Raw genomic sequence first — 57,671 nt, forward strand, 5'->3', positions numbered from 1 at the left:
AGCTTGAAGGCTTCTACCGCTGCTTTTTCCAGGGTTTCAAAGTCATCCGCGGAAAGGTGATGCTCAATGGTATACAGCGCGTCAGGATCGCTACCATCTTCAAGTAACTCTTCAATAATCAAGCGTGTTTCTTCACGCTGTTCTTCCAGGTGTTCCGGGTTTGCCATGGCTCATATCCTCATAATGTCCTGCCGATACTCTTATTGTCACATACCGCTGACATTGCCTCCACCTTTCCAGGAAAGATTTGTTAAACAAGGTTGCAAATGAATAAACATACATATAAATTGAATTTTAATTCAATAAATGGCCTAAGCCATGTGAGGGAACCATGTCTGCATTTTATCAGAAGCACTTCTTGAAACTGCTCGATTTTACCTCTGCTGAACTCACGTCACTGCTGCAGCTCGCCGCCCGGCTCAAGGCGGACAAGAAAAACGGCACAGAGGTCGCTATGCTGACCGGTAAAAATATTGCGCTCATCTTCGAAAAAGACTCGACCCGTACTCGTTGCTCTTTCGAAGTTGCCGCTTACGATCAGGGCGCGCGCGTGACCTATCTCGGGCCAAGCGGCAGCCAGATTGGCCATAAAGAGTCGATAAAAGACACCGCCCGCGTACTGGGCCGCATGTATGACGGTATCCAGTATCGCGGCCACGGCCAGGAGGTGGTGGAGACGCTGGCCGAATATGCCGGGGTTCCGGTATGGAACGGATTGACCAACGAATTCCACCCCACCCAATTACTGGCCGATCTGCTAACCATGCAGGAACACCTGCCGGGCAAAGCGTTTAATGAGATGACGCTGGTGTACACCGGCGATGCCCGTAACAACATGGGCAATTCAATGCTGGAAGCCGCCGCGTTAACCGGGCTGGATCTGCGCCTGGTCGCACCACCGGCTTGCTGGCCAGAAGAGAGCCTGGTAGCCGAATGCAAAGCGCTGGCACAGAAAAACGGCGGTAATATCACCCTGACCGACGATATTGCGACGGGCGTGAAAGGTGCGGACTTCATTTATACCGACGTCTGGGTATCCATGGGTGAAGCCAAAGAGAAGTGGGCCGAACGAATTGCCCTGCTGCGTAACTATCAGGTCAACAGCGCGATGATGGCACTAACCGGCAATCCGCAGGTGAAATTCCTGCACTGCCTGCCAGCATTTCATGATGACCAAACCACGCTGGGTAAACAAATGGCGCAAGAATACGGTTTGCACGGTGGGATGGAAGTAACCGATGAGGTCTTTGAGTCACCTGCCAGTATTGTCTTTGATCAGGCAGAAAACCGCATGCACACCATTAAAGCGGTGATGGTGGCGACATTAGCGAAGTGAGCGTGTAGATGAAAAGAATGCCGGATGGCGATGCTACGCATCTTATCCGGCCTACAACCGTGCTCCCGTAGGCCGGATAAGACGCTATTGCGTCGCCATCCGGCATCATAAAATCACTTATTCGACCAGCATTTTTACCACGGCTTTGCGCACCAGCGCAGGCGTACCTACCGCGCACAGCGGCTTATGCACTTCGCCCGGATAGAACACCACAAAATCACCTTCATTCAGCACCACCGTCTTCTCTTCCGCCCCTTCCGGCAAGAAAGCGATATCTTTGTCCGCCAGCCAGTCGGTTTCCGGCGTGCCCGCAGGCAGCGTACTGAAGGTCATCCCTTCCTGGCCTTTTAGCAGGATCTGAATATCCAGATAACGGGCATGATACTCGGCGCGACGCTGCTCAAACGGCTCGGTCATATCTTCGGCGATCAGATAAAACAGGCGGTTACCGTCGATGTCATGTTTCCCTTTTTCGGTTGTGTCCGTCACGTGCGCTTTAATGTGTTCAATTGCCTGACGCAGCTCTTCCGGCAGCCATGCTTCCAGGTGATGAATATTGCCGATAATCATTTCAAACCCCTTAATTAAAACATTGTTTCATTTTAGTTGTTATACGAAAAATCCGTCTGCCATACCACTGCTATTTACCGATATTTTGCGTCAACGCATGTTTATCGCCTGCGGCGGTCTCCGCGGGCTTGGGTGAATGAATATTCATGAGAATCGTTTGCGATGAATAATTTGTGCATTATTCGCTTGATCCTATAACGTAGCTGAGTATAATCGCCGACAATTTGCCGGGAGGATCTATGGTTCAGTGTGTACGACATTTTGTCTTACCGCGTCTGAAAAAAGACGCTGGCCTGCCGTTTTTCTTCCCGTTGCTCATCATTCTAAGCCCCTCAATTGAGGGGCTTTTTTTTTGCCCAGGCGTCAGGAGATAAACATGGCTAACCCGCTCTATCAAAAACACATCATTTCCATAAACGACCTCAGCCGCGATGACCTCAATCTGGTACTCGCGACGGCGGCGAAACTAAAAGCCCACCCGCAGCCGGAGCTGTTGAAGCATAAGGTGATCGCCAGCTGTTTCTTCGAAGCCTCAACCCGCACCCGTTTATCTTTTGAAACCTCAATGCACCGTCTGGGCGCCAGCGTGGTGGGATTCTCTGACAGCAGCAACACCTCACTGGGCAAAAAAGGTGAAACGCTGGCTGACACCATTTCCGTAATCAGCACCTACGTAGACGCCATTGTAATGCGTCATCCGCAGGAAGGCGCCGCGCGTCTGGCCACGGAGTTCTCCGGCAATGTGCCGGTACTGAACGCGGGAGACGGCTCTAACCAGCATCCGACCCAGACGCTGCTGGACCTGTTCACCATTCAGGAAACGCAGGGTCGCCTGGACAATCTGCAAATTGCGATGGTGGGCGATCTGAAATATGGCCGTACCGTTCACTCTCTGACTCAGGCGCTGGCGAAGTTCGAAGGCAACCGCTTCTACTTTATCGCCCCGGATGCGCTGGCAATGCCGCAGTACATTCTGGACATGCTGAATGAAAAAGGTATCGCCTGGAGCCTGCACGGCACGATTGAAGAAGTGATGGCGGACGTAGACATCCTCTACATGACCCGCGTGCAAAAAGAACGCCTGGACCCGTCCGAATACGCCAACGTGAAAGCACAGTTCGTTCTGCGCGCCAGTGACCTGGAAGGTGCCAGAGAGAACATGAAGGTGCTGCACCCGCTGCCGCGCATCGATGAGATCACTCCCGACGTCGATAAGACGCCACACGCCTGGTATTTCCAGCAGGCAGGCAACGGCATCTTCGCCCGCCAGGCGTTACTGGCACTGGTACTGAATAGCGAACTGGCACTGTAAGAGGACATGACGATGACACACGATAACAAACTGCAGGTTGAAGCCATCAAACGTGGCACCGTGATTGACCATATTCCCGCACAGGTGGGTTTTAAGCTGCTGACACTATTCAAACTGACAGAGACCGATCAGCGTATCACCATCGGCCTGAACCTGCCGTCCGGTGAGATGGGGCGTAAAGACCTGATCAAAATTGAAAATACCTTCCTGACCGACGAGCAGGTCAACCAGCTCTCGTTGTACGCCCCGCAGGCCACGGTAAACCGCATTGATGACTATGACGTGGTGGGTAAATCACGTCCCAGCCTGCCTGAGCGTATCGATAACGTGCTGGTGTGCCCGAACAGTAACTGTATCAGTCATGCCGAGCCGGTTTCCTCCAGTTTTGCAGTGAAAAAGCGTGCCGATGACATCGCACTCAAATGCAAATACTGTGAAAAAGAGTTTTCCCATTATGTGGTGCTGGCCAACTAATTGGGGTTGGTTATGAGATCCCGGCTCCCTATAATGAGCGGGAACATTCTATTACCGCTGTAATTCAGGAGAAATCATGAGCAAGACTATCGCGACGGAAAATGCACCAGCAGCAATCGGCCCATACGTTCAGGGTGTTGATCTGGGTAGCATGGTAATCACTTCCGGTCAGATCCCGGTTGACCCAAAAACCGGTGCCGTATCGGAAGACGTGTCCGCTCAGGCGCGTCAGTCGCTGGAAAACGTTAAAGCTATCGTAGAAGCAGCAGGCCTGAAAGTAGGCGACATCGTAAAAACTACGGTCTTCGTTAAAGACCTGAACGATTTCGCCACCGTCAACGCCACCTACGAAGCGTTCTTCACCGAGCACAACGCGACCTTCCCGGCACGCTCTTGCGTGGAAGTGGCCCGTCTGCCAAAAGACGTGAAAATCGAGATTGAAGCGATCGCCGTTCGTCGCTAAACCTTCTTGTGCCGGATGGCGGCTTAGCCTTATCCGACCTGGGGAAGCGTAGTTTGCAGGCCCGGTAAGCGCGAGCGCCACCGGGCATTTATCACATTACGCCAAACAGTTTCGGCAGGAACAACGAAATCGCCGGAATATACGTCACCAACATCAGCACCAGGAACAGCACCGCATAGAACGGCAGCATCGCCTTCACCACCTGCTCAATCTTCTGCTTACTCACCGCACTGGCGACAAACAGCACCGATCCTACCGGCGGCGTAATCAGGCCAATCCCTAAGTTCACCAGCATGATCATGCCAAAATGCACCGGATCGATACCCAACGCGTTGGTCACCGGCAGCAGGACCGGAGTCAGGATCAGGATCAGCGGCGCCATGTCCATTAGCGTACCGATCAGCAGCAGCATGATGTTAATGCACATCAGAATGACGTATTTGTTATCCGAGATGCTGGTAAAGGCTTCGGTGATACGCATCGGCAGCTGCATATAGGTCATTACCGCGCCGAAAGCGGCGGCAAAGCCGATCAGGATCATCACGATAGTGACCGTTTTCACCGTGCGGAACATCAGCTTCGGCAGCTCAGACCATTTGTAGTCACGATAGATAAACATGGTGACAAAGAAGGCCCACAGACAGGCGATCGCCGCGGATTCTGTCGCGGTGAAGATACCCGAGAGGATCCCTCCCATAATGATCACCACCGTCATCAGGCCCCACAGCGTGTCGACAAAAATCTTCAACGCCTGGCGAAACGGTACGCGCTCCCCTTTTGGATAACCGCGTTTGTGCGCAAACGCTACGCACATCACCATCAGGCTAAAGCTCAACAGCAGACCCGGTAAGATGCCGGCAATGAACAGCGCGGCAATAGACACCGTACCGCCGGTCGCCAGCGAGTAAATCACCGAGTTATGGCTGGGGGGCGTCAGGATCGCCTGTACCGATCCGCTGGCGGTCACCGCCGCCGCAAAGTCACGCGGGTAGCCTTTTTTGTCCATCTCCGGGATCATCACCGAACCAATAGAGGCGGTGTCGGCTACGGACGATCCGGAAATTGCACCAAAAAAGGTGGAGGCCACAATATTCACCAGCGACAGTCCGCCGCGAATAAAGCCCACAAATATGTAGGCAAAATTCACCAGCCGACGCGCAATCCCGCCTTCGGCCATAATCGCTCCGGCCAGAATAAAGAACGGGATCGCCAGCAATGAAAATTTATTCACCCCACTGGTCAGTTGGATCATCACCGCTTCCAGTGGAATATCAATGTACCAGGCGCCAATGATCGCGCTAATACCCACCGCGTACGCTACCGGTACCCCAATCGCCAGCATAATGCCGAGCGTAAAGACGAGAATAAATGCATCCATCTGCTTTCCTTTCTGAAATGGGGGCGGTAACTAGCTGGTCGAACCCAGCATGACAACAGGACGTTGGTACTGCGGACCACGGCAGATCTTCTCAACAATAAAAAGCAGCGTGATGGCAGAGCCAATCGGTAACGGCAGGTAGTTTTGCCCGGCGCTTAACAGCGGGAATTCCGCAACGGGTTGTTCCCACAGTTCAAGACACAGCGTAGTGCCGTACCAGAGAATAAACAGGCTAATCGCCGTCAGCATAATATCGGCGATAAGAGAGCAATAACGGCGGGCGGTTTCACCCAAACGATCGGTCACCATGCTTACCGCGATATGCGAACCTGCGCGATAACTCACCGCGGCGCCAATAAAGGTGAATGTCACCATACAGAGAATAGCGACAGGCTCAGGCCATGACAGGGCATTGTTCAGAACATATCGTGCAAATATCCCAATTGGGATGATGGCGACCATCACTAATAATGCCATCCCGGCAATCCACATTGAGACCCGGTAAAAAAAATCCATTACCGATGAATAGCATTCACCCATAATCATCACCTCGAATTAATCAAAAGACTCAGGCAGATGGTGAATGCCATCCGCCTGATGAACTACTTCACATCCTGAATACGTTTGATCAAATCTTGGTGATCTTTACCGTAATTATCCCTTACCGACTGCGTGGCTTTATAGAAAACATCAGTATCAATATCATGGAACTGAACACCATTGGCTTTCATAGTTTCCAGTGATTTCGCATTATAGGCTTCCCACAATTTACGCTGTTCTACCTGCGCTTCTTTCGCGAGCTTAATAATGAGATCCTGATCTTCTTTTTTCAATTTATCCCATTTCGTTTTCGAGAACAGGAATAGCTCAGGAATAATAAAATGTTTGCTCCAGGTGTAGTTTTTAACTACCGGTAAATAGTTGTGCGCCACAAACGTTGGCGGGTTATTTTCCGTGCCATCAATTACGCCGGTCTGCATGCCGCTAAACACTTCGCTGACCCCCATCACAATGGAGTTCGCGCCCATCGCTTTTAAGGTATCCAGCGCGATTGGGCTGGCCTGCACGCGGATTTTCATCCCGTGTAAATCTTCTGGCTTGATAACCGGATTTTTAGTGATCAGGTTGCGCGTACCTGCATCCATCCAACCAAGGAATACCAGTCGTGATTTACTGTTTGCGGTCAGACGGTCGCCAATCTCCTGGCCAATCATCCCGTCCAGCACCTTATGCATATGGTCTTCATCGCGGAAAATATACGGCAGGGTAAAGACGTTAATTTCAGGGAGTATGGCGGCAACTGGGGTCATTGAGACGCGAATAATATCGATGGCGCCTAATTGCGCCTGCTCAATCATCTGTTTCTCATCGCCTAATACGCCACCGGGAAAGGTTTTAATCTCCAGACGCCCGTCGGTCGCCGCACTGAGTTTTTCACCCATGTGCTTCACGGCAACAACGTTCGGGTAATCAGCCGGATGCACATCGGCGGCACGGAAGGTTTGGGCTAACGTGGTATGACTGGCCAGCAAGACTGACGCGCCAATACACAGGCTTAACAGATTTTTTGTCAGTTTCATTTGTCCTTCTCCAGAAGTTCATAATTTCCATTAATAGAAATGGTATGCAGAGCAAATGACTGCCGGAATTAAAAATGGGCAGCGAGAAACTTTTTTAACGACGTTACCTGCGCAGACTAGCTGGTGTAACAATTTATTTCGATGACTGCCTTCACAAAAAAACGTCAATGATAATAATTTTTAGCACACTGTTTCATTTTTGCAACGGAGATCGTTTTATTGAGAAAAAACAAAAGGCGAGAACGGGATATGTTAATACTTTACCCCGTTAGTATTTCAATAAAATTAAAACACAAATATTGCGAGGGAATATCTTCGAATGAAAAAGAAAAATGCCGAATGGCTGTACCCGCACCATTCGGCAGAGAAACGAAACGGTTATTGCCAGCCGTAACGGCGGCTATAAAAACCTTTCACTAATTGGGTCAACGTCATGTAACCCGCCAGAATCGCAATCAGCCACGGGAAGTAGCTCAGCGGCAATGCCTGCAATTGCAGGTAGCTCGCCAACGGGGAGAATGGCAGCGCAATCCCCACCACCATCACCACCAGCGTCATCAGCATCAGCGGCCATGCGGCGCGGCTCTGGATAAACGGTACGCGGCGGGTACGGATCATATGCACAATCAGCGTTTGTGACAGCAGCCCCACCACAAACCAGCCCGACTGGAATAACGTCTGATGCTCTGGCGTATTGGCATGGAAGACAAACCACATCAGGCAAAAGGTCAGAATGTCGAAGATCGAGCTAATCGGTCCAAAGAACAGCATAAAGCGCCCCAGTTCGGCGGGATTCCAGCGCTGTGGTTTTTTGATCTGCTCTTCATCGACGTTATCAAACGGAATTGCCACCTGGGATACATCGTACAGCAGGTTCTGGATCAGTAAGTGCAACGGCAGCATTGGCAGGAACGGCAGAAATGCGCTCGCCACCAGCACGCTAAAGACGTTACCAAAGTTGGAGCTGGCCGTCATTTTGATGTACTTCAGCATGTTCGAGAAGGTTCGACGCCCTTCGATCACCCCTTCTTCCAGCACCATCAGGCTCTTTTCCAGCAGGATGATATCCGCCGCTTCACGGGCAATATCAACCGCACCATCGACGGAGATACCAATGTCCGCCGCGCGCAGCGCCGGGGCATCGTTGATGCCATCGCCCATAAAGCCGACCACGTGGCCTTCGCGTTTGAGCAGGGTCACTATGCGTTCTTTGTGCATTGGCGTCAGGCGAGCAAACAGCGTGGTGCGCTGGGCAAGCCGGGCCAGCTCGTCGTCGCTCAACCCTTCAATGTGGCTACCAATCACCACCTCACCCGCGTCCAGACCGACTTCATGACACACTTTTGCCGCCACCAGTTCGCTGTCGCCGGTGAGGATTTTTACCGTAATGCCGCTGGCCTTCAGCGCCTTCAGCGCCGGGGCGGTAGTCTCTTTCGGTGGATCGAGGAATGCGATGTACCCTTCGAGGATCAGATCGGACTCATCAATACGCTGGTAGTCCCCTTCACGCGCGGGCAGGTATTTGGTTGCCACTGCCACCACGCGTAGCCCCTGACGGTTCAGCGTGTCGGTCACGCGCTTCACCCGACGCAGCATGTTGTCGTCCAGCGGAACAATTTCACCGTTGTGGCGCACCTGGGTACAGACATTGAGGATCTCCTGCAGCGCGCCTTTGCACACTAACTGGTGAACATCGCCCACTTCTGCCACCACCACCGACATGCGGCGGCGTTCGAAATCAAACGGGATCTCATCGATTTTCTGCCAGCGGGTCGAGAGTTGACGCGCCGATTCTTCATCCACACCGTCCAGCACCGCCGTATCCAGCAGGTTCTTCAGCCCGGTCTGATAATGGCTGTTCAGCCACGCAGAATGCAGAACGTGCTCGCTGGGTTTACCGGAGATATCGGTATGATTCTCCAGCACAATTTTATCCTGGGTCAGTGTACCGGTTTTATCGGTACACAGAATATCCATCGCACCAAAGTTCTGGATGGCGTCGAGGTGCTTAACGATAACTTTTTGTTTTGACAGCTTCACCGCCCCGCGCGCCAGCGTTGAGGTGACGATCATCGGCAGCATTTCTGGCGTTAAGCCTACTGCCACGGACAGGGCAAACAGCGCCGCTTCCCACCAGTCGCCTTTGGTGTAACCGTTGATAATCAGCACAATCGGCGCCATCACCAGCATAAAGCGGATCAGCAGCATGCTGACGCGGCTGATCCCTTTCTGGAATGCATTCTGCTCGCTATCCTGCTCGGTCACGCGACCCGCCAGCTGTCCAAACCAGGTGTTCGCCCCGGTAGAAATGACGATCGCCTGCGCCGTACCGCTCACCACGTTGGTGCCCATAAAGCACAGGGTATCGCACTCCAGCGGGTTGCTTTGCTGCGGGTCACGGCTGGTCGCCACCTTCTCGACCGGCAGTGACTCACCGGTCAGCGAGGCCTGCGCGACAAACAGATCGCGCGCCTGAACGATGCGTAAATCCGCCGGGATCATATCCCCCGCCGCCAGCTTGATAATGTCGCCGGGCACGAGCTGATCGATAGGCAGTTCAACCCAACCGTTTTCGCCGGTCTCGTTAATCACCCGCAGGACCGTGGCGGTGTTGCTGACCATCGCTTTTAGCGCATCCGCCGCTTTGGTGGAGCGCGCCTCCTGCACAAAGTTCAGCAGCGTCGAGATAATCACCATCAGGGCAATCACGCCTGCGGCAAACAGATCCTCGGTGGCATAGGAAATCCCGCCCAGAATGGTGAGCAGAATATTAAACGGGTTGCGGTAACAGACCCACAGATGTACCCACCACGGCGACGGTTTCTGCGCCGGCAGCTGGTTTTCGCCATGCTGCTCACGGGCGCTTTCCACTTCCGCGGCGTTCAAGCCTTCAGGGTGGGTATTAAAGGTTTTCCACAGCGTCTCTTCGTTCATCAGCGCCATCTTCAGGCAATGTTCACTCAGAGAAGGCGGAATAGGCGTGCTGGCAACGGTCTGGGCGTTCGGCAGCGGATCACGATGCACCAGACGATGCGGTAAATGGCGGTTCAGCCGGGCAAACAGCTGGCGGGTGATATTTTTAAACATAGGCAGTCCCTCTGCGCCGGTATCAACAGGCGCAGTAAATCCTTCAGGCGTGGCAAAGCCTTGCCTGATGGCAATCATAAAATCACAACAGGGACGTCAGAACGTCACTGTCTTACGTTTCCGGTAAGACAGTGAATGCAGGCTTACCGGAAAGGGGTTTTTCTCCGTTTCGGGAGAGGGGTGGGATCGGGATCCATACAGCCTCCGGTAAGTGAATGATTTGCCCCGCGCATTATAGGGATAAATCTATAAGGTTCGTGGCAATTATGGCGGTATGATAAAGCACAGAAACTAAACCAAACGTATACCAGACTTTGCCCATTGCGCTGAGCATGAGTAAAGTTATTCTCTTTTGGCATAACTTCACACGCGACACGGGAATACAGGATGCAAAATCGGCTGACCATTAAAGACATCGCCCGCTTAAGCGGTGTGGGAAAATCAACCGTTTCCCGCGTCCTCAACAATGAAAGCGGCGTCAGTGAGCGCACCCGCGAACGCGTTGAAGCGGTGATGAATCAGCACGGTTTTTCCCCTTCCCGCTCTGCCCGTGCCATGCGTGGGCAAAGTGACAAAGTGGTGGCGATTATCGTCACGCGACTGGATTCGCTTTCCGAGAATCTGGCCGTGCAGACCATGCTGCCCGCCTTCTATGAGCAGGGCTACGACCCGATTATGATGGAAAGCCAGTTCTCACCCGAGCTGGTGGAAGAACACCTGGGTATGCTCCGACGCCGCAACATTGACGGCGTGGTGCTGTTCGGTTTTACCGGTATTACCGAAGCGATGATCGCCTCCTGGCAGGACTCCCTGGTGCTGCTGGCAAGGGATGCTAACGGTTTTGCCTCGGTCTGTTATGACGATGAAGGCGCAATCCATACCCTGATGCAGCGTTTATACGATCGCCAACACCGCCATATTAGTTTTCTTGGCGTTCCCCACAGCGACGTCACCACCGGTCAACGGCGTCATGCCGCCTACCTGGCCTTCTGTAAAAAACATCAACTGCATCCTGTTGCGGCCCTGCCGGGTCTCGCCATGAAGCAGGGCTACGAACACGCTGCCGATGTCATTACCCCAGAGACCACCGCCTTAGTGTGCGCCACGGATACTCTGGCTCTTGGGGTCAGCAAATATTTGCAGGAGCAGCGCATTGAACATCTGCAGCTGGCGAGCGTGGGCAGCACACCGCTGATGAAATTCCTCCATCCGGAGATCGTCACCGTCGATCCCGGTTACGCCGAAGCCGGTCGACAGGCGGCGTTGCAGTTGATCGAGCAGATCAACGGCCGCAGCGAACCCCGACAGATCGTCATTCCCGCCACCCTTTCCTGATCGCTTTCTGAGCGCTAATTTGTGATCTTCGCTGCGTTTCGGGAACGTTCCCATTTTTAAATATCCAGCGAAGATATACTCTGGCGCCAACAACAAGAACGTTGCCGGATGGCGACGCTAACGCCTCTTATCCGGCCTACGGGGAAGACACTTCATCATGAGCAAAGTAAAACAAGCAGACATCGACCGGCTGGTAGAGCTGGTTGGCGGGCGCGACAATATCGCCACGGTGAGTCATTGCATCACGCGCCTGCGTTTTGTGCTGAATCAGCCCGCGAATGCCAGACCGAAAGAGATCGAGCAGCTGCCGATGGTCAAAGGCTGCTTCACCAACGCCGGGCAGTTTCAGGTAGTGATTGGCACCGAGGTGGGCGACTACTACAAAGCGCTGCTGGCCACCACCGGACAGGCCAGTGCCGACAAAGAGCAAGCGAAAAAAGCCGCGCGACAGAACATGAAATGGCACGAGCAGCTGATCTCACACTTCGCGGAGATCTTCTTCCCCCTGCTGCCCGCGCTGATCAGCGGCGGCCTGATCTTAGGTTTTCGCAATGTGATCGGCGATCTGCCGATGAGCAACGGTCAGACGCTGGCGCAGATGTACCCGTCGCTGAAAACCCTCTATGACTTCCTGTGGTTGATCGGGGAAGCGATCTTTTTCTATCTGCCGGTCGGCATCTGCTGGTCAGCGGTGAAGAAAATGGGTGGCACGCCGATCCTCGGCATCGTGCTAGGCGTCACGCTGGTTTCGCCGCAGCTGATGAACGCGTATTTGCTGGGCCAGCAGGTGCCGGAAGTGTGGAACTTCGGCCTGTTTACGATCGAAAAAGTCGGCTACCAGGCGCAGGTTATTCCTGCTCTGTTGGCAGGTCTGGCGCTGGGATTGATTGAAACGCGCCTGAAACGCCTCGTCCCTGATTACCTGTATCTGGTGATCGTCCCGGTGTGCTCGCTGATCCTCGCGGTGTTCCTCGCCCACGCGTTTATTGGTCCGTTTGGTCGCTGGATTGGTGATGGCGTCGCCTTTGCCGTGCGTCATCTGATGACCGGCAGCTTTGCCCCAATTGGCGCAGCGCTGTTTGGCTTCCTGTACGCCCCGCTGGTGATCACCGGCGTGCATCAAACTACGCTGGCCATCGATATGCAGATGATCCAAAGCATGGGCGGTACGCCGGTGTGGCCGCTGATTGCACTGTCAAATATCGCCCAGGGCTCGGCGGTAATAGGGATTATCATCGCCAGCCGCAAGCAAAACGAACGTGAAATCTCGGTACCTGCCGCTATCTCCGCCTGGCTCGGCGTGACCGAACCGGCAATGTACGGCATCAACCTGAAATACCGCTTCCCGATGCTGTGCGCAATGATCGGTTCCGGCCTCGCCGGTCTGCTGTGCGGCCTGAACGGCGTGATGGCGAACGGGATTGGCGTCGGCGGTATACCTGGCATCCTCTCCATCCAGCCGACTTACTGGCAGGTATTTGGCCTGGCGATGGTCATCGCGATTGTTATCCCGATGGTGCTGACCTCGTTCGTCTACCAGCGTAAATACCGTCAGGGCACGTTACAAATTGTCTGACTCTTTTTTGGGGTGCCATTGCACCCCTCCGCATTTGCAGGAAACCACAATGACTATTCCACACTGGTGGCAACACGGCGTTATCTATCAGATTTACCCCAAGAGTTTTCAGGACACCACCGGCAGCGGCACCGGCGATTTGCGCGGCGTTACGCAGCATCTCGACTATCTGCAAACGCTGGGCGTTGATGCAATATGGTTGACGCCGTTCTACATTTCGCCACAGGTTGATAACGGCTACGACGTTGCAGATTATATCTCCGTTGACCCGGCCTACGGCACGCTAGATGACTTCGACGAACTGGTGGCGCAGGCAAAAGCGCGCGGCATACGCATTATTCTTGATATGGTGTTTAACCATACATCGACGCAGCACGCCTGGTTTCGTGAAGCGCTGGATAAAGACAGTCCGTATCGTCAGTTCTATATCTGGCGTGACGGTACGCCTGAGGCCTGCCCGAACAACTGGCGCTCCAAATTTGGCGGCAACGCCTGGGACTGGCACGCCGCAAGCGAACAGTATTATCTACACCTCTTTGCCCCGGAACAGGCCGACCTGAACTGGGAAAATCCGGCGGTTCGCGCCGAGCTGAAAAAAGTGTGTGAGTTCTGGGCCGATCGCGGCGTAGACGGACTGCGCCTCGACGTGGTGAATCTGATCTCCAAGGATCAGGACTTCCCGAGCGATCCTGACGGTGATGGCCGCCGTTTTTACACCGATGGTCCGCGCGTGCATGAATTCTTACGCGAGATGAACCGCGATGTCTTCACCCCACGCAGCCTGATGACAGTGGGTGAAATGTCCTCCACCACGCTCGAACATTGCCAGCAATACGCCGCACTGGACGGCAGCGAATTGTCGATGACCTTTAACTTCCACCACCTGAAAGTCGATTACCCGAATGGTGAAAAGTGGTCGTTAGCCAAACCGGATTACGTGGCGCTGAAAACCCTGTTCCGCCACTGGCAGCAGGGGATGCACAACGTCGCGTGGAACGCGCTGTTCTGGTGTAATCACGATCAGCCGCGCATCGTTTCACGCTTTGGCGATGAAGGACAATATCGCGTACCGGCCGCCAAAATGCTGGCGATGGTGCTGCACGGGATGCAGGGCACGCCTTATATCTATCAGGGCGAAGAAATTGGCATGACCAACCCACATTTTCGCCAGATTACCGATTATCGCGACGTCGAAAGCCATAACATGTTTGCCGAGATGAATGCTAGCGGGCGTGATGCCGACGAGCTGTTGGCGATCCTCGCCAGTAAATCCCGCGATAACAGCCGCACGCCGATGCAGTGGGACGGAAGCAAGCACGCGGGCTTTACCCAAGGGGAGCCGTGGATCAACCTGTGCGACAACGCGGCGGAGATCAACGTTGCTGCAGCGCTAAGGGATTCCGATTCGGTGTTTTACACCTATCAGAGGCTGATTGCCTTACGCAAAACAGAACCGATTCTCACCTGGGGCGATTATCAGGATCTGTTGCCGGACAGTCCGCATGTCTGGTGCTATCAGCGCGAATGGCAGGGACAACGGCTGCTGGTCGTTGCTAATCTGAGCAACGCCTTCCAGCCCTGGCAACCGGCGCACACTCGCGACAACTGGCAGGTGTTGATGCACAACTATGACGAGGTCGCCCACCAGCCCGGCGCGATGACGCTACGTCCTTTTGAAGCTATCTGGTGGCTGCAAAAATAGCTTGCAATTGGCATCAAGCCCGGCGCGTATAGCGCTGCCGGGCTTCACGGCATACGCTCAACTTACCCGTCTGTTTTTGCTGAATAATTAATCAGAATTTTCTACGGGCAATTTACAATCGCTGTACTGCCCGTCATCTGTACGCTCTGGTTTTTACTTTGAGCTACATCAATAAAATCGCAAACATCCTTGATGCAAATCACTACATATAGAACTTAAAATGCACGCCGACCCAATATGTTGTATTAATCGACTACAATTGCTACAACGCCATTTCCCTCGGTAGCGGTGGAAATGTGGATAAATGGGGTCTGAATTACGGGAAGTCATTGACCAGAGAGATGAATAAACCAGTGAGTGCTTCCCACCCTCTGTGGATAACCTGTTCTTATAATGTTCTTATAAATATGGAGTGATCATGACACCGCATGTGATGAAGCGTGATGGCTGTAAAGTGCCGTTTAAATCAGAGCGCATCAAAGAAGCCATTCTGCGTGCAGCTAAAGCAGCGGGAGTCGATGACGCAGATTACTGTGCCACCGTCGCAGAAGTCGTTAGCAGTCAGATGAATGAGCGCAGCCAGGTCGATATCAACGAGATCCAGACAGCGGTGGAAAACCAGCTGATGTCTGGCCCGTACAAACAACTCGCCCGTGCGTACATCGAATATCGCCACGACCGTGATATCCAGCGTGAAAAACGTGGCCGCCTGAACCAGGAAATTCGGGGTCTGGTTGAGCAAACCAACTCCGCGCTGCTGAACGAAAACGCCAACAAAGACAGTAAAGTGATCCCAACCCAGCGCGACCTGCTGGCCGGTATCGTCGCCAAACACTATGCGCGCCAGCACCTGTTGCCGCGTGATGTAGTTCAGGCACACGAGCGCGGTGATATTCACTACCACGATCTCGATTACTCGCCGTTCTTCCCGATGTTTAACTGTATGCTTATCGACCTGAAAGGCATGCTGACGCAGGGCTTTAAGATGGGTAACGCGGAGATTGAGCCGCCAAAATCCATCTCCACGGCGACCGCAGTCACCGCACAGATTATCGCCCAGGTTGCCAGCCACATTTACGGCGGCACCACCATTAACCGTATCGATGAAGTTCTCGCGCCGTTCGTCACCGAGAGCTTTAACAAGCACCGTAAAACCGCAGAAGAGTGGCAGATCCCGGATGCCGATGGCTATGCGCATTCCCGTACCGAGAAAGAGTGCTACGACGCATTCCAGTCCCTCGAGTATGAAGTGAACACGCTGCATACCGCCAACGGCCAGACTCCATTCGTCACCTTTGGCTTTGGCCTGGGGACCAGCTGGGAATCACGATTGATTCAGCAGTCTATTCTGCGCAACCGCATTGCCGGTTTGGGTAAAAATCGTAAAACCGCCGTGTTCCCGAAACTGGTGTTCGCGATTCGTGACGGTCTGAACCACAAGTTTGGCGATCCGAACTACGACATCAAACAGCTGGCACTGGAATGCGCAAGCAAGCGTATGTATCCGGACATCCTGAACTACGATCAGGTCGTAAAAGTGACCGGTTCGTTCAAAACCCCGATGGGCTGTCGCAGTTTCCTCGGCGTATGGGAAAACGAGAACGGCGAACAGGTTCACGACGGGCGTAACAACCTTGGCGTGATTAGCCTCAACCTGCCGCGTATTGCACTGGAAGCACACGGTGATGAAGCCACCTTCTGGAAACTGCTGGACGATCGCCTGGTGCTGGCGCGTAAAGCGCTGATGACCCGCATCGCGCGTCTGGAAGGCGTAAAAGCGCGCGTGGCGCCAATCCTGTATATGGAAGGTGCCTGCGGCGTGCGTCTGAAAGCCGACGATGATGTGTCTGAAATCTTTAAAAACGGCCGGGCCTCGATCTCTCTGGGCTATATCGGTATTCACGAGACCATCAACGCGCTGTTTGGCGAGAAGCATATGTACGACAGCGAGCAGCTTCGCGCCAAAGGCATCGCCATTGTTGAACGCCTGCGTCAGGCCGTCGATAAATGGAAAGACGAAACCGGCTATGGCTTCAGCCTGTACAGCACGCCAAGTGAAAACCTGTGCGACCGCTTCTGCCGTCTGGATACCGCCGAGTTTGGCGTAGTGCCGGGCGTGACCGACAAGGGCTACTACACCAACAGCTTCCACCTCGACGTGGAGAAAAAGGTTAACCCGTACGACAAAATCGATTTCGAAGCACCGTATCCACCGCTGGCGAACGGCGGCTTCATTTGCTACGGCGAGTACCCGAACATTCAGCACAACCTGAAAGCGCTGGAAGACGTCTGGGATTACAGCTATCAGCACGTGCCGTATTACGGAACCAACACGCCGATCGATGAGTGCTACGAGTGCGGCTTTACCGGTGAATTCGAATGCACCAGCAAAGGCTTCACCTGCCCGAAATGCGGTAACCACGACGCTGCTCGCGTGTCAGTCACCCGTCGCGTCTGCGGCTATTTAGGCAGCCCGGACGCACGTCCGTTTAACGCCGGTAAGCAGGAAGAAGTGAAGCGCCGCGTGAAGCACTTAGGTAACGGGCAGATCGGTTAATTTCCGTTTGCAAAGGCCGTAGGCCTGATAAGACGCAATCGCGTCGCCATCAGGCATCACCATGTTGCCGGATGCGGTGCAAGCACCTTATCCGGCCTACATGCTTTCTGGACATCCTCTATGCAATACCATCAATATTACCCCGTCGACATCGTCAACGGTCCCGGCACGCGCTGCACGCTGTTCGTATCAGGATGCGTGCATGAATGCCCAGGCTGCTACAACAAAAGCACCTGGCGGCTGAACTCCGGCGAGCCGTTTACCAAAGAGATGGAAGATAAGATCATTGCCGATCTCAACGATACGCGGATCCCTCGCCAGGGGATCTCGCTGTCCGGCGGCGATCCGCTGCATCCGCAAAACGTGCCGGATATCCTGAAACTGGTACAGCGTATTCACGCTGAGTGTCCTGGGAAAGACATCTGGGTGTGGACCGGCTACAAGCTTGATGAACTTAACGCCGCGCAAATGCAGGTGGTGGATCTCATCAACGTGCTGGTCGACGGCAAATTTGTGCAGGATCTGAAAGACCCGGCGCTTATCTGGCGCGGCAGCAGCAACCAGGTGGTACATCACTTGCGATGATCGCTAAAGCCGTTTGTTTGCATCGTGATAGACGGCTGAATGTTGTCGCTTGCCTACCGCGACAACAAACACAATCACAACTTCATCCCGAACCTGGTACACCAGACGATAGCCGGACGATTTAAGCTTAATTTTATAGCAGTCAGGAAGACCGTTTAAACGGGCAGAGTCAATTCTGGGGTTCAATAGCACATCAGCCAACTTTTTCTTAAGCTGAGCCTTCACTGTATCGCCCAGCTTATGCCACTCTTTTAAGGCCCTCGGGTCGAATTCCAGTTCATAAGTCATCCAGACTAACCTTGATTCCCTTTTGCGGACTAGACAGCCTCTCCCGAACTGTCTGAATCAGTGCATCTTCACTATCGCTAAGAGTGACGGTTTTCACTGGCATGCGCCCCGTTTCCGCGACGTACTGGAACAGTAATCGCACGGCTTCCGTTGGAGTAATGTTCAGTTTATCCAGCACGGCATAAGCCTCATTTTTGAGTTTGTCATCCAGACGGACGTTCAGCGTGGCCATTATGCCTCCGGTAGAATCGAATGTGTAATGCAGTTTAGCATTACATTCGCATTACATCGAATTATGGATAACACCTCTCAAAAACGACTGACGCACTCCATGGCAACCGTTTTGAACTCGGTAAAATTCTGACACGCACAGAGCCGCGTCATAGCGCGTTCACGCAGGAAGGTGACGAAAATATCGTAGATGGCCATCGCTTCTTCATACTCGCTTTTACTGATGGCCAGCAAGAAGATCACGTGGGCGGTTTCGTCTCCCCAGGCGATGCCCTGCGGGGCGAGCACCGTATAGACCACCGTTTTTTTAGCCAGCAAACCGAGGGAGTGCGGCAGCGCAATGCTATCACCCAGCAGGGTGCTGACGATGGCCTCGCGCTCAACGACGGAGTCGAGAAACTCCGCATCGACAAAGCCTTCATCGTGCAGCTGGCCGCATAACGTGTTGAACAGCGTCTGTTGATCCATCGGTTCGTCAATAATGCGAAAATGGGCGGCGTCGAAGAACTTGTTCAGCATCCACGGGCGGGTGCGATCCACCAGCACCAGCTTACCAATTTGCTCCAGCTGATAATCAGTGGGGAACGGGGCGATCATCACCACGGGCTTATCTTTTTCATTTATTCGTGCGGTAGAAATCACGAAGTCTTCGCTGATGGCGTCCCGTTGTTCGTAGTCGCGCAGCGTCACGGTGCCGACAATCTCAATCTGCGGATATTTACGCGCCAGCACCGCTTCAATCATGCGCGCCATGGCGTTTCCTGCGTCACAAACCAACAGCACACGAGGCTGTCGCTGGTAACCGATGTTGTAACTACGTTCCAGCCCAACGCCAATGTGCAGCACGAGGAAGCCAATCTCATTTTCGCTAATGGTATACGGGGTGTATTTCCCCCACCCCGACACGGCGGCCAGCGTCATATCCCATGCCATCGGATAGTGCTGTTTAATATTTTCCAGCAGCGGATTGGGGATCATGATCTGGTAGCGTACCCGGGTGATCATGGTCTTAATATGAGTCAGTAGATCGGCATGCAGTTGCCGATCGTTCATCAGGTTGTAATTGTACTGCGTGTTGATAAAACGCAGGATGTAATTGACCAGCGCTTCGTCATCATCGGCGTTAATCGCGCTGGGGGCGATATCCTGTACCTGACGGGCGGCGATATGTACCTTCAGCCAGTTCTCCTCAAACACGGAGAGTGGTTTGTCTGCCAGTTGGTGCAGGACCGAAGCAATTTCCCGCGTCGCCAGGCACACCTCATGTTCCACCTCTTCTGCGGTAAATTCCGGCAGCGGATAGCCCTCGCTAATCCGGCGTACCGCCACCGCACAATATAAGCGCAGAAAGAGTTCACCTTCGTCGGTCAGGCGAATATGAAAGCGGGTGAAAATATCCTGTAAAACCGGCTGCAGCTGTTGCGGGACGCCCGCATTGAGCGCCTCTTCCATCACCAGTGGATGGGCCGGGTCCTGCTGCGCCAGCGTCCACAGAAGATCGGTCAGACAGGCGCGGATCGCCATCTCACTGCCAAACAGCTTCATCCCATGTCGGGGGCGCGTTTCCAGCGTCAGTCGATAGCGTTGCAGGTGCTCACGCACGTCTGCCATGTCGTTTTGCAGCGTCGCCCGGCTGATGAACCATTCATCAGCTAAATCTTCCAGTTTCAGCGAAAAAGCCGATGTCAGAAAACGAACCACCAGCCAGTGTACCCGCTCCTGGCTGGTACGCGGAATGCGCAGCAACCGCTCGGGCTGCTGCGTTTGTAACGTCTGGTAGCGTGCCGGATCGTCAATTTTCAACTGATAACCGTTGCCCCGGCTAAGGACAAACTGCGCGCCATACGGGGTGAGAAGCGCGTTCAGCGCGGTAATATCCGCCCTGACCGTGCGTGTGGAAACCGACAACCGCTGCGCCAGCTCATCCTGCGGCAGCGCCTCGCTTTGCAGCATGCCAAACAGCTGTGCTAAACGTTGGTTGGGGAATCGCACGTCAGTTTCCTCACTAGTCAGTTAACCTACGCAGGCCCGGGTCATTGCCAACAGCTGGCGCACATCGTCAGGCCGGGTGTTGCCGCTCACCTTATCAATAATAGAACTATAAATGTGAGGAATGATTTTGCTCACGCCGGCATCAAGGGCAATCTGCAGAATCTCAGTAAAGTTGTCCAGGTCGATACCGCCCGTAGGCTCCAGCCAGAAGTCATGCCGGGCGCAGGCTTCAGCCACCGCCTGATATTCGTCGCGGCATTGCAGACCACCCATCGGAAAGTATTTAATCGAGCTGCCGCCCATGTCTTTCAGCAGTGCAATGGCGGTTGCCACCGGTACCACGCCATCTGCTGACTGGCTGCTGAGCGGGCCGGTGGAGATCTTCACCCAACCCGGCGTACCGGTTGGCGAAACCAGACCGTTGACCACCGTTTGAGATTGCCCCAGCAGCGCCCGACTGGTCGCCACGCCGGTAAACACCTGATTGACGTGCTGCGGCTGCACCTGACGGGAAATTTCACTGACCATCGCCGACTGGTTCGGATCGCCCGCCCCGAGACCAACGGACAGCGCATTGTCGATAAGCGCCGCGTATTCACGCATATCCGCCACCGCGCTTTCAACGCTCGGGTAATTTTTGGACAACACGCCGACCAGCACATGGCCTTCGGCCGCCGCGTAAATATCACTGGCGTTCTCTTTTGACCCCGCCAGCACGTTCAGGCAGACGCGATTGCGATAAAAGTTAGGCGTCAGTTTCATGCTTTTTTCTCCTGCCCGGTCACGTCCGCAATACGACGCGCCACTATCTCCAGCTGCGCGCGGTCTACACTGCGCACGTCCGCTTCAATAATGCCTTCGTTGGCCTTGTAGCCGCGGAAGTAGATCGCATACTCGCCCTGCTTAAGCGCCTCAACCAGCTCGCCGGTGGCGATCCCGGTTACCGCTTCGTCAAACTTAATTTCGGTACGTGCAATGTCGCGCCCAGCGCTGTCCCACACCACGCGCGCACTGACGCCATTGAAGGTATTCAGCGTATTAATAAACGGCGTCATTTTTTCGACCATCTCCGCGCCGCTCTCTTTCTGCGCGCTGAGGTACAGTTCGATGGCGCAGGTCAGCCCGAGAATGCCCTCTTTGCCGACCTTCATCGCCCGGCCAATGCCCGCCGTCTGGCGTTTCACCCACTCCACATATTGTGTTTTACCAATCACCAGGCCGCTGGTTGGCCCTTCGATCGCCTTGGCGCCGCTGTAAATCACCAGGTCCGCACCGACACGGTAGTAGCACTGCAAATCTTCTTCCGCCGCTGCATCCACAATCAGCGGCAGATTATGCGTACGTGCGACCACGGCGGCCTGCTCTACGCTGAGCATGCTTTTTTGTACGCAGTGGTGCGATTTGATATACAGAATGGCCGCCGTGCGCGGCGAGATGGCGGCTGTCAGCTGCGCCGCCGAGCATTCATTGGCGTAGCCGGCCTCGACTAACTTGCCACCGCCAAGCGCCACCATGCTGCCAACCGGTGCGCCAAAGTTGACGTTATGGCCGCGAGGCAGCACGATTTCGTTGTTGTCGATTGGTGTGGCGTGCAGGTTTTCCAGCAGCCAGTCGCTGTCTTTTACCAGCACAGCCGCCACTGACAGGGCAATCCCCGCCGAGGCACAGGACACCACCGTGGCGCCTTCCACCTCGAGCAACTTCGCGATGTAGTCTCCGGTTTTATTGACCAGATCTTTCATTTCGAAGTACTGATTCATCCCCGCCATCGCGGCCTGTACCACTTCGGGTCGCGGCGTAGAGACCCCAAGCGCAGTCATGCGCCCAGAGGTATTAATAACCTGTTTTAAATGGTATTTCTCAAAAATCGAAGGCATGTTCCACGCTCCCTTGTTCGGTCATATAGCCCTTGCCTGCACGTATTGCAGCAAGCGGTACCAGCAGTTGTTCAGCCTGCAGGCTGTCGTTTTCGGCATCGACCAGCACGGCGGGCTGGCGCTTCAGCGTAAAGAGGGTGAGATCGGCATCCAGACCGACCTGAAGTCGGCCTTTATTTTTCAGGCGCAGGCCGTCGGCGGCACTGGCGGTCACGCACTCAATGACCTGCGGGAGCGACATACCGATGGCGAGAAATTTCGACATTACGTTGGCCAATGAATGCACCGGGCCGCTGATGCGGTTGCGGCAGTAAATATCTGAGCTGATGGTGTGCGGCAAAATGCCTAAGCTGATGGCGCGTTTCGCCACCGCAAAGCTCAGACTGGCGGTACCGTGTCCGACATCGAGGCGCACGCCGCGCGAAATCGCCCGCGTCACCGAGGCGCGCAGCTCGCCTTCCGGGGTCAGAATGCGGTTCGGTTTGCCGTTATAGCAGTGGGTAATAATGTCGCCCGCTGTCAGGCGTTCGGCTACCTCATCCAGATCCGGCGGGTTGTTACCGATGTGCACCATTAGCGGCAGGTCACCATTCTGCGCTTGCATCGCTTTGGCGTGGTCCAGCGGGATAATGCCATTTTCACCGACCACGCTGCTGCTCATCCGCGCCTTCAGGCCGACAATAAAATCCGGGTGACGTTGCACCGCCTGCTTCACCGCGTCAGCATCGATATTAGCCATATTGGCCAGCTCGTTTTGCGCAATCAGCCCCACGCGGGAAATATTCAGCAAGGCATAAACATCGGTGGTCGCTTCACGGGTTAAGGTATAGAAATCATCAATATCATCAGCGCCGGTGCTACCGGCATCCACCACCGTGGTGACGCCGGTGGCAATCCCGATGCTGTCAGGCTGGTCATGATAAATCGGGGATTTCGGGTAGCAGTGGACGTGAGAATCAATCCACCCGGCGCTGACGTAGCACTCACCGCGTAAATCGACGGTTTTCACCGCCGGATCGGTTATCTCGCCCAGCGCCGCAATTTTGCCGTCCTTGACCGCAATATCGCTTACCGTATCGTCTACCAGACGCGCATGGCGCAGGAGTAAATCAAACATCACACTCTCCTGTAGAAAGAGGAAATCGGTTGCCGGATGGCGACATAAATGTCTTATCCGGCCTACAACGAGTACGATGCTGTAGGCCTGATAAGCGCAGCGCCATCAGGCAATTAGCTAATCGCAATCGGGAAGATGGAACCGAGGATCATGGCCCCAAGGATCGCACCGCCGGTGATCGGTTTCTGCCACAGGTAAAACAGCAGCGCCCCGGCCAGAGAACCGACGCCGATAGGGATGGAAGCCGTCATCGCGCTGAGGATGATCAGCGGTCCAAGGAAGCGACCTGAGGCGTTACCGGCTCCCATCATCACGTCCGCCCCGTAGGTCGAATCGCTCTGATTGATGGTGAACTTACGCGCCAGAATGATGATGTAGCCAATTGCCAGGCCAATCACCAAACCGGTGACCAGCGAGGCAGCAAAGTTAGCGACCGGGAAAATAATACCAGCCCCCAGCAGCAGTGCCGGCACGCCCAAACCAACGCCGGTCTGGATGGCCCCGCCGATATCCAGGATACCCACCAGCGAACCTTCAATAATGCGGGCAAACAGGAAGCTCGCACCAAACGCCGCTACCGCCCCGTAAGAACCGGTGTCCATTCCCGCTTTCAGCATTGCCACAAAGGCCACTTCGTTAAACGCACCGATGCCATACAGGTAGTACATGTGCGTGCCGGCAAAGACGCCGGAGGAGAGCAGGCCCACGAAGATCGGGAACGACCAGTCGGCGAACCAAAAACCTTTATTCTGTTCCATTGTGGCCTCCGTTATTTGCCGCTGAGTGAGTTGTGGATCAGTTCCAGCCAGTTAGGCACGGTCAGATGGAAGGATTCGATCATCTTCATATCGAAGCCGCGGAAGAAACCGCTCAGCACGAACAGCGCCACGATAGCCACCATCATCACTTTCGTGACGTGGTTCCAGCCGCTCTCTTCGACGCCTTTACCAATCAAAATACCGAGCACCAGACCCGGTACGGCGTTGCCCATTATCAGCTGCGCTGCGCCGCCAAAGACGGTCGCCCAGAAACCCGATTTCTTGCCAGCATCGATTGCCGCCAGCCAGAAGATCACCGGCATCACGGTGTTGACCAGCAGGTTTGCCGCTGGTACCAGCACCTTCACGGCAGTAACCTGCAGCGCCGCCGGTACGGATGACGCGGTCAGGTTCAGGAAGGTCACGACAATCATGCCAATCACGCCACAGGCAATCGCCATGCGTCTGGGGTCATGCAGCGTCTCACCGACATTACGGTTTTTAAGCATCAATGCCGCCGCACCCCAGTTAGGGATGATGCGGTGGTCAACGTCCTGCGTGAACGCCCCCGCCGCAACGGATGAAGCCCAGGCGTTAAAGAAGAAGCCCAGGCCGAATGAGAAGTGAGAAGCAGGATCCCCTTCACAGGAATTCAGCTCCCCCAGAGTACGAAACGCGCCCATCCCCTGAGAGGTAGGCGCATGAAACATGCGTGCAGCCCCAGCGCCGACACCTACGCCAACCAGCGCGCCGATGATGAGCGATTTTATTAATATTATCAGGAACATAATTATGCCTTTTAATAGTGAATCAGCGTTGCGTGACGAAATCCACCTTCTCAAGATTGATGGCAGTCACGTTGACGGTCACATCCAGCTCCACGCTGAAAGTGCGTCTTTCGCGGCGCAAAAAGAGGAATAAGAACGCTTCTTTACGCACCGTTTCACGCGCTTGAACAACCTGCACATCCTGTGGCTCAATACGCAGTAAGATATGCGGCGACCCTTTCATCACCGCGGCCTGAACGTGGTTCAGGGCATCGGCAAAGGCGCGCGCTTTGGCGTCACCCTTACCCGTGACTCTCACCGTTGTGGTGAATTGCTCTTTCATACTTAAGCGCCGTATTTCTTTTGCCACGCCTGCACCAGGCGCTCGCCGAGCTCTTCTTTGTCCATAAAGCCGAATCCCAGCACGTTGCAGCCTTCGTTGATGGCGGTGACGCCCTCTTCAACCGAGCGCATACCGTATTTGGCTTTGTAACCATATTTGGTCTGCGCGGTGATAGCCCCCGCGCCGCCGCTGCCGCAAAACGAAATGCCAAAGGTGGCGTTTTCCGCTTTCATCATGTCACCCAGCTTCATATCTGCCGCCACGCCCGGTACCACGACCGCACGACCGCCTGCTTTCTCAACGCCTGCCGCCACTTTCTGGCCTTTACCCAGACGATCGCCAATCACCACAGTAATCTGTTCCATCTTGTGCTCCTTAAAGGTTCTCTTTTGCGACTTCGAAATGCACCGACAGCAGCCAGGCCTCTTCTTCAGGAAGGTTGCCAAACTCCGCCACGATGTCGCGGGCAAGTGCCATTGATTCGGCAGATATTTCATCAAATAAGCTGGCATCGACTTCAGGTAGCGGTTCACCCGTCACCGAGCGGTGCGCCATGGCGCGAACATGCGATGTCAGCATTTGTTCCTGTACGGCATTGGGAATGATGTGGCGTGCGCGCAACAGGGCATACACCTGCGCCAGCATGCGTTCGGCCAGTTCACCAGACGGTGTCACCGATTCCCCCCTGTCATTCATTACCGCTCCGTTATTCACTCGTCATACCCCACTAATGGCTCTAAGCGTAAACTAACGGTGGAGGTTAAAAGTTTGTAGCGAGTTGTTTTCCACTTCGAAGTGGAAAGGTGAGCAACGATAGTGATCTGTGCCGCAAAAAGGGCGGGATTGGTTATTTATCGCCTGGATAACGTGATGGGGATCGCACGAGATAGCAGGGAAACCGCAAGCGGCAGGAAAAACGGGTTGGCGTTAAAAGTTAAAAAATGTGATGGGTAGAGCGTTTACTTATGGGGGGCGGTGCCTGATGGATACGCTGTCGCGTCTTATCCGGCCTACGACGTCGCGCAGGCCGGATACATAAATTAACGGTACTTCTTATGGTAAGCGTTGCGGGTGGTTTTTAGCTCCTCCGCTGCCGCTTTCGCCTCTTTGACTTTACCTTCGTTCGCCAGTTTTAACGCGCCGTCGATCTGGCCGATCAGCGTGTCAAAGCCATGACGGAAATCTTTCATCTCCGGGCTGTCCGGGGATTTAGTTTCCAGCTTCGGTGGCGTTCCTTTTTGTGCATCCTGCGCGGCTGCACGCATTTTGGTTAACGCGTCTTTCAGTTCAGTTGCGTTATCCGTTTTTTCCACGATTTTCAGGTTGTCGTTGAGGATCCCCATATCGTCTTCGAGATCGGCTGCAAACGCAGATGAACCTAAAACCAGCGTTGAAGCCGCGACGATCGCTAACAGGTGTTTACGCATTGCTCACTTCCTTTTTTATTATTAAGAATAACGCCAGATACCCGTAATAATTCACGCCGCAGCTCGAAGTATGACGGGTATTACTGCCCGGCGATTTTCATCTCCGGCAGTAGCACAGAACCACACTGTATATTACTGCGCGTTTCAATATCGTTACCGACGGTGACAATATTGCGCCACATGTCTTTCAAGTTACCGGCGATGGTGATTTCACTCACCGGGTACTGAATTTCACCGTTTTCGACCCAGAAGCCAGCCGCGCCGCGCGAATAATCGCCGGTGATACCACTCACGCCCTGCCCCATCAGCTCGGTTACGACCAGACCCGTGCCCATCTCTTTGAGCAACTGCTCGAAGCTTAGACCTTGTCCGGGAATACGCCAGTTATGAATACCACCGGCATGACCGGTGCTTTTCAGTCCCAGCTTGCGGGCAGAATAGTTGGTCAGCAGCCACTGAGTCAGGACGCCGTCTTTGATAATATCGCGACGTTCCGTACGCACGCCTTCGCTGTCGAACGGCGAAGAGGCCAGCCCTTTCAGCAGATGCGGGTGTTCTTCAATGGTCAGCCATTCCGGCAGAATTTGTTGGCCCAGCGAGTCCAGCAGGAAGGTAGATTTACGATACACCGAGCCACCTGCAATCGCCCCGACCAGGTGTCCAAACAGGCCGGTCGCCACTTCATTGGCGAAAATAACCGGTGCTTTCATTGTGGACAGTTTACGCGGTGACAGACGGGATAAGGTGCGGCGCGCACAGTCGGCCCCCACCCATTCCGGCGTTTGCAGATCGCCGATTGCGCGGCCAATGGTGTAGGCGTAGTCGCGTTCCATATCGCCATTTTCTTCTGCGATCACGCAGCTGGAGAGAGAATGACGCGTGGAGCAGTAGCCCTGCAGCATACCGTGGCTGTTACCAAACACTTTGATGCCGTAGTGGCTGTTAAAGCTGCCACCTTCGGTGTTAGTAATTCGCTTATCGGCCTGCAACGCCGCTTGTTCAGCACGTGCCGCCAGTTCGATAGCTTCGTCAGGCGAGACTTCCGCCGGGTGGAACAAGTCTAAATCTGGCGCATCAAAGGCCAGCAGTTCTTTATCCGCCACGCCTGCGCACGGGTCCGGCGAGGTGTAACGAGCAATATCCAGCGCAGCCTGCACGGTACGCGCAATCGCCTGTGGACTTAAATCGGTGGACGACGCACTACCTTTACGGTTCTGGTGATACACCGTAATGCCCAGCGCCCCGTCGCTGTTGAATTCTACGTTCTCCACTTCACCATAACGGGTGCTGACGCTAATACCCGTCGTCTTGCTTACGGCGACTTCTGCACCGTCCGACTGAGCTGATGCTAATTCCAGTGCTGTCGAGACTGCTTCTTCCAGAATCTTACGCTGCGCTTCAACTTGTGAGATTACTTTCATCGCAAATGCCATAATGTAGAGAGAGTTTCTCTGAAGTCTAACAGAGAACCGTTTTTCAGTGCGCATCTTAACTGGTAACATTAGCCTCTTTTTTTAAGGAGCCTGACATGACTAAGCAGCCCGAAGACTGGCTCGACGACGTTCCCGGTGATGACATCGAAGACGAAGACGATGAAATTATCTGGGTCAGTAAAAGTGAAATAAAACGTGACGCCGAGGAGTTAAAGCACCTGGGCGTGGAACTGGTAAAACTGGGGAAAAACGCGCTTGATAAAATCCCGCTCGATGCGGATTTACGTGCCGCCATTGAGCTGGCTCAGCGTATTAAGATGGAAGGCCGTCGCCGCCAGCTGCAGCTGATTGGCAAGATGCTGCGTCAGCGCGATGTCGATCCTATCCGTCAGGCGCTGGATAAGCTGAAGAACCGTCACAACCAACAGGTTGTAATGTTTCATAAGCTGGAGCAGCTGCGCGATCGTTTGATCGTTGAAGGTGATGATGCGGTAGCGGAAGTCCTCAGACTGTGGCCGCACGCCGATCGCCAACAGCTTCGTTCTCTGGTTCGCAATGCGAAGAAAGAGCAGGAAGGCAATAAGCCGCCGAAATCAGCACGTCAGATTTTTCAGTATTTGCGTGAGTTGGCAGAAAACGAAGTCTAATTCGTCGGCAATGACTCTTATAAGGGTAATTTATTACCCTTATAAGACATTTATATTGTTAATATAATAATCAATACTATTCCTACCAGCTATTTTTATAGTGATCAAATATTGTTGCAGTCAGCACCTGAAAGTGATTGAATCTGAGTTCTGAACGGAAGCGCTTCGGATAATATTTATATTCACAAGGATTATAAAATGGAGAAGGAATCAATTAATGAAAAATGGCGAGAGCGTTTTGACTTTCTGAGTACGCATGGATTGCCAGGAACACCCTCTTATACGAAAACGTATAGAACAATGACGTTTGGACAGAGGATAAGTATAGGAGCCAACTTATATGCTTTTTTCTTCGGCTTTGTCTACTTCTGCATCCTGGGCTTATGGAAAAAGGGACTGGTATTATTTTTGGGTGTAGCGGCCATACAGGCCGCACTGATCGCAATAGAAACTGTGGCAGATATTGATATGAATGCCTTTGCCAAAGTCATAAATATTGGATACGCCTGTGTATGCTCTTATTTAGTCAATACCGCCTACTACCTGCGCATGGTGAAGGGTGTTGAAAGCTGGAATCCGTTCCAGGGGTTAACCCGTAAAAGCGCAGAAGCGGTGTCAAACCTGCCATCACGTCAGTATTAATCTCACAGGGAGCATATTTGGCTCCCTGCTATTATTAAAAAGCAATTAATAATGTGGTCGATACGTACATCGCAGCTGATAAGCAGGTGATAATGAAAGCACAAAACGCCTTTAAACGATAATTCGACGATATCATTCCGGCAATACTCATCGAAAAACCAACAACAAAAAAAAGTATTCCAGCCATGACGAGAAATATAGCTATACCATCATCATCAATACTTGCGGTTATGAGATACAAGAAAAAGCAAATTGCCAGAGCTAATCCAATGAAACTTACCCAAAGAGAAACCGTTACCATTTCTCTGTTACCATCACTTGAAGAGACTATACTCGCTGTCATATTAAGGAGCACCGATCCTTGTGTAAAATATTAAAATAATGTTTTCAATATGCAGCAAAATTATATTTATTGCAATAACCAATCAGAACAGGAAAAAGAAATCTGACGACATCAGTTTTCTTTTTTATTTAGAGAAACAAAGTTTAGCAAAACGAGCTTGCCGGATGGCGGCGTAAACGCCTTATCCGGCCTACAGTAGATCGTAGGCCCGGTAAGCATTGCGCCACCGGGCATTTTTTTACTCTTCGGCTTGTGCCTGTGCTTTCTTCGCCAGGCCGTCCAGCAGTTTTTGATGAATACCGCCAAACCCGCCGTTGCTCATCACCAGAATGTGATCGCCAGGCTGCGCGGTTTTCACCACCATGTCCGCCAGCGCGTCAACATCACCGCTCCAGTGAGCAGGCTGCACGCAGGCTTCCGCGACTTCCGATACCAGCCACGGAATGTGCGGCGGTTGCAGCAGAAACACTTCATCTGCACGACCTAACGACGGCGCCAGATCGTCTTTGCACAGTCCCATTTTCATGGTGTTAGAACGTGGTTCCAGCACGGCAATAATGCGCGCCGTGCCACCGACTTTTCCGCGCAGCGCGGCGAGCGTTGCCAGAATCGCCGTCGGGTGATGGGCGAAATCGTCATACACCGTCACGCCATGGGCTTCGCCGCGCAGTTCAAGACGTCGACGTGCGTTAATGAACGAGCCCAGCGCATTGGCGGCATCCGCAGGCTGAACACCAACGTGGCGAGCGGCAGCAATGGCCATCAGGCCGTTGTGCATGTTGTGTTCGCCGACCAGGCCCCACTTCACTTCGCCCACTTTTTCACCGTCTAACAACACTTCCCATTCGGAGGCATCGGTCGTCAGTTTCTTCGCCTGCCAGTGACCTTGCTCACCAACCAGTTCCTGTTCGCTCCAGCAGCCCATCGCCATCGTCTGTTTCAGATTGATGTCGTTTTCCGGGTAGATGATGCGTCCCTGACCCGGCACGATACGTACCAGATGGTGGAACTGTTTCTGAATGGCTTTCAGATCGTCAAAGATATCCGCGTGATCAAACTCAAGGTTGTTGAGGATCAGCGTACGCGGGCAGTAATGTACGAATTTGGAACGCTTATCGAAGAATGCGCAGTCGTACTCGTCCGCTTCAATAACGAAAAAGTCGCTTTCACCCAAACGCGCAGAAACCTCGAAGTTCCCCGGCACACCGCCGATGACAAAGCCCGGCTTATAGCCGCAGACTTCGAGGATCCAGGTCGCCATTCCAGCCGTGGTGGTTTTGCCATGAGTTCCCGCCACTGCCAGCACCCAGCGATCGCGCAGCACAAAGTCATGCAGCCACTGCGGGCCAGACATGTACGGAATGTTCTTCTCCAGCACCGCTTCCACGCACGGATTACCGCGTGTCATGGCATTGCCGATGATCACCAGGTCCGGTTGCGGGTCGAGCTGGCTGGCATCGTAACCCTGAATCAGTGAGATGCCCTGCTTCTCAAGTAAGGTGCTCATCGGCGGATACACATTGGCGTCCGAACCCGTTACTTCATGACCGAGCGAGCGAGCCAGCATCGCCAGACCGCCCATGAAGGTGCCACAAATTCCCAAAATATGAATGCGCATACGTCACTATCCTTTTTTAATCTGGGGGTCATTTTACGCACATGTCAGGCAACTGAGAAACGCATTTCAGGATAATCCGCAGTTTGCTGGCGCGATTCACCTAAGCGCGAGGGCTGAAATATTTGTTAAGATTATGGCGGTCGCTTTACTCCATACAATTTGCAGGGAAAGTGTTATGAAAACGTTAGGTGAATTTATTGTCGAAAAGCAGCACGAGTTCTCTCATGCTACCGGTGAGCTGACTGCTTTGTTATCGGCAATAAAGCTGGGCGCCAAGATCATCCACCGCGATATCAACAAGGCCGGTCTGGTCGATATCCTGGGTGCCAGCGGTGCTGAGAACGTGCAGGGAGAGGTTCAGCAGAAGCTCGATCTGTTCGCGAACGAAAAACTTAAAGCTGCACTGAAGGCACGCGATATTGTGGCGGGCATTGCCTCTGAAGAAGAAGATGAAATCGTCGTCTTCGAAGGCTGTGAACACGCAAAATACGTTGTACTCATGGATCCACTGGATGGTTCATCGAACATCGATGTTAACGTCTCTGTCGGCACGATCTTCTCGATTTATCGTCGTGTCACCCCTGTCGGTACACCGGTAACGGAAGAGGATTTCCTGCAACCGGGTAACAAGCAGGTGGCGGCGGGCTACGTCGTTTACGGTTCATCCACCATGCTGGTGTATACCACCGGTTGTGGCGTACATGCGTTCACCTACGATCCTTCTCTGGGCGTATTTTGCCTCAGCCAGGAGCGCATGCGTTTCCCGGCCAAAGGCAGCACCTACTCCATTAACGAAGGCAACTACATCAAATTCCCGAATGGCGTGAAGAAGTACATTAAGTTCTGCCAGGAAGAGGATAAAGCCACCCAGCGCCCGTATACCTCGCGCTACATTGGCTCTTTGGTGGCGGATTTCCACCGCAATCTGCTGAAAGGCGGGATCTATCTGTACCCGAGTACCGCCAGCCATCCGGATGGAAAACTGCGCCTGCTGTACGAATGCAACCCAATGGCGCTGCTGGCCGAGCAAGCGGGCGGCAAAGCAAGTGACGGTAAAAACCGTATTCTGGATATTATCCCGGAGAGCCTGCACCAGCGTCGTTCATTCTTCGTCGGTAACGACCATATGGTTGAAGACGTTGAACGTTTAATCCGTGAGTTCCCGGACGCGTAAGACTCAGACGCCGGAGCAATCCGGCGTCCTTTACGTGCTTAGTTGACGAAGGTCAGTTTGACCCGTTTTGATACGCGGAAATACGGTATCCAGATAAGGATCTGCGCCGCGCAGGAGACAAACGCTTTTATATCGTCAGTGCTCAGCCCCACGCCATAAAACATGGCACCCAACCAGCTGTCCATCGCGTAGTAAAGCGTGGTGCCTAAAATGAAGGCAGTATAAAACTTGGGTAGCTGACGTTTCTTTTTGAAAAACAAAAACGTCGTGTAAACCAGCAGCATTAAGAGAACGGCCATACAGACGAGTTCAAAAATAACCAGCGCACTCACGTCCGTTTCAGTGTGCAAAACAAACATCGCCACACCGAAAAAGCCAATGACCCCAGAAATGACGGACATCACCAGCGTCACCGCCGGTAAATAAAGCCAGCCGCCAATTCCCGTATATTTTTTATTCTCACAACGCGTGCAGTGGGTATCCGGAGGCAGTACGTTCTCCCCACAGCTGGCGCATGCTGTCGGTAGCCCTTCGCCTTCGATTCCTTTCATGCTTTTGATTCCATTAAGTAAGTGTAGCCTCCTAGTGTATACGCATTACCCGCTATACGCGAAAAACAGCCCACGACATCATTTTGACGCGCTCGTGGTATTCACCCGTGTGACCGGTGAACTTTGGCGGTTTTCCCATAGCACCGTCAGACCGCGCTGTAAGGCGATAAAAACAAACAGCAGAATACCGATGGCGATCTTCGTCCACCATGAGCTTAATGTGCCGTCAAAGTTAATGTAGGTCTGAATCAATCCCTGGATTGCCACGCCAAACAGGGTGCCCAGCACCGTGCCCACGCCACCGCTCAGCAACGTACCGCCGATCACCACCGAGGCAATGGCATCCAGCTCGACGCCGACGCCTGCCAGCGCATAACCGGCCTGGGTATAAATGGAGAAGACAATCCCGGCTAGCGTCGCCAGCCCAGTAGAAAGCATATAGATGCGGATTGTCGTGCTGCGGGTCGAGATCCCCATCAGGTTAGCTGACGTCGCGCTACCGCCAATGGCGTACACCTGATTGCCAAAGCGTGTACGGTGCGCAAGGAAGATACCGATCACCACTACGCCCAGCATCAACAGTCCCATGGCGCTCAGACGACCACCGCCGGGGATCTTCCAGGCAAGGCTGGAGAGCGTGTCATAAATCGGGTGGTTAATGGGGATAGACTCTTCGGAGACCAGATAGCTGACGCCACGCAGAAAGAACATTCCCGCCAGCGTAATAATAAACGCCGGTATCTTCAGGGCATCAATCAGTAACCCCATAAAGGCGCCAAATGCGCAGCCCATCGCCAGAACCAACGGGAACGCCAGCAGCGGAGAAATCCCCCAGTAACCAATGGCTTTGGCCAGAAATACGCCGGTAAAAGCAATCACCGAACCGACGGAAAGATCGATGCCGCCGGAGAGGATCACGAAGGTCATACCCACGGCGATAATGCCTAAAAAGGCGTTGTCGGTCAGGATATTGCAGATCACGCGCGTCGAGGCAAAGGCCGGGAACTGCGTCAGGCAGTAGAGGTAGCCCAGCACAAAGACGCCAAGGGTGATCATCAGCGGTAAGTTACGTTTTATCATGACCACGCACTCCTTTTATCAGGCTGATAAAGCGTTGCGACTGGACGACCAGCACGCACAGCACCACGATGGCTTTAACCACCTGGTTGAGCTCCGGCTGGAAGCCGGACAGTAAAATCCCGGTGTTCATGCCCTGAATAATCAACGCCCCCACCACCGACAGCAGCAGGTTAAATCGCCCGCCCATCAGCGAACCGCCGCCGATCACTACCGCCAGAATGGCATCCAATTCCAGCCATAACCCGGCGTTGTTGGCATCGGCTCCGCGAATATCCGCCGTGACGATAATCCCGGCAATGGCCGCGCACAGACCGCTCAGCACATAGGTGAGCATCACGATAACGCGGGTATTCACACCGGCATTTTTCGCCGCCCGAATGTTGATGCCGACCGCCTCAATAAACATACCCAGCGCCGTTTTACGCGTCAGCAGCCAAAAAGCGACCAGCGTTAGCAGCGCGATGATCACCGGCGTCGGGAACAGCAACAGCGATCCGCTACCGAACCATGACAGATCGGGCGAGTTAAACGTGACGATCTGCCCGGAGGTGATCAACTGCGCTACCCCACGCCCGGCCACCATCAGGATCAACGTGGCAACAAACGGTTGGATCTTGAGGATGGCCACCAGAATCCCATTCCACAATCCCGCCAGGATACCGGAGCCTAACGCCGCAAGCAGGACCACCGGGAGGCTGTGCCCGGCAACCGTCATCGCGGCGGTGGTTGCCCCCGCAATGGCCATCACCGCGCCAACGGAAAGATCGATACCGCCGGTGGCAATCACCAGCGTCATGCCAATCGCCAGCAGCGCCACGGGCGCGGCGCGGTTGAGAATATCAATCGGGCTGCCGAACAGACGGCCATCCTGCAAAATCACCTGATAAAAGTGCGGGGCGACCAGGCTGTCAACCAGCAGCACCAGCAGCAGCGCCACCAGTTGCGGCATGCCCTTCGGCCAGCGAAATCGTCGTTTCGCGGTGTTGGATTGAGGGAGAGATTGAGGCATCACAACAGTCTCCTTAGGCCGCAATAGCGTTCATGATTGCCGGTACGGACAGTTCAGCCAGCGGGATCTCGGCCACCTGTTTGCGATCGCGCATGATAATGACCCGATCGGCGTAACCCACCAGTTCTTCCAGTTCAGAAGAGATCACCAGCAGCGCCAGACCGTCGGCGCACAGTGTCTCGATCAGGCGAATGATCTCGGCGTGTGCCCCAACGTCGATCCCACGCGTGGGTTCATCAAGGATCAAAAACTGCGGTTTGGTCAGCAGCCAGCGCGACAGCAGTACTTTTTGCTGATTACCGCCGGAGAGAAACTCGATCGGCTGTTCGGCATTGGGGGTGCGGATACCCAACTGGCGGATAAAACGCTCGGCAATGTCATTTTGCTCTTTGCGCGGAATCGGCCGCAGCCAGCCGCGCTGTGCCTGCAGGGCCAGGATGATATTTTCCCGCACCGAGGCGGCAGCAATAATGCCGTCCGTTTTCCTGTCTTCCGGGCAGAAGCCGATCCCCAGACACGAGGCCTGATGCGGCGATCGCAGGGTCTGCGGTTTGCCTTTGATCAGCGCACTGCCGCTGTCGGCAGGTTTAATGCCAAAGATCACTTCTGCGGTTTCTGTACGTCCCGATCCCAGCAACCCCGCCAGGCCGACGATCTCGCCGGGACGGACCTGCAGATCGAACGGTGCGATCGTGCCTTTTTTGCCAAAACCACTGAAGGCCGCCACCGGTTTGTCACTCAGCAACGTGCGGCCCGCACGCTGCAACGCGTGGGTATCCAGTTCCCGACCGAGCATCATCTTCACCAGTTCGATCTGCGGCAGTTCGCGGGTTTCGCGACAGCCGACAAAGCCACCGTTACGCAGAACGGTGATCCGATCGCTGACTTGATAGACCTGATCGAGAAAATGGGTAACGAAGATCAGGCTGACGCCGCGATCGCGCAGATGCCGCATCAGACCGAACAGCATCTCGACTTCCTGGGTATCCAGGCTGGCGGTGGGTTCGTCGAGGATCAATACTTTCGCCGACAGATCGATAGCCCGGCAAATGGCGACAATTTGCTGCATCGCCACCGAAAAACGGTTTAACGGCTCGCGCACATCAAGGGAAAAACCGTAGGAGGCCATCAGCTCCGTAGCACGCTTTTCCATTTGCTTGCGCTGCAGCAGGCCAAAGCGTCGCGGCTCGCGGCCAATAAACAGGTTATCTGCCACCGACATATTGGGCAGCAGGTTCACTTCCTGATACACGGTGCCAATCCCCAGTTGCTGGGCATGGGCGGTATTCTTGGGTGAGATAGCCTGGCCTTCAAGCCAGATGGTGCCGCGATCGGCGTGGTAAACGCCGGTCAGCGCTTTGATCAGCGTCGATTTACCGGCTCCGTTTTCACCGAGCAACGCCATAATCTCGCCACGCCGCAGGCTGAAATCCACGTTATCCAGCGCTTTGACGCCAGGAAAAAATTTACTTAACCCTTCGGTGCGAAGGATTTCCTGATGTTGGTCGGTGGTCATGGTATTCCTCCGGCATTACGCCGGATGGCGCTACGCTTATCCGGCCTACAAAAGCGCTTAATGTAGGCCGGGCAAGCGCAGCGCCCCCGGCATTTTCATGAAGGCTTAGTAGCCCATGTTTTTCTTCTTCTCTAGCTCTTCTTTCGCGGTATCCGGCAGATAGAGGATAGATTTGGTAATGGTCAGCTTCTCAGGCATGGTGCCGTCTTTTTTGAATTTCTCCAGCGCGTCAAAGGCTGGACCGGCCATGTTCGGCGTCAACTCGACGCTGGCGTTGGCTTCCCCGTCAATCATCGCTTTATAGATATCCGGCACGCCGTCGATAGAGCCGGTCAGAATGTCTTTGCCCGGTTTCAGACCCGCTTCTTTGATTGCCTGAATCGCCCCGATCACCATGTCATCGTTGTGGGCGTAAACCATACAGATGTTCTTGCCGTTGTTTTCCGCTTTGATAAAGCTCTCCATGACTTCTTTGCCTTTACTGCGGGTAAAGTCGCCGGACTGAGAGCGGATAATTTTGATGTTTGGTGCCTTGGCAATGGCTTCAGCAAAGCCTTTTTTACGGTCAATCGCCACGCTGGCACCGACGGTTCCTTGTAGCTCCACAACGTTACACGGCTTGCCGTTCACTTCTTTAATCAGCCAGTCGCCAATCAATTTGCCTTCCAGCACGTTGTCGGCCGTCACGGTGGTCATATAGAGAGATTTGTCTTTGACATCGATGGAACGATCGAGCAAAAAGACCGGGATCTCGGCATCTTTTGCTTCTTTTAATACCGGCTCCCAGCCTGTTGCTACCACTGGCGCAATGAAAATAGCATCCACGCCCTGCGCCACGAATGAACGTACCGCTTTAATCTGGTTTTCCTGTTTTTGCTGGCCGTCGGCAATTTTCAGCGTAATGCCGCGCTTCTCGGCCTCGCTTTTCGCTACGTTGGTTTCTGCTGCACGCCAGCCGGATTCAGACCCGACCTGCGAAAATCCTACGGTTAAAGGGGCGGCCATCGCCATAGATGACATGGCTGCCGAAACTGCTGTGACTAAAAGTAAGCGCTTCCACATAAGTGCGTCCTCGTAGGGTGATTATTGTTGATTAATAAACCGTCGCGAAAAAACTATAGACAATCGAGCATGTAACGGATTGCGTTACATCACACTTCAAAAAAGTAAATAAAACGTTAATCACAAGTTTGTAATCGCTTTCATTACCCTATGAAAAATGCAGCTGAAGTTATGGATTTTTCTGTCATCAAGACAGGGAGAAAAAGCGAAAATCCGAGGTGGCAAATCGAAAACAAGCGGAGACATTCAGCGCGAGTTGGCTATAATACCCGCCACTTGTTTGCCATAGCATATTTAAAGGAAACAGACATGAGCTTACTCAACGTCCCTGCCGGTAAAGATCTGCCGGAAGATATCTACGTTGTTATCGAGATCCCTGCGAACGCAGATCCGATCAAATACGAAGTTGACAAAGAGAGCGGCGCCCTGTTCGTTGACCGCTTCATGTCCACTGCGATGTTCTATCCGTGCAACTACGGTTACATCAACCACACCCTGTCTCTGGATGGCGACCCGGTCGACGTTCTGGTCCCGACACCGTACCCGCTGGAGCCAGGTTCAGTGATCCGCTGCCGTCCGGTTGGCGTACTGAAAATGACCGACGAATCCGGTGAAGATGCGAAACTGGTTGCGGTACCGCACACCAAGCTGAGCAAAGAATACGATCACATCAAAGATGTGAACGACCTGCCGGACCTGCTGAAAGCGCAGATCACTCACTTCTTCGAGCATTACAAAGATCTCGAAGCAGGCAAATGGGTGAAAGTTGACGGTTGGGACAACGCTGAAGCCGCTAAAGCTGAAATCGTTGCATCCTTCGAGCGTGCGAAGAAATAAGTTCGCCTGAGCTCAAAACCCTGAACGCCAGCGTCTGGTTAGTAAGGGTTTTTTACTTCTCATTTTCCCTCTCTTCGTTTTTCCTTTCTCCGCTGTTTTCTTTTTGACCTACCAGATCGGGTAGTCACATTTTGCTCATCTTATTTGCGAATGAGACTAGATCTCATTATCATTCGCAACACGTAAATAAATGTGAATAAACGTCAATGAACCTCCACACTGTGAAGTCCCTGAAACACTATTCCGCCGTGGCCCTCGCCACAACATTGTTATTTACCAGCCTGCCCAGCATGGCAGAGACGCTGTCTGAGAAAGATTTCCTGACCCGCGACGTCGGTAACGGGGTGTATGAGTTGGCGGTTGATGGCCAGCAGAAGGCGCTTTTTGCCGCCTCTTCACCGTCGTTTGATAAAGACAAAACCCGCGGGGTTATCTACAAACTCGATCTGGAGAAACTCACCACCACCGAAGTCATCGAGACCAGCCGCCGGGCGTTTGCTACCGCGCTGGATGAAGAAAATCAGGTGCTGTATGTCGGTAATACGCTGGAAGGTTCGGTGACGATTATCGATACCCGCAGCGGTAAAGAACGGGCGATACTGCAACTGAGCGATACCAGCAACCCGAAGGAAATCATCCATACGCGTGAAATGGTGCTGGATAAGCAACATCACCGCCTGTACGTTTCCGGCGTGGCTGAAAAAGGCGTTATCTGGGTGGTGGATACGCAAAAGCGTGAAAAAATAGCCACCCTTGAAAATATGGGCGAATACCCGACCGGCATGGCGATTGATGCTACAAACGATCGTCTGTACGTGGTGAACGGCAGAAACGAGCTGATTACGCTGGATACCACCCGCCACAAAATAATTAACCGTTTTTCCGTTGAACCCGCTAAAAAGCATTTCTTCCTGAATATCGCCCTTGATAGCAAAAATAATCGCGCGTTCCTGACCGATCCTGATTTAGCCGATGTTCTGGTTGTCGATATTCATACCGGAAAAGTCATTGCCCCAATCAAAGTCATTAATTCACTGGCCGTTCTCTATAACGAGACGCGTCAGGAAGTTTATATTACACACCGCAATGCCAAGCAGGTCAGCATTGTCGATAGCAACACCTATCAGGTAAAACACAGCATTGAAACCAATGCGTTACCTAACAGCCTGGCGCTTTCGCCGGACGCTAACACCTTATATGTCAGCGTAAAACAGCCGGAAAAAATGATTGGCGTCAAGCCCGACTACGTGCTGAAAATCGATTTATCTCAATACTAATAATCAAAAACTATTTTGCACCTTGTCGCCATGTTGCGCGGCAAGGTGGCGCTTTTATTTTTTTACTTTTCAGGTGTCTTATATTATGAAAACGCGTCAACTTATTACGCTGACAGGGATCGTTGCATTCTCAGGCGGGGTTATTTTTCCCGCGCAGGCCGAAGAATTAACGGAAACCTCACGCAATAGCGAAGATGAAATGGTGATTACGGCGTCCGGTTTCTCGCAGCAAAAGCGTGAAGCCCCGGCGACTATTTCAGTTATCGACCGTAAAACGCTGGATATTCAGCCGGACCGCAACGTGGGGGAAGCCATTAAAAATATTCCCGGCGTCTCGGTGTCGAACAGCAGCGGCATGAATGCTGGCAGCATTATGATCCGCGGCATGGACCCGTCCTATACCGCCTTCATGGTGAACAGCGTCAAACAAAATACCGGCCAGTCACGCCCCTATGGGCACGACATCGGCACCGAAGCCAACTTCTTACCGCCAATGGAAGCCATTGAGCGCATCGAGGTTATTCGTGGGCCGATGTCATCATTGTACGGTTCCGATGCCATCGGCGGCGTGGTTAACGTCATCACCAAAAAGCCGTATGGGGCGAAAGACTGGACGACGGCAATTGCCGCGAATACCTGGCTTCAGGAACACCAGTATCTCGGCAATACCAGTCAGATGAATCTGTTCACCATGGGGCCAATTATTCCCGATGTTCTCGGCTTAAGCGTGGCTGCCGACTGGCTCGACCGTCGCGACGACGATCGGAATAATTACTTCGGCAAACATAACCGCAAATCCGTGGATATGACGCTGGGTCTGGCCGCCAGCGAAAATAACCTCTTCGATCTCAACGTTGTCACCGGCGAGCAGGAAAAAAACCGCACCCAGAAACGCGGTGCGCCGTGGTCATGGTTATATGATCGTAACGCCGCCACCCTGACCCATACCGGCTGGTATGCCGACGATACTATCGCGACAACTAACTACATTAACTACGAAAAAGGCCGCTCAAAATACGTTTATGACGGGCAGTCACCGCAGTATGTGCAGATGGAAAACTACGTCGCCAATTCACAAACCACCTTCACGCTCGACACCCATAAGCTGACCGTCGGGGCGAACTTCACCCGCGAAGAGTTAAACGACCGGTTTGATGTCGCCAACAAAACGCTGCCAGGCTCGGAGCCTGTTACCAAAATCAGCCGCAACGGTTGGGCGTTGTTCGTGGAAGACGGCTGGAGCATCAACGATTTCATCCTGACGACCTCCGCACGTATGGATCAGGACGATAACTTTGGTACGCACATTACGCCGAAAATGTACGGCAACTGGGCATTCAACGATGCCTGGGCGCTGAAAGGCGGCGTCTCCGCCGGATATAAAAAGCCGGAACTGCGAGCCACCTCCAGTAACTTCGTCACCCCTTACGGTTCAACCGTGCCCTATCCCTTCCTGACGGTCGGCAATGACGACTTAAAACCGGAGAAAAGCGTTAACTCTGAGCTGGGTCTGTACTGGACGGGCGATGTGCTGTCGCTCGATGGCACCGTGTTCTATACGCAATTCAAAGACAAGATTGCGGAACAAACCATTTGTGAAACCACGGCGACCAACCAGTGCTCAGTCAATGGCTACAACGCCGACTCGGTGAGTAAATACTTTAACGTCAGCGAAGCCGATGTGTACGGCGTCGAACTCAACGCCGACTGGCAAATTAGCACCGACGTCAAAGCCAATGCCAACTACACCTACAACCACAGCGAGCAGAAAAGCGGCGTCAACAAAGGCTACGCACTGAACGATTACCCACGCCATATGGCGAACCTTTCACTGAACTGGACGGCGACGCAAAGCCTCGACGTGTGGAGTACGGTGAACTACCGCAGCAGCAACCGCAACAGCGGTAATAACAACAAGTACGATGATTACACGATGGTGGATGTGGGCGTACGCTACCAGTTGAATAAGCACACACAGCTGATGGCGGGGGTCTACAACGTGCTGGATGAGGATCCGAAACTCACGACCGCATGGAGTGAGTCCGCTCAGGTGGAAGGACGCCGCTATAACCTTGGCGCGCGCGTGGAGTTCTAAATCCTAAAAAACAACGCCACCCGAGGGTGGCGTGTTATACCTGTCGTCTTTCAAACTGCCTCTGCGTTGGCTTTCCTCGCTTACCCCAGTCACGTACTGATGTACGTGACTGGGGATTCCTGCGTCGCCGCCTTGATGCAACTCGAAATCCATCAGGTATATGTTAGTACTTGTCGCGGTCTAACCAGTTACCGCTTTCTATCAGCGTTAACCCATCTACCGGACGTTGATATACATACATCCATGCACTTCCGTAAGGCGTCTGAATTAACTGGCGTGCGTACTCTCCGCCACGCGAGCGCAGCGCATCAAGCTCTGCCAGCGTGGCGTTATCAATACGATAAACTTCCCCGTGTACCGTTCCGTTTCCCGGAACCGCGCCTGGATAGTGGCCCAGACTGTACAACTGGTAGTTATCGATGCTGAAATTACCCAGCAACTGGGCGTTGGTCATCCAGTGGCTGTTACCTTGCTTGGTACGTAAACTACCATAAACAAATATTCGCATTGCTAAAACTCGAACTGATAGAGCAAATCAAGTGCCTGATCAACGCCAGACACAGCTTCCAGATATAGCTTAGGCATCAGACGATAACGTAGCGTGAGTGTCGCTAAAGAGTCAAATATACCCACACCATATTTCACCTGCAGACCTGGCAGTACATATCCGCTGACAACCACCTGAGATGAATCGCCCACCCCTTGCGTGTCCAGCGCCAGATTGCTTACGCCAAACGTCTCCCCGATTTTACCCACAATCTGACCACTTTGTGCAACCCCTAAGCCAATAAGCATAGACGTCATTGCCGCACTATCGCTCTGTTCGCTGTCCAATCCTTGCCCGCGCAGCAGGTAAGAGAGCGCCATTTGCTGCGACATCGCCGGGTCGGAGAAGATTTCCGCTTTCGGTTCATCTGCCGTACCCGTTACGCGAACACCGGCGATCACGTCGTCTTCGGTGGCATCCGGGTTACGAATAGCCTCGATATTGAGCAACGGCTGATCCGGTGGACCGGAGAACAACAGCTCACCTTTACGTACAATCAAATCCTGACCATACGCATGGAAGCGGCCGCTTGGGATATTAATCTGCCCATTGAGGCCCAGCCCCTGCTTATCCTGTGCCACTTTGAGATCGCCCGTCAAACGTGCTTTCAGACCAAAGGCATCGATACGCACGTTGTTGCCGACGTGGATGTTCAGGTTGCTGTTGATCGGGATCCCGGCGCTCTGCGGTTTCTCCGGCTGTAGATTGTCATTGAGCATCACCATATCACTGGAAACACCGACCGCGCTTTCCGGCAGGTCGTGCACCACAATACGCGCCCACGGCACATCGACATTGCCGTTCAGGGTAAACAGGTTCGGCGTGGCTTCAAATTCCACATCCGGCGAGACATCCAGGCGCACCATTGGCGGCACGGTGATACGCACCCGGCTGCCTTTGGCCGCAATGCGCGCTCGCCAGTTGTCTAGCTGACTCCAGTCGGCGTCACCGCTCAGGTTTATCTCTCCCTGCTGCGTGCGCACCACGCCCGCAATTGTCGAACGGGTCCCGGTGAAGTTAACGGCCAACTGGCTGGGTTGCATGTCGAACGGCATAAAGTTGCCGTCAACGTCCAGGCCGCTCAGCTGCAACTGGCCGAGCAATTGTGGACTTTGCAGGTCACCTCCGAGGCGCAGGTTGGCGTTTAGCATTCCGGCGGCTTTTTCGCCGCGCGAGAAGATAGGGTTCACCATCGCCAGATTGAAATTGCGGATATTGACGTTCCCGCCCAGATTACGTCGTCCTTGCGGGTCACTTATCTGCACCTGACCGTCAAACTGGCCGTTATTGGTCAGGCGGATCAGCCAGCCCAGTTCGGCACGGTTGTTGTGCAGGTCGGCGGTGAGATTCAGCGTGTCAAACGCCACCGGCAGCGGGGCATCGTTGACGCTTTGTGTCACCTTCACATTACGTCCATTCAGCGTCACCTGCCCCTGCGGCAGTCCTTCTTTGGTGGTGTCCCAGCTCACATCGGCCTTGCCTGTAAACACGCCGCTGGCCTGGGTGGCATCCGGCATAAACGGTTTCAGCATCGCCAGATCGAAACGGTTAAGGTTCACCACTGCGCGACCTTCCGCTCCGGCATCTATCGTCTGCGGTACGCACAGTTCCGCATTTGGGTTGTTCCAGCAGTGCGGCCCGATGCTGATTTTCTGTTCCTGATTGCGGTAATCCAGCGCAATGGCGCGGTTCAGCGACCACGGACCAACCGGGGTCTGGAAGCGGGTATTGCTTAATTCCCCTTTCCAGCGCTGCTCTTTGCGATCAAAACTCCCGGCCAGATCAAGCTGTCCCGAAACCGGCTCGCCCTGAATACGTAGCTGCAGCTCATGCTGCTTTTCGCTTCCTTTGGCGTTCAGCGTAACCAGATTGATGTTCACATCAGGTTGCACAATCCGCTCAACGCGCACGTTGAGGTTACCGGCAATCTGCTCCGCTGATTTCACATCGCCTTCAACACGCACCTGAGCCACGGACAGTTCCTGCCAGCGCAGGCCACGGGCAGTGATATCCGCCAGCAGTTCCGGCGCCTCTACCGTACCACGCACCTTGACCTGCCCCTTCGCCGTGCCGCCCAGCCCCGGCAGCGCGTTATCCAGACTTGGGGCATCAATCGTCGCGTCGAGATTGAGATCTTTGACGCCCAGCTCACCTTTCACCTCAGCGCTGTTGCGCCCCAGTTCCAGATGCAGGCCGGGGATGGTCCACTGCAGGTAGCTGTTACCCTTCAGCGAGCCGTTCACATTGACCTTGTTCTGCTTCACGTTACCGCTCAGCTTCAGCTCTGGCACCTCCATCTGCCAGCTTCCGCCGTACAGGCTACCGCGGGTTTTGATCACACCATTCAGTTTCGAGGGCCAGTCCGGCACCTCTTTCGCCGTATTGATGCCGTCCAGCGTCAGCTCCCCGCGCCAGCTAATGGCTTGCTGCCAGTCCACCAGCGCTTTCAGCTCGGTTTTACCTTCCAGTGCGGCAACGCTAAGTTTGTCGAGATTGATCTGCTGCTCATTGCCTTTGGCATCCAGCGTGATGATCGCCGGAGGAATATCCTGGCCTTTCACGGCGGCGTGCATCGAGAGCGTATAGTCGGTCATCTTGCCGGTCAGCTTGAGCTTGATGTCATCGGCCTGGAACTGCTTATCGCCGGTAAATGGCCAGTAAACCTGCTTACTCACCACCTCCAGATTGAGCGGTAATCCCGCTTCCGCCAGACGTGTCTGTGCACGCAGATCCATGTCCACCTGACCAGACAGATTGACACCCACTTCCAGCTGGTCACGCAGCGCGCCGCCAACCTTCAGCTTCACCTTCTCGCCTTTTAACGGTTCGATGTTCAGCGTGCTGTTGAGGGTAATATCAACCGGCCATTTGTCGGTCAGTTGCGCCGTACCGCTGGCCTTCACTGCCCCCTGGCTGGAGTCGATATCCAGCGCGTCGAGCTTCATGTTGCCGTCAATGCTGCTCACCTTCAGCAGCATGTTATATACCGTTAAATCCGTATCACCGGTGACGCGCAGCTGTTCACCGCGAAATTCTTCGATATTAAGATTCAGCGGCAGATGAACGTCGGTCATTTCCGGCAAAACAGGTTTTGAGAACAGATCTTTCAGCGTTTCGCCCAGCGGTTTTTCATCCGGCTGCGGGTTTTGGATCTTCGGTTCCACCACCTCTTCCTGCGCCACGTCCGCCACTTTTGGCAGGGCGATTAACAGCCCCTGCAATGACGTAGGTTTCAGGGTCAGCGTTTTTTCCTGCCAGTTCAGTCCGGAGGTAAAATCCAGCACCGACACCGTGGTGTCATCGATTTTGATATTGATGTTGTTAAGCGCCACGCGGGAAAGCGTGATCGGGTAAGGCGTGGAGAGGTTTAGCGGGCCGCTGTCTTCTTCCTCAACCGGCGCAGAAGGCGGCATCTTTTTGCTGTCGATCGCCACGTTGATGTCTTTCAGCGACAGATCGTTGACGCACAGGCTGCTGTCCCACAGGCAGTTAAGACCAACGGCCAGATGCACTTCACCGGCATTCACCGCCACACCAGGTTGGTCGTAGCGAATATTTTTAAGCGACAGATCCCGCCAGCCGCCGGTGACCTGGCCAATCTCCAGCCCTGGAACCCAACGATTAGCGGCCTTGAAGACCAAATGCAGGCCCGAGGTCGTGCCGACGAGGAACGCCACGGAGCCCAACAACAGCAGGATAACAATCAATACGCCGAGGCTTATCTTCTTCCATAAACTCATAATTCAGGCCCCAGACCGATGTAAAACTGTAAACCATGTTCATCTTTGTCGCCGATCGGCGCAGCTAAATCGAGCTTGATCGGCCCGACCGGTGACTGCCAACGAACGCCAACCCCGGCACCGGTTTTGAAATCGCTTCGGCGGATATCGCTCACCGCTTCACCGCTATCCACAAACATCGCCCCCCACCATTTACCGGTTACGTTGTACTGGTATTCCAGCGATCCGGTCGCCAGCTTGGAGGCCCCTTTCAGCTTGCCGTCACTCCCTTCAGGCGAAATAGATTTGTATTTATAGCCGCGAATACTGCGATCGCCCCCGGCGAAGAAACGCAGGTCCGGCGGGACTTTGTCGAAATCGCCGGTTTCAATCCAGCCGAGGTTGCCACGCATCACAAAGCGATGGCTGTCGTACAGCGTACGGATCCAGACGTTTTGCGCCTGAAAGACGGAGAAGTCGACGTCAGAGCCCCAGGCAGTATTGGAGTAATCAATGGAATAGCGCTGGGAATCGCCCCAGACGGGCATCAGGCCGCCGCGCGAGCGCGTCCGGCTGATCATCACGCCCGGATACAGCAGCATCGTGGTGTTGGTGACGTTACCCTGAGTAAAGTGGTCAAGACTCCAGCGCAGGTTGATCGCACGCTGCCAGCCGCTGGAGAGGTCCCAGTAGCGGGAGACGGCAAGCGTGGTTGAGTCCTGCTCGGTGTCGTTCAAATCGGTACGTTTAAAGCCCCCCTGCACCAGGTAATACTGCTCCAGCGGGTTCTTTAACAGCGGCATTTTATAGCTGAAATCCAGGACCTGCTCCGGCGCAGAGATACTGGCACTGGTGGTCAGGCTATGGCCGTAGGAGTTCATCCACGGCTTTTTCCACGTGGTTTTTAACCGTGGCCCGACGTCGGTTGAATAGCCCACCCCGGTTTCAATGGTGTTTTCCGTGCGTGGTGAGACCACACCTTTCAGCGGTAACACTTTGGTTTCGCGGGCTTTGTCGAACTCTGGTGCCACCACGACAGAATTAAACCAGCCGGTTGCTGAGAGACGGCGGTTCAGCTCCGCCAGGTCTTTGGATTCGTACTCTTTGCCCTCTTTGAACGGCACCAGGTTTTGCAGGTACTCATCGCGAATTTGCGAACCTTCAAAGGTGACATGACCAAAGCGATAGCGCTCACCGCTGTTGTAATCGATATCCCAGAACGCCTGGCGACGATCGAGCGCAATCCCCAGCTGGCTTTTATTAAATTCACTGTCAAAGTAGCCTTTGCGCAGCGCCACGCTGGTTAATGACTTTTTGAAGCTGTCATAGTCTCCTTGATTGAGCACCGTGCCGATTGCCGGACGCGTTTTCAGCAGATCCAGGTAATCGCTATCGGTGCGCGCCCCGCCGCGTAAAACAACGTCGGTGCCACCAATAAGTACCGGCTCTCCGGGCGTCACTTTAGCGATTAATACCTGACGTCCCTTCGCCGGCGGCGGACGCAGTTCAAAATCAATGGTCGGCTCAAAATAGCCCAGCGCTTTTAACCCTTCGCGAATAGCGTCATCAACGCGCGCACGAAAACGTCGGTCCGGTGTGACTTCATCACTTTGAATCGTGGACAACTGCGCACGGACGTTTTTCTCCAGCGGTCCCGATAATCCTTCGACCTGTAAGCGAACATTTGCGGCGACGGCCGGGCCGCTTAAGCACAGCAACCCCACCCAACACAACTGACGGATATGTGGCACATTTTCTCCTGAATATCCTTTTTTCCCACCCCTGGAAAAAAATACTCTGCCGTTCCTCGGCTTAACAAAAAATCAACAATAAGAGTTGAAAAACAGACGGCAACCCAAATATTTCTTATGTTTAACTCTAGACGTATTCACGCCAGTTATTGTGGGCAAAGACGCGTCTTGTTACAACCTTAACCCAAATGACTGATTTCGGGAGAACGGCCATGAGTTTATTTGATAAAAAGCATCTTGTTTCTCAAGCAGATGCTCTACCTGGACGCAACACCCCGATGCCCGTGGCAACGCTGCATGCGGTGAACCAACATTCGATGACCCACGTACCCGAAGGGATGGAAATCGCCCTGTTCGCGATGGGCTGTTTCTGGGGCGTGGAGCGTTTGTTCTGGTCTTTACCCGGCGTTTACAGCACGGCTGCCGGGTATACCGGCGGCTACACGCCTAACCCAACCTATCGGGAAGTCTGTTCTGGCGAAACGGGCCATGCCGAAGCGGTGCGTATCGTTTATGACCCGCATGTTATCAGCTACGAGCAACTGCTGCAGGTGTTCTGGGAGAATCACGACCCGGCGCAGGGCATGCGTCAGGGCAATGACCAGGGCACGCAGTATCGTTCGGCCATTTATCCGCTCACGCCGGAGCAAAAGAGTGCAGCAGATGCCAGCCTCGCGCGTTTTCAGGCGGCGATGACCGCTGCGGGCGATGACCGCCACATCACGACAGAGATTAATACCGCCACGCCGTTCTATTATGCCGAGGACGATCACCAACAATATCTGCATAAAAACCCTTATGGATATTGTGGTATTGGCGGCATTGGCGTGTGCCTGCCGCCGCAGAACTAATCTGCTGCTGCCCGATGACGCTACGCTTATCGGGCCTGTCGGGTCAACTATTGCTCCCGCGCCAGCGCGGCATGGCGCGTGGCATTGGCGACGGTTCCCCTTTCCGTCACTTTGCCCTTGAGCAGCAGATTAAACACCGGCGCAGCCGGGCGATTGAGGCGGTTTTGCAGCAAATGCACCGCTTCTACGCCTAATGCCCGACAGGGAATGGTAATGCTGGTGACCGCAGAAACCACATGGCCATCCAGTTCTTTGACGTCCGTGGTCATCAGCGAGATATCATCGGGAATGCGTACCCCCAACGCTTCCAGCACGCGACGAACGCCGCTGGACATTGACGCCCCGGCACAGAAAATCACTTCCGGCCATTCGCTCTGCGGCAGTTCACGTAGCCGGTCGCTAATCGCCTGTATCGCCTCTGGTTCAGAAAATCCTTCCGTCACCAACAGATCGCGCCGGGCATCAAACGGCACCTGATACTGCCGATAGATCTCCTTTATGCCTTCCAGACGCCAGTACAGGGTTTCACGTCGTAGGCTGGTGACGTGGAGAATGCGCCGATGCCCCTGCTCAAAAAGATACTGCACCGCCTGGTTGCCAATCGATCGGTGATCGGGCGAGACCGCGTCCAATACCCCTTCTTTATCCTGTGAGTTGATCAGCACGCAGGGTTTTCCCAGCGACTGCGCCAGCTTATGCACGGTGGGGTCATCAATGCCGATGAGAATAATAGCGTTGATATTCTTACTGTTGGCCTTTTGCAGAAAGAGCTTGATGTCGGCTCGCTGCTCATCTAACCCGCAGTAGCTCAGATAGACATCATGCGGCGCAATAGCTTCAGCAATGCCGCGCGTCACTTCGAGGTAAAACACATCGCCCTGCGCAATGAATGTGCGCTGTGGAGCGAAGACCGCTATCCCGTTGATCAGCAGCCGCCCGCAGGCCAGCGTATCAAGCACCCCTAGCTGGCGCGCGCATTTCACGATGGCTTCCCGAGCTTTATCGCTGGTACAGGACTTCCCGCTCAGTACCCTCGACACGGTACTCACGGAGAACCCGGTTAAGGCAGCGATTTCATCCATTTTTAGCTTGCCTGACATTCTGTGACCTCGCTCGCAATCTATCTTTGCAAGTTTTTGCAAACATAGTTCATTGACTCTAAAACACTTTTTCAATATTTGTGCGAACTTCTTCCTCATCCTGCAACCGCTCTCACAAAATCACATTGTCGATATTCCAGGCGTTTCTTATGGTCCGCTTATCCCTTATTTCTGATGAAAAGGCCTGACATGAAAAAATTACGCTTTGGCATTATTGGCGTGGGAAATATTGGCACCGTCCACGCCCGCTATCTGCTGGCTGGGACCGTAAAGGACGCCTGCCTGACGGCGGTCTGCGATAATAACGCCGACAAGCATGCCGCTATTCGCCAGTTGGTAGGCGATGCGGTTGCACTGTTTATCAGCGCTGAGGAGATGCTGAACAGTGGGCTTGTCGACGCGGTTATCGTCGCTACGCCGCACTATGCGCATCCGGGTTTATCGATGATGGCGATGCGTCTTGGCATTCATACGTTGTGCGAAAAACCTGCCGGGGTCTGTACCGCGCAGGTCCACGAGATGAACACCTGCGCCCGAGAATGCGATGTGGTGTTCGGCATGATGTACAACCAGCGCCCGAACCCGCTGTATCAGAAGGTGAAAGATCTGATCGACAGCGGCGAGCTGGGCGAATTGCGCCGCTCCAACTGGATAATCACCAACTGGTATCGCTCACAGAGTTACTACAACTCCGGCGGCTGGCGCGCGACATGGAAAGGCGAAGGCGGCGGCGTGCTGCTCAATCAGGACCCGCACCAGCTTGATTTGTGGCAATGGCTGGTCGGTATGCCCATACGCTTGCGCGCGTTTTGCCAGTTTGGCAAACACCGCCAGATTGAAGTAGAAGATGAGGTCACCGCCTACGCGGAATACGCCAACGGTGCAACCGGCGTGTTCATCACCACCGTCGCCGAAACCCCCGGCACCAACCGCCTCGAGATCGTCGGCGATCGCGGAAAAGTGGTGGTGGAAGAAGGCCGCCTGCGCTTCTGGCGACTGCGTGAATCCGAAACCGACTTCAACGCCCGCTGGCAAAACGGCTTTGGCGAGCCGGAGTGCTGGGAAGTGACTATCCCTACCGCACCAGAATGCAGTGAGCATCATGTCATCACCGCCAATTTCACCGCCGCGGTCCTGCGCGGCGAACCGCTCATCGCCCCTGGTCTGGAAGGCATTCGCGGCCTGACGCTGTCCAACGCCATGCATCTCTCTACCTGGACCGATGACTGGGTTGAGCTGCCAATTGACGAGCAGCGCTACGCCCGGTTGTTGCAGGCGCGTATCGACTCATCGGTCGAGAAAACCACCGCCAGCCGCACGCTGGACGCCTCCGCAAGCTGGCAGCGTTAAGGGGATGACCATGCTGAATATTGCCATTGTCGGCACCGGAAACATCTCCCATAACCACATTCAAAGCTATTTACAGTTTGCGGATCGCTGCCGGATCGTCGCGCTGGTCGACATCTGGCCGGAAAAAGCCGAAGAGAAGAAAACGCGCTACGGCCTAAGCGAAGCACGGGTCTACAACAGCCATCAGGCCATGCTGGACGCGGGTATTAATGTGGACGTTGTCGACGTCTGTACTCCGCCGTACGTCCACGCCGACATCAGCATTGATGCTCTGCACGCGGGCAAACACGTGCTGTGCGAAAAACCGATGGCCGCCTCGCTCGCAGAGTGTGATGCGATGATTGCCGCGCAGAAAGCCAGCGGAAAAATGTTATCGGTCATCGCACAAAACCGCTTTACCGATGCCTTCTGGCGCTTAAAAGCCGCCGTTGATTCCGGCCTTGCGGGCAAAATTTGCCACGCACAGGTGGACTCGTTCTGGTGGCGCGGGCATTGCTATTACGATCTGTGGTGGCGTGGCACCTGGCAGAAAGAAGGCGGCGGCTGCACGCTGAATCATGCGGTACACCACATCGATGCAATTCAGTGGATGCTCGGCTTCCCGAGCGAAGTGGTAGCGATGATGAGCAATGTCGCCCATGACAACGCGGAAGTGGAAGATCTCAGTGCGGCCATTTTCAAATATTCAGACGGCGCGCTGGCTCAGCTCACCGCATCCGTTGTGCATCATGGTGAAGATCAGAAAATCGTTATTCAGGGCGAAAAGGCGCGGATCTCCGCCCCGTGGAAGGTGTATGCCAGCCAGTCGGCGGATAACGGCTTTCCACAAGCGGACAATAATCGCGAACTGGAAGAGCAACTGGACGCGCTGTTTCATGCCATGCCTGCGCTTCAATGGACGTTGCATAGCGGACAAATCGACAACCTGCTCAGCGCTATCGAACAACAGACGCCCCCACTGGTCGACGGGGAACAGGGTAAACGTTCGCTGGAGCTGATTACCGCTATCTACAAATCCGCCATTACCCGCACGGTGGTAACGCTGCCCATCCCCAGCCACGACGATTTTTATCGTACCGGCGGCCTGATGGCAAAAGCCCCGCATTTTTATGAGAAATCCGCCTCCGTGAGCAATTTCACGGAAGTCGGTGCTATCCCTCTGGGTAAAGACTTAGATTCAGGAGCAGAGTAATGAACAAGACAGATGGAATGAACTACGCCCCGACCGGCAAACCGCAGCCGGTGGTAAAACCTGGTGAGTTTGTGATTGCCGCTGCCACGCTCGACCACGGTCATATCTACGGGATGTGCAACGGGCTGATCGAAGCCGGAGCCACCCTGAAGTGGGTGTACGACCCGGACCCGGCGAAAGTGGAGAAATTCCTGCAACAGTACCCGCAAGCGCAGGTGGCTGACTCACTGGAGACCATTCTCAACGACCGCGATGTCAGGCTGGTCGCCGGGGCGGCAATCCCCTCTGAACGCTGCCCGCTGGGACTAAAGGTGATGACGGCGGGTAAAGATTATTTCACCGACAAAGCACCGCTGACTACTCTCGAACAGCTGGAAGACGCCAAAGCCATGGTGGCCAGGACCGGGCGCAAGTACGCGGTTTACTACAGCGAGCGCCTGCACGTTGAAAGCGCAGTTTTTGCGGGCGATCTGGTCAAGCGGGGGGCAATTGGCCGGGTGATCCAGACCCTGGGCACCGGCCCGCATCGTGAAGGCAGCGGACGTCCGGACTGGTTCTACGATCGACGCTATTTCGGCGGCATTCTGTGTGATATCGGCAGCCATCAGATTGAGCAGTTCCTGTTTTACACCGACAACCTCGAGGCGCGTGTGGTCGCAAGCCAGGTGCGCAACGTTAATCATCCGCAGTATCCACAGTTTGAAGACTTTGGCGATGCGATGCTGGCGGGCGAGAACGGCGCAACGGGCTATTTCCGCTGCGACTGGTTCACGCCGGACGGCCTCAGCACCTGGGGGGACGGACGCCTGACGCTGCTGGGCACTGAGGGCTATATCGAGATCCGCAAGTATGTCGATATTACCCAAGGTGAACAGGATGTGGTGTATCTGGTTAATAAAGAGGGGGAATTCCGCTATCCGGTCGCCGGTAAGGTAGGGTTCCCGTTCTTCGGCGAGTTTATTCTCGACTGCCTGAACCGTACCGAAAACGCCATGACCCAGGCCCATGCGTTTAAAGCCGCCGAGCTGTGCGTGAAGGCGCAAATGCTCGCCAATGCGCATGCATAATGGGGGCAGCATGAAAACGTTAAATGCCGCCATTATTGGTGCCGGTGCCATCCACCGTAGTCACGTCAACGCCCTACGGCTCTTGCCGGGGGTGACGCTACGCGCGCTGGTCGACACCGACAGCGTCAACGGGCTACAGCAGGCGATGACCTATAACTGCCGCTTTTATCCCAATTACCGGGAAATGCTGCTGGATAACGACATTGACGTCGTGCATATCTGTACGCCGCATTTTGAGCATAAAAATATGATTCTCGCCGCCCTTGCTGCCGGGAAACATGTGTTTTGCGAAAAGCCGGTAGGCATGAATGGAGGGGAAGTTGCCGACATCGCTGACGCCGCAGCCTCGGCGCCGGGACTGCTGGGCGTGTGCTACCAGAACCGGCTGAATCCCACCAGCTTACGCATACGCGATGAACTGGCGAAAAATACGCTTGGTAAAATGCTCAGCATGAAAGCCGTGCTGACCTGGTCACGCTCCGGGGCGTACTACAGCGACAGTCCGTGGCGCGGGCGTTTTGCCCGCGAAGGCGGCAGTTTGCTGATTAATCAGGCCATTCATACTCTCGATCTGATGCAGTGGTTCGCCGGGGGCGTCACACGCTTAAAAGGCGTGGTGGATAGCAGCGAACTGGCAGCGGTGACGGAAGCAGAAGACAGCGCGATGGCAACGCTGCATTTTGCCAACGGTGCACGTGGCCTGTTTTACGCCAGCAACTGCAATACACTCGATTCTCCGCTGTTGCTGGAGATCCACTGTGAAAACGGCATGCTTCAGCTAACTGACAACGCGCTATGGCGCGTCACAAAGGACCAGCGCCTGAAGCTGGATAGCGATGGTTCACCAGACGGCAGCGCCAAAAGCTACTGGGGTCTTGGTCACCAACTGGCCATTAGCCAGTTCTATCATGCTATTACCCATCGCGGTCAGACAGAATATATCGATATCCATCAAGCCCAAAAATCGCTGTTGATGGTGGACGCTATTTATCGTTCATCTCTGACGCGACAATGGATAAATATTAATAATTAAAATTCATTAAGCATTCCATAAGTAAATAAATAAGCCGGGTAATACCGGCATACAGATACCCTATACACAAAATCATTCAAGATGCTTTAAGGCGGCAAGTCTGGTAACGCCCAGGCGCTTACATAAATAAGTGACTGGGGTGAGCAGGCGTAGCCAACAAAGAGGCTGCTTGAAGGATGACGTATATATACACTGGAAAAATAATTATGGTTAAACCAACTGAACGCAGAGTCGGTTATGGTGTAGCAATTGGCTACGGCATCACTGATTTATTTGGCGGCGGGGCTTTCGCTATTATCGGCACCTGGCTGTTATTTTTTTACACTACCTATTGCGGTTTAAGCGTCCTGGAGGCAGGTTCCATATTTGCTATTGCCCGCGTGATTGATGCTTTACTCAGCCCGATTATGGGCTACGTCACCGATAATTTTGGCAATACCTGGCTTGGGCGGAAATTTGGCCGTCGCCGCTTCTTTTTATTACTCAGTTCGCCGCTCATGTTTCTCTATGCCCTGCTGTGGCTGACCGATATGGGTTACTGGTATTACCTGGGAACCTATTTGTCGATTGAATTGCTGTCGGCCATGGTACTGGTACCGTGGGAAACCCTGGCAGCAGAGATGACAAACCGTTACGAAGAGCGCAGCCGCCTTTCCGGCGTGCGCATGATCTGCTCGCAGCTCGGCGGCTTTCTGGCCGTCTCGGTTCCCGGCATTCTGATGCAGTTTACGGGCAAAGATAATCCGTTTACCTACACCCTGACCGGGATTATCTTTTCCGTCGTTTTCTGTATCGCCGTGTTTATTACCTGGCGCTGCACATGGGAGGCCAAAGATGTGCAAGAGGAGACATTTAAAACGGACCTTCAGCGCAGCAGCGGATTGTTCAATCATCTGAAGTACCTGGTACTCGATCTCTTCTCCTCGTTCAAAATTCGCGCTTTTCGTTTGCATATTATTATTTATATTTTCTCTTTCACCGCGATGGATGTATTCGGTTCAGTATTTACCTTTTACGTTATCTATTGTTTGAATCAGGATGCTGCATCGGTTTCCGGCTGGTTAAGCATTGCCGCGTTTGCGTCGGTGTTTGGCACCTATGGTTTTATGCTATTACTGAATAAACTCAATATTACGCCGTCCGCGGCGCTGCGACTCTCTTATAGCTGTATATTTGCGGTGCTGGCATTTTTATTTATTATCTATTACACCCAAACTCAGGTCTCCAACGTGTTGTTCTCCGCCGTCTTTATTCTGCTCGGCATAGCGCGCTCGGGTCTCTATTATATTCCGTGGAATATTTACAGTTTTATCCCCGATATCGACGAGATGGTGACCCAACAGCGGCGCGAAGGCATTTTTGCGGGCGTAATGGTACTCACCCGCAAAAGTACCGTGGCTATCGCTATCCTGCTGATCGGCATGGTGCTGGAGGAGTCGGGTTTTGTGAAAGGCAGCGGCGCCCAGCCTGCAATGGCGCTGCACGCCATTATCGGCTTGATGATCTTTGCTACCACCGCGCTGCTGGCCGTCAGTTTCTACACCACCTACAAATTCAAGCTCACGCGTGAGACGCATAAATTGCTGCTCAAAGAGATAGCCCGCCGCAAGCTGGGAGGCAACTATCGCGACTGCGATGAGGAAACACGGGTGGTGATAAAGCAGCTCACCGGCTACGAGTACGATGAAGTCTGGGGTGGCAGTGCAACGCAGCGGGCCACGGGGCGCGTCAGTCTTTCAGAAGCAGAATAAGGAGCGCATCATGTATAAACCCTGGAGCAAAACGCAAGCACAGCGCTGGCATCAGCAGCAACCCTGGGGCTGTGGTTTTAACTATTTACCACGTACAGCGGTCAACTGGCTCGACATGTGGCAAGCCGAGAGTTTCGATATCCACACCATCGAACAGGAACTTCGCTGGGCCAGCCAGTACGGCTATAACCAGTTGCGAACGAACTTACCGTTTACCGTCTGGCAGCATGACCGCGATGGCCTGATTGGCCGTATCGACACCTTTCTAAGCATTGCACACGCCCACGGTATCAAGGTGATGTTGACGCTGCTCGACGACTGCGCCTTTTCCGGCGATGAACCGTTTATCGGCCTGCAAAAAGCCCCGGTTCCCGGCGTGCATAATAGCCAGGCGGCGGGCAGTCCGGGACGGGCCTGCGTAATGGACAGAACCTGCTGGCCGCACATTGAAGCCTACGTTCGCGATATCATTCGATACTATCGTCATGACTCGCGCATCTGCGTCTGGGATCTCTACAATGAGCCCGGCAATGGCGGGATTTTCTGTAGCACAGGTGAATTTGCCCGTTACGACGACCGGCTGGAAATTTACGCCTTGACCCTGCTAACCCACCTGTTTAGCTGGGCGCGACAGGAGTCGCCGTCTCAGCCCCTAACCGTCGCCGCCTGGCATATTGACGATCGCGCAGCATGCGGGAACGCCTTTACCCATCCGATAGATGTTGCCGCACTGCGACTTTCAGATGTCATTAGCTACCATGCGTATGTTGATACCCCAGGCCAACTGTCTCTTTTGTCACAGCTCGCTGAGTTTGGCAGACCGGTTTTCTGTACCGAATGGCTGGCCCGCCACGTTGGTAGCCGAATAGAAGAACAGCTGCCGCTGTTTAACGCGCAGCGCGTTTCCAGCTATCACTGGGGGCTGGTGCAGGGCAAAACGCAAACCTGGCTACCGTGGCCGGATATCGCGCTCAACGACAAGACCGCACAGCTATGGTTTCATGATGTCCTGAAGCCAGACGGTTCACCCTATTGCGAACAAGAGATGCAGACCGTACGCCGGATTAACGCCGTTGGATAAGCCGCAATAATCCCCCTCTGGCGACTTTACAGTACCTTACGCTATACTAGCTTCTGAATTTACCGGCTCACTTCCACGAGCCGGTCTTTAGTTTGAATTCAATATAGATTCATACGGATTTATCCATTTCCCTTCCGAGGATCTGGCCTTAACGGCTGGATAAGATATGTTAAACAGTATTTTAGTCATT

At 53.9% G+C, this 57,671-nt stretch carries 54 protein-coding genes (2 of these 54 cut by a window edge); 24 read left to right on the forward strand and 30 right to left on the reverse strand.

From position 1 onward, the window contains the following. Window positions 1–167: the 5' end (the start) of a ribonuclease E inhibitor RraB gene (gene rraB, locus IB214_RS21225; protein ID WP_117342397.1), read on the reverse strand. It extends 265 nt beyond the left edge of the window; 167 of the gene's 432 nt are visible here — the first part of the coding sequence; it begins with the start codon at window positions 165–167; the stop codon falls past the left edge of the window. A 164-nt stretch (window positions 168–331) separates the two neighbouring features. Between rraB and argF the strand changes: the two genes are divergently transcribed. Beyond that, entirely contained in the window at window positions 332–1,336 is a 1,005-nt protein-coding gene (gene argF, locus IB214_RS21230) for an ornithine carbamoyltransferase (RefSeq protein ID WP_096758496.1), read from the forward strand. 117 nt (window positions 1,337–1,453) lie between these two features. Here argF and IB214_RS21235 read toward each other — a convergent pair whose 3' ends face one another. After that, entirely contained in the window at window positions 1,454–1,906 is a 453-nt protein-coding gene (locus IB214_RS21235; protein ID WP_117342398.1) for a YhcH/YjgK/YiaL family protein, read from the reverse strand. A gap of 239 nt (window positions 1,907–2,145) precedes the next feature. On the opposite strand from IB214_RS21235, the gene pyrL reads away from it, so the two are divergent. The 4 genes from pyrL to ridA all read left to right on the forward strand — a co-directional run bounded on the left by pyrL (window position 2,146) and on the right by ridA (window position 4,155). Next, window positions 2,146–2,280 (forward strand): pyr operon leader peptide, encoded by a 135-nt coding sequence (pyrL, locus tag IB214_RS21240; protein WP_096758504.1) that lies wholly within the window; start codon window positions 2,146–2,148, stop codon window positions 2,278–2,280. 2 nt (window positions 2,281–2,282) lie between these two features. Further along, window positions 2,283–3,218: an aspartate carbamoyltransferase gene (pyrB, locus tag IB214_RS21245; RefSeq protein ID WP_115259569.1), complete on the forward strand. Its 936-nt coding sequence runs from the start codon at window positions 2,283–2,285 to the stop codon at window positions 3,216–3,218. Between the two features lie 12 nt (window positions 3,219–3,230). Beyond that, window positions 3,231–3,692: an aspartate carbamoyltransferase regulatory subunit gene (gene pyrI / locus IB214_RS21250; RefSeq protein WP_003025816.1), complete on the forward strand. Its 462-nt coding sequence runs from the start codon at window positions 3,231–3,233 to the stop codon at window positions 3,690–3,692. Window positions 3,693–3,768: 76 nt separating this feature from the next. Beyond that, window positions 3,769–4,155, forward strand: a complete 387-nt coding sequence (gene ridA / locus IB214_RS21255) for a 2-iminobutanoate/2-iminopropanoate deaminase (RefSeq protein ID WP_006686395.1) — start codon at window positions 3,769–3,771, stop codon at window positions 4,153–4,155. Window positions 4,156–4,246: 91 nt separating this feature from the next. Here the strand turns inward: ridA and IB214_RS21260 are convergent, their stop codons facing one another. The 4 genes from IB214_RS21260 to mgtA form a co-directional block, all read right to left on the reverse strand. Further along, window positions 4,247–5,533: a TRAP transporter large permease gene (locus IB214_RS21260; RefSeq protein ID WP_006686394.1), complete on the reverse strand. Its 1,287-nt coding sequence runs from the start codon at window positions 5,531–5,533 to the stop codon at window positions 4,247–4,249. A 30-nt stretch (window positions 5,534–5,563) separates the two neighbouring features. Continuing rightward, complete coding sequence (locus IB214_RS21265; RefSeq protein WP_096758507.1) at window positions 5,564–6,073, reverse strand: TRAP transporter small permease; 510 nt, start codon at window positions 6,071–6,073, stop codon at window positions 5,564–5,566. A gap of 62 nt (window positions 6,074–6,135) precedes the next feature. Then, window positions 6,136–7,113 (reverse strand): TRAP transporter substrate-binding protein, encoded by a 978-nt coding sequence (locus IB214_RS21270; RefSeq protein WP_096758508.1) that lies wholly within the window; start codon window positions 7,111–7,113, stop codon window positions 6,136–6,138. A 378-nt stretch (window positions 7,114–7,491) separates the two neighbouring features. Beyond that, window positions 7,492–10,200, reverse strand: a complete 2,709-nt coding sequence (mgtA, locus tag IB214_RS21275; protein WP_096759475.1) for a magnesium-translocating P-type ATPase — start codon at window positions 10,198–10,200, stop codon at window positions 7,492–7,494. A gap of 387 nt (window positions 10,201–10,587) precedes the next feature. Here mgtA and treR point away from each other — a divergent pair, with 387 nt between their 5' ends. The 5 genes from treR (at window position 10,588) to nrdG (ending at window position 17,955) form a co-directional block, all read left to right on the forward strand. Next, entirely contained in the window at window positions 10,588–11,535 is a 948-nt protein-coding gene (gene treR / locus IB214_RS21280; RefSeq protein ID WP_117342399.1) for a trehalose operon repressor TreR, read from the forward strand. A 157-nt stretch (window positions 11,536–11,692) separates the two neighbouring features. Beyond that, window positions 11,693–13,111, forward strand: a complete 1,419-nt coding sequence (treB, locus tag IB214_RS21285; protein WP_161959012.1) for a PTS trehalose transporter subunit IIBC — start codon at window positions 11,693–11,695, stop codon at window positions 13,109–13,111. 49 nt (window positions 13,112–13,160) lie between these two features. Next, window positions 13,161–14,813, forward strand: coding sequence for an alpha,alpha-phosphotrehalase (treC, locus tag IB214_RS21290; protein WP_117342401.1), 1,653 nt, complete (start codon window positions 13,161–13,163; stop codon window positions 14,811–14,813). A gap of 418 nt (window positions 14,814–15,231) precedes the next feature. Next, a complete protein-coding gene (gene nrdD / locus IB214_RS21295; RefSeq protein ID WP_117342402.1) occupies window positions 15,232–17,370 on the forward strand; it encodes an anaerobic ribonucleoside-triphosphate reductase in 2,139 nt (712 codons plus the stop codon). A gap of 120 nt (window positions 17,371–17,490) precedes the next feature. Beyond that, window positions 17,491–17,955, forward strand: coding sequence for an anaerobic ribonucleoside-triphosphate reductase-activating protein (gene nrdG / locus IB214_RS21300; RefSeq protein WP_117342403.1), 465 nt, complete (start codon window positions 17,491–17,493; stop codon window positions 17,953–17,955). A gap of 3 nt (window positions 17,956–17,958) precedes the next feature. Here the strand turns inward: nrdG and IB214_RS21305 are convergent, their stop codons facing one another. From IB214_RS21305 to pmbA, 13 genes are all read right to left on the reverse strand, one after another. Further along, a complete protein-coding gene (locus tag IB214_RS21305; protein ID WP_117342404.1) occupies window positions 17,959–18,243 on the reverse strand; it encodes a type II toxin-antitoxin system RelE/ParE family toxin in 285 nt (94 codons plus the stop codon). Continuing rightward, complete coding sequence (locus IB214_RS21310) at window positions 18,233–18,475, reverse strand: type II toxin-antitoxin system RelB/DinJ family antitoxin (RefSeq protein WP_115259576.1); 243 nt, start codon at window positions 18,473–18,475, stop codon at window positions 18,233–18,235. The genes IB214_RS21305 and IB214_RS21310 overlap by 11 nt, the downstream gene beginning before the upstream one ends. A gap of 77 nt (window positions 18,476–18,552) precedes the next feature. Beyond that, window positions 18,553–20,466: a BglG family transcription antiterminator gene (locus IB214_RS21315; protein WP_117342405.1), complete on the reverse strand. Its 1,914-nt coding sequence runs from the start codon at window positions 20,464–20,466 to the stop codon at window positions 18,553–18,555. A 21-nt stretch (window positions 20,467–20,487) separates the two neighbouring features. Continuing rightward, window positions 20,488–21,228: a KDGP aldolase family protein gene (locus tag IB214_RS21320; RefSeq protein ID WP_115259578.1), complete on the reverse strand. Its 741-nt coding sequence runs from the start codon at window positions 21,226–21,228 to the stop codon at window positions 20,488–20,490. Further along, window positions 21,225–22,343, reverse strand: coding sequence for a DgaE family pyridoxal phosphate-dependent ammonia lyase (locus IB214_RS21325; protein ID WP_096758517.1), 1,119 nt, complete (start codon window positions 22,341–22,343; stop codon window positions 21,225–21,227). The genes IB214_RS21320 and IB214_RS21325 overlap by 4 nt, the downstream gene beginning before the upstream one ends. Then, window positions 22,327–23,460 (reverse strand): amidohydrolase/deacetylase family metallohydrolase, encoded by a 1,134-nt coding sequence (locus IB214_RS21330; protein WP_117342406.1) that lies wholly within the window; start codon window positions 23,458–23,460, stop codon window positions 22,327–22,329. Before IB214_RS21330 ends, IB214_RS21325 begins: the two co-directional genes overlap by 17 nt. A 113-nt stretch (window positions 23,461–23,573) precedes the next feature. After that, the gene (locus tag IB214_RS21335; RefSeq protein ID WP_096758519.1) at window positions 23,574–24,218 is read right to left on the reverse strand and encodes a DUF4310 family protein; all 645 of its coding nucleotides are present in this window, start codon (window positions 24,216–24,218) and stop codon (window positions 23,574–23,576) included. An 11-nt stretch (window positions 24,219–24,229) separates the two neighbouring features. Next, entirely contained in the window at window positions 24,230–25,006 is a 777-nt protein-coding gene (locus tag IB214_RS21340; protein WP_096758520.1) for a DUF4311 domain-containing protein, read from the reverse strand. A gap of 22 nt (window positions 25,007–25,028) precedes the next feature. Beyond that, a complete protein-coding gene (locus IB214_RS21345) occupies window positions 25,029–25,328 on the reverse strand; it encodes a DUF4312 family protein (protein WP_096758521.1) in 300 nt (99 codons plus the stop codon). A 2-nt stretch (window positions 25,329–25,330) separates the two neighbouring features. Next, a complete protein-coding gene (locus IB214_RS21350) occupies window positions 25,331–25,693 on the reverse strand; it encodes an SFCGS family glycine-rich protein (RefSeq protein WP_096758522.1) in 363 nt (120 codons plus the stop codon). A gap of 10 nt (window positions 25,694–25,703) precedes the next feature. Then, entirely contained in the window at window positions 25,704–26,024 is a 321-nt protein-coding gene (locus tag IB214_RS21355; RefSeq protein ID WP_096758523.1) for a glycine dehydrogenase, read from the reverse strand. Between the two features lie 344 nt (window positions 26,025–26,368). Beyond that, window positions 26,369–26,755 (reverse strand): cytochrome b562, encoded by a 387-nt coding sequence (gene cybC, locus IB214_RS21360; protein ID WP_096758524.1) that lies wholly within the window; start codon window positions 26,753–26,755, stop codon window positions 26,369–26,371. A gap of 80 nt (window positions 26,756–26,835) precedes the next feature. Further along, window positions 26,836–28,188, reverse strand: coding sequence for a metalloprotease PmbA (gene pmbA, locus IB214_RS21365; protein WP_096758525.1), 1,353 nt, complete (start codon window positions 28,186–28,188; stop codon window positions 26,836–26,838). Between the two features lie 95 nt (window positions 28,189–28,283). Between pmbA and yjgA the strand changes: the two genes are divergently transcribed. Then, a complete protein-coding gene (yjgA, locus tag IB214_RS21370) occupies window positions 28,284–28,835 on the forward strand; it encodes a ribosome biogenesis factor YjgA (protein WP_115259582.1) in 552 nt (183 codons plus the stop codon). Between the two features lie 198 nt (window positions 28,836–29,033). Continuing rightward, on the forward strand, window positions 29,034–29,477 hold the full coding sequence (locus IB214_RS21375; protein WP_117342407.1) for a DUF2628 domain-containing protein: 444 nt from the start codon (window positions 29,034–29,036) through the stop codon (window positions 29,475–29,477). A gap of 34 nt (window positions 29,478–29,511) precedes the next feature. Here IB214_RS21375 and IB214_RS21380 read toward each other — a convergent pair whose 3' ends face one another. Both IB214_RS21380 and mpl read right to left on the reverse strand, forming a co-directional pair. Next, window positions 29,512–29,820, reverse strand: coding sequence for a hypothetical protein (locus tag IB214_RS21380; protein ID WP_135953040.1), 309 nt, complete (start codon window positions 29,818–29,820; stop codon window positions 29,512–29,514). A gap of 238 nt (window positions 29,821–30,058) precedes the next feature. Continuing rightward, window positions 30,059–31,438: a UDP-N-acetylmuramate:L-alanyl-gamma-D-glutamyl-meso-diaminopimelate ligase gene (mpl, locus tag IB214_RS21385; RefSeq protein ID WP_115259583.1), complete on the reverse strand. Its 1,380-nt coding sequence runs from the start codon at window positions 31,436–31,438 to the stop codon at window positions 30,059–30,061. Window positions 31,439–31,613: 175 nt separating this feature from the next. Between mpl and fbp the strand changes: the two genes are divergently transcribed. After that, window positions 31,614–32,612, forward strand: a complete 999-nt coding sequence (gene fbp, locus IB214_RS21390; protein WP_096758530.1) for a class 1 fructose-bisphosphatase — start codon at window positions 31,614–31,616, stop codon at window positions 32,610–32,612. A 38-nt stretch (window positions 32,613–32,650) separates the two neighbouring features. Here fbp and IB214_RS21395 read toward each other — a convergent pair whose 3' ends face one another. The 5 genes from IB214_RS21395 to ytfQ form a co-directional block, all read right to left on the reverse strand. Next, a complete protein-coding gene (locus IB214_RS21395) occupies window positions 32,651–33,163 on the reverse strand; it encodes a DUF2569 domain-containing protein (RefSeq protein WP_115259584.1) in 513 nt (170 codons plus the stop codon). Between the two features lie 78 nt (window positions 33,164–33,241). Next, entirely contained in the window at window positions 33,242–34,243 is a 1,002-nt protein-coding gene (gene yjfF / locus IB214_RS21400; RefSeq protein ID WP_096758532.1) for a galactofuranose ABC transporter, permease protein YjfF, read from the reverse strand. Continuing rightward, window positions 34,230–35,252: a galactofuranose ABC transporter, ATP-binding protein YtfT gene (gene ytfT, locus IB214_RS21405; RefSeq protein WP_135953042.1), complete on the reverse strand. Its 1,023-nt coding sequence runs from the start codon at window positions 35,250–35,252 to the stop codon at window positions 34,230–34,232. The genes yjfF and ytfT overlap by 14 nt, the downstream gene beginning before the upstream one ends. A gap of 13 nt (window positions 35,253–35,265) precedes the next feature. After that, the gene (gene ytfR, locus IB214_RS21410) at window positions 35,266–36,768 is read right to left on the reverse strand and encodes a galactofuranose ABC transporter, ATP-binding protein YtfR (RefSeq protein WP_117342409.1); all 1,503 of its coding nucleotides are present in this window, start codon (window positions 36,766–36,768) and stop codon (window positions 35,266–35,268) included. A 105-nt stretch (window positions 36,769–36,873) separates the two neighbouring features. Continuing rightward, the gene (gene ytfQ / locus IB214_RS21415) at window positions 36,874–37,830 is read right to left on the reverse strand and encodes a galactofuranose ABC transporter substrate-binding protein YtfQ (RefSeq protein ID WP_096758535.1); all 957 of its coding nucleotides are present in this window, start codon (window positions 37,828–37,830) and stop codon (window positions 36,874–36,876) included. A gap of 309 nt (window positions 37,831–38,139) precedes the next feature. Between ytfQ and ppa the strand changes: the two genes are divergently transcribed. The 3 genes from ppa (at window position 38,140) to IB214_RS21430 (ending at window position 42,039) form a co-directional block, all read left to right on the forward strand. Further along, a complete protein-coding gene (gene ppa, locus IB214_RS21420) occupies window positions 38,140–38,667 on the forward strand; it encodes an inorganic diphosphatase (protein WP_005134479.1) in 528 nt (175 codons plus the stop codon). Between the two features lie 206 nt (window positions 38,668–38,873). Next, on the forward strand, window positions 38,874–39,944 hold the full coding sequence (locus IB214_RS21425) for a YncE family protein (protein WP_117342410.1): 1,071 nt from the start codon (window positions 38,874–38,876) through the stop codon (window positions 39,942–39,944). A gap of 85 nt (window positions 39,945–40,029) precedes the next feature. Further along, a complete protein-coding gene (locus IB214_RS21430) occupies window positions 40,030–42,039 on the forward strand; it encodes a TonB-dependent receptor (RefSeq protein ID WP_135912674.1) in 2,010 nt (669 codons plus the stop codon). Window positions 42,040–42,202: 163 nt separating this feature from the next. Here IB214_RS21430 and IB214_RS21435 read toward each other — a convergent pair whose 3' ends face one another. From IB214_RS21435 to tamA, 3 genes are read right to left on the reverse strand one after another with little or no spacing between them, the layout of a single operon-like run. After that, window positions 42,203–42,547 (reverse strand): gamma-glutamylcyclotransferase, encoded by a 345-nt coding sequence (locus IB214_RS21435; protein ID WP_096758538.1) that lies wholly within the window; start codon window positions 42,545–42,547, stop codon window positions 42,203–42,205. A gap of 2 nt (window positions 42,548–42,549) precedes the next feature. Next, on the reverse strand, window positions 42,550–46,326 hold the full coding sequence (tamB, locus tag IB214_RS21440) for an autotransporter assembly complex protein TamB (protein ID WP_117342412.1): 3,777 nt from the start codon (window positions 46,324–46,326) through the stop codon (window positions 42,550–42,552). Further along, on the reverse strand, window positions 46,323–48,056 hold the full coding sequence (tamA, locus tag IB214_RS21445) for an autotransporter assembly complex protein TamA (RefSeq protein ID WP_115259591.1): 1,734 nt from the start codon (window positions 48,054–48,056) through the stop codon (window positions 46,323–46,325). The genes tamB and tamA overlap by 4 nt, the downstream gene beginning before the upstream one ends. A 212-nt stretch (window positions 48,057–48,268) precedes the next feature. Here tamA and msrA point away from each other — a divergent pair, with 212 nt between their 5' ends. Further along, complete coding sequence (gene msrA, locus IB214_RS21450; RefSeq protein ID WP_115259592.1) at window positions 48,269–48,907, forward strand: peptide-methionine (S)-S-oxide reductase MsrA; 639 nt, start codon at window positions 48,269–48,271, stop codon at window positions 48,905–48,907. Between the two features lie 47 nt (window positions 48,908–48,954). On the opposite strand, the gene IB214_RS21455 is transcribed toward msrA, so the two are convergent. Then, entirely contained in the window at window positions 48,955–50,007 is a 1,053-nt protein-coding gene (locus IB214_RS21455) for a LacI family DNA-binding transcriptional regulator (protein WP_117342413.1), read from the reverse strand. Between the two features lie 189 nt (window positions 50,008–50,196). Between IB214_RS21455 and IB214_RS21460 the strand changes: the two genes are divergently transcribed. The 7 genes from IB214_RS21460 to IB214_RS21490 form a co-directional block, all read left to right on the forward strand. Further along, window positions 50,197–51,357, forward strand: coding sequence for a Gfo/Idh/MocA family oxidoreductase (locus IB214_RS21460; protein WP_117342414.1), 1,161 nt, complete (start codon window positions 50,197–50,199; stop codon window positions 51,355–51,357). Window positions 51,358–51,367: 10 nt separating this feature from the next. Beyond that, window positions 51,368–52,549, forward strand: coding sequence for a Gfo/Idh/MocA family oxidoreductase (locus IB214_RS21465; protein ID WP_117342415.1), 1,182 nt, complete (start codon window positions 51,368–51,370; stop codon window positions 52,547–52,549). Beyond that, window positions 52,549–53,616, forward strand: coding sequence for a Gfo/Idh/MocA family oxidoreductase (locus tag IB214_RS21470; RefSeq protein WP_117342416.1), 1,068 nt, complete (start codon window positions 52,549–52,551; stop codon window positions 53,614–53,616). Before IB214_RS21465 ends, IB214_RS21470 begins: the two co-directional genes overlap by 1 nt. 10 nt (window positions 53,617–53,626) lie before the next feature. Beyond that, complete coding sequence (locus tag IB214_RS21475) at window positions 53,627–54,649, forward strand: Gfo/Idh/MocA family oxidoreductase (protein ID WP_117342441.1); 1,023 nt, start codon at window positions 53,627–53,629, stop codon at window positions 54,647–54,649. A 206-nt stretch (window positions 54,650–54,855) separates the two neighbouring features. Next, window positions 54,856–56,400, forward strand: coding sequence for an MFS transporter (locus IB214_RS21480; protein WP_117342417.1), 1,545 nt, complete (start codon window positions 54,856–54,858; stop codon window positions 56,398–56,400). Window positions 56,401–56,410: 10 nt separating this feature from the next. Further along, window positions 56,411–57,481: a 1,4-beta-xylanase gene (locus IB214_RS21485; protein ID WP_117342418.1), complete on the forward strand. Its 1,071-nt coding sequence runs from the start codon at window positions 56,411–56,413 to the stop codon at window positions 57,479–57,481. Between the two features lie 166 nt (window positions 57,482–57,647). Then, window positions 57,648–57,671, forward strand: the start of a protein-coding gene (locus IB214_RS21490) for a hemolysin family protein (RefSeq protein WP_096758548.1). 1,314 nt of this gene lie beyond the right edge of the window; the window shows 24 of its 1,338 coding nt (coding positions 1–24); its start codon is at window positions 57,648–57,650; the stop codon falls past the right edge of the window.

Source organism: Citrobacter sp. C1 (genome assembly GCF_014596895.2).
GTDB lineage: Bacteria > Pseudomonadota > Gammaproteobacteria > Enterobacterales > Enterobacteriaceae > Citrobacter > Citrobacter gillenii.

Bases quoted from the DNA above. Each gene is read 5' to 3' on its own strand.
- argF (WP_096758496.1), top strand. From the start codon at position 332: ATGTCTGCATTTTATCAGAAGCACTTCTTGAAACTGCTCGATTTTACC.
- IB214_RS21235 (WP_117342398.1), bottom strand. From the start codon at position 1,906: ATGATTATCGGCAATATTCATCACCTGGAAGCATGGCTGCCGGAAGAG.
- pyrL (WP_096758504.1), top strand. From the start codon at position 2,146: ATGGTTCAGTGTGTACGACATTTTGTCTTACCGCGTCTGAAAAAAGAC.
- pyrB (WP_115259569.1), top strand. From the start codon at position 2,283: ATGGCTAACCCGCTCTATCAAAAACACATCATTTCCATAAACGACCTC.
- pyrI (WP_003025816.1), top strand. From the start codon at position 3,231: ATGACACACGATAACAAACTGCAGGTTGAAGCCATCAAACGTGGCACC.
- ridA (WP_006686395.1), top strand. From the start codon at position 3,769: ATGAGCAAGACTATCGCGACGGAAAATGCACCAGCAGCAATCGGCCCA.
- IB214_RS21260 (WP_006686394.1), bottom strand. From the start codon at position 5,533: ATGGATGCATTTATTCTCGTCTTTACGCTCGGCATTATGCTGGCGATT.
- IB214_RS21265 (WP_096758507.1), bottom strand. From the start codon at position 6,073: ATGGGTGAATGCTATTCATCGGTAATGGATTTTTTTTACCGGGTCTCA.
- IB214_RS21270 (WP_096758508.1), bottom strand. From the start codon at position 7,113: ATGAAACTGACAAAAAATCTGTTAAGCCTGTGTATTGGCGCGTCAGTC.
- mgtA (WP_096759475.1), bottom strand. From the start codon at position 10,200: ATGTTTAAAAATATCACCCGCCAGCTGTTTGCCCGGCTGAACCGCCAT.
- treR (WP_117342399.1), top strand. From the start codon at position 10,588: ATGCAAAATCGGCTGACCATTAAAGACATCGCCCGCTTAAGCGGTGTG.
- treB (WP_161959012.1), top strand. From the start codon at position 11,693: ATGAGCAAAGTAAAACAAGCAGACATCGACCGGCTGGTAGAGCTGGTT.
- treC (WP_117342401.1), top strand. From the start codon at position 13,161: ATGACTATTCCACACTGGTGGCAACACGGCGTTATCTATCAGATTTAC.
- nrdD (WP_117342402.1), top strand. From the start codon at position 15,232: ATGACACCGCATGTGATGAAGCGTGATGGCTGTAAAGTGCCGTTTAAA.
- nrdG (WP_117342403.1), top strand. From the start codon at position 17,491: ATGCAATACCATCAATATTACCCCGTCGACATCGTCAACGGTCCCGGC.
- IB214_RS21305 (WP_117342404.1), bottom strand. From the start codon at position 18,243: ATGACTTATGAACTGGAATTCGACCCGAGGGCCTTAAAAGAGTGGCAT.
- IB214_RS21310 (WP_115259576.1), bottom strand. From the start codon at position 18,475: ATGGCCACGCTGAACGTCCGTCTGGATGACAAACTCAAAAATGAGGCT.
- IB214_RS21320 (WP_115259578.1), bottom strand. From the start codon at position 21,228: ATGAAACTGACGCCTAACTTTTATCGCAATCGCGTCTGCCTGAACGTG.
- IB214_RS21325 (WP_096758517.1), bottom strand. From the start codon at position 22,343: ATGCCTTCGATTTTTGAGAAATACCATTTAAAACAGGTTATTAATACC.
- IB214_RS21330 (WP_117342406.1), bottom strand. From the start codon at position 23,460: ATGTTTGATTTACTCCTGCGCCATGCGCGTCTGGTAGACGATACGGTA.
- IB214_RS21335 (WP_096758519.1), bottom strand. From the start codon at position 24,218: ATGGAACAGAATAAAGGTTTTTGGTTCGCCGACTGGTCGTTCCCGATC.
- IB214_RS21340 (WP_096758520.1), bottom strand. From the start codon at position 25,006: ATGTTCCTGATAATATTAATAAAATCGCTCATCATCGGCGCGCTGGTT.
- IB214_RS21345 (WP_096758521.1), bottom strand. From the start codon at position 25,328: ATGAAAGAGCAATTCACCACAACGGTGAGAGTCACGGGTAAGGGTGAC.
- IB214_RS21350 (WP_096758522.1), bottom strand. From the start codon at position 25,693: ATGGAACAGATTACTGTGGTGATTGGCGATCGTCTGGGTAAAGGCCAG.
- IB214_RS21355 (WP_096758523.1), bottom strand. From the start codon at position 26,024: ATGAATGACAGGGGGGAATCGGTGACACCGTCTGGTGAACTGGCCGAA.
- cybC (WP_096758524.1), bottom strand. From the start codon at position 26,755: ATGCGTAAACACCTGTTAGCGATCGTCGCGGCTTCAACGCTGGTTTTA.
- pmbA (WP_096758525.1), bottom strand. From the start codon at position 28,188: ATGGCATTTGCGATGAAAGTAATCTCACAAGTTGAAGCGCAGCGTAAG.
- yjgA (WP_115259582.1), top strand. From the start codon at position 28,284: ATGACTAAGCAGCCCGAAGACTGGCTCGACGACGTTCCCGGTGATGAC.
- IB214_RS21375 (WP_117342407.1), top strand. From the start codon at position 29,034: ATGGAGAAGGAATCAATTAATGAAAAATGGCGAGAGCGTTTTGACTTT.
- IB214_RS21380 (WP_135953040.1), bottom strand. From the start codon at position 29,820: ATGACAGCGAGTATAGTCTCTTCAAGTGATGGTAACAGAGAAATGGTA.
- mpl (WP_115259583.1), bottom strand. From the start codon at position 31,438: ATGCGCATTCATATTTTGGGAATTTGTGGCACCTTCATGGGCGGTCTG.
- fbp (WP_096758530.1), top strand. From the start codon at position 31,614: ATGAAAACGTTAGGTGAATTTATTGTCGAAAAGCAGCACGAGTTCTCT.
- IB214_RS21395 (WP_115259584.1), bottom strand. From the start codon at position 33,163: ATGAAAGGAATCGAAGGCGAAGGGCTACCGACAGCATGCGCCAGCTGT.
- yjfF (WP_096758532.1), bottom strand. From the start codon at position 34,243: ATGATAAAACGTAACTTACCGCTGATGATCACCCTTGGCGTCTTTGTG.
- ytfT (WP_135953042.1), bottom strand. From the start codon at position 35,252: ATGCCTCAATCTCTCCCTCAATCCAACACCGCGAAACGACGATTTCGC.
- ytfR (WP_117342409.1), bottom strand. From the start codon at position 36,768: ATGACCACCGACCAACATCAGGAAATCCTTCGCACCGAAGGGTTAAGT.
- ytfQ (WP_096758535.1), bottom strand. From the start codon at position 37,830: ATGTGGAAGCGCTTACTTTTAGTCACAGCAGTTTCGGCAGCCATGTCA.
- ppa (WP_005134479.1), top strand. From the start codon at position 38,140: ATGAGCTTACTCAACGTCCCTGCCGGTAAAGATCTGCCGGAAGATATC.
- IB214_RS21425 (WP_117342410.1), top strand. From the start codon at position 38,874: ATGAACCTCCACACTGTGAAGTCCCTGAAACACTATTCCGCCGTGGCC.
- IB214_RS21430 (WP_135912674.1), top strand. From the start codon at position 40,030: ATGAAAACGCGTCAACTTATTACGCTGACAGGGATCGTTGCATTCTCA.
- IB214_RS21435 (WP_096758538.1), bottom strand. From the start codon at position 42,547: ATGCGAATATTTGTTTATGGTAGTTTACGTACCAAGCAAGGTAACAGC.
- tamB (WP_117342412.1), bottom strand. From the start codon at position 46,326: ATGAGTTTATGGAAGAAGATAAGCCTCGGCGTATTGATTGTTATCCTG.
- msrA (WP_115259592.1), top strand. From the start codon at position 48,269: ATGAGTTTATTTGATAAAAAGCATCTTGTTTCTCAAGCAGATGCTCTA.
- IB214_RS21455 (WP_117342413.1), bottom strand. From the start codon at position 50,007: ATGTCAGGCAAGCTAAAAATGGATGAAATCGCTGCCTTAACCGGGTTC.
- IB214_RS21460 (WP_117342414.1), top strand. From the start codon at position 50,197: ATGAAAAAATTACGCTTTGGCATTATTGGCGTGGGAAATATTGGCACC.
- IB214_RS21465 (WP_117342415.1), top strand. From the start codon at position 51,368: ATGCTGAATATTGCCATTGTCGGCACCGGAAACATCTCCCATAACCAC.
- IB214_RS21470 (WP_117342416.1), top strand. From the start codon at position 52,549: ATGAACAAGACAGATGGAATGAACTACGCCCCGACCGGCAAACCGCAG.
- IB214_RS21475 (WP_117342441.1), top strand. From the start codon at position 53,627: ATGAAAACGTTAAATGCCGCCATTATTGGTGCCGGTGCCATCCACCGT.
- IB214_RS21480 (WP_117342417.1), top strand. From the start codon at position 54,856: ATGGTTAAACCAACTGAACGCAGAGTCGGTTATGGTGTAGCAATTGGC.
- IB214_RS21485 (WP_117342418.1), top strand. From the start codon at position 56,411: ATGTATAAACCCTGGAGCAAAACGCAAGCACAGCGCTGGCATCAGCAG.